At 48.8% G+C, this 57,671-nt stretch carries 48 protein-coding genes (2 of these 48 cut by a window edge); 14 read left to right on the plus strand and 34 right to left on the minus strand.

What is annotated here, in order from left to right:
- Both F0L74_RS20705 and F0L74_RS20710 read left to right on the plus strand, forming a co-directional pair.
- On the plus strand, positions 1–196 hold the final stretch of the coding sequence (locus F0L74_RS20705) for a TIGR03118 family protein (RefSeq protein ID WP_188316088.1). 911 nt of this gene lie to the left of the window's left edge; 196 of the gene's 1,107 nt are visible here — the last part of the coding sequence; its start codon lies off the left edge, out of view; its stop codon occupies positions 194–196.
- Between the two features lie 155 nt (positions 197–351).
- Positions 352–534, plus strand: a complete 183-nt coding sequence (locus F0L74_RS20710) for a hypothetical protein (protein WP_149839825.1) — start codon at positions 352–354, stop codon at positions 532–534.
- A gap of 123 nt (positions 535–657) precedes the next feature.
- Here F0L74_RS20710 and F0L74_RS20715 read toward each other — a convergent pair whose 3' ends face one another.
- The 5 genes from F0L74_RS20715 to gyrA form a co-directional block, all read right to left on the minus strand.
- Complete coding sequence (locus F0L74_RS20715) at positions 658–2,349, minus strand: STN domain-containing protein (RefSeq protein ID WP_149839826.1); 1,692 nt, start codon at positions 2,347–2,349, stop codon at positions 658–660.
- Positions 2,350–2,359: 10 nt separating this feature from the next.
- Positions 2,360–3,334, minus strand: coding sequence for a FecR family protein (locus F0L74_RS20720; RefSeq protein ID WP_149839827.1), 975 nt, complete (start codon positions 3,332–3,334; stop codon positions 2,360–2,362).
- 9 nt (positions 3,335–3,343) lie between these two features.
- Complete coding sequence (locus tag F0L74_RS20725) at positions 3,344–3,910, minus strand: RNA polymerase sigma-70 factor (protein ID WP_149839828.1); 567 nt, start codon at positions 3,908–3,910, stop codon at positions 3,344–3,346.
- Between the two features lie 100 nt (positions 3,911–4,010).
- A complete protein-coding gene (locus F0L74_RS20730; RefSeq protein ID WP_149839829.1) occupies positions 4,011–5,261 on the minus strand; it encodes a tetratricopeptide repeat protein in 1,251 nt (416 codons plus the stop codon).
- Between the two features lie 47 nt (positions 5,262–5,308).
- On the minus strand, positions 5,309–7,936 hold the full coding sequence (gene gyrA, locus F0L74_RS20735; protein WP_246197777.1) for a DNA gyrase subunit A: 2,628 nt from the start codon (positions 7,934–7,936) through the stop codon (positions 5,309–5,311).
- A gap of 549 nt (positions 7,937–8,485) precedes the next feature.
- Here gyrA and F0L74_RS20740 point away from each other — a divergent pair.
- Entirely contained in the window at positions 8,486–9,811 is a 1,326-nt protein-coding gene (locus F0L74_RS20740) for a saccharopine dehydrogenase C-terminal domain-containing protein (protein WP_149839830.1), read from the plus strand.
- Positions 9,812–9,900: 89 nt separating this feature from the next.
- Here F0L74_RS20740 and F0L74_RS20745 read toward each other — a convergent pair whose 3' ends face one another.
- A complete protein-coding gene (locus F0L74_RS20745; RefSeq protein WP_149839831.1) occupies positions 9,901–10,593 on the minus strand; it encodes an SIR2 family NAD-dependent protein deacylase in 693 nt (230 codons plus the stop codon).
- 218 nt (positions 10,594–10,811) lie between these two features.
- Between F0L74_RS20745 and F0L74_RS20750 the strand changes: the two genes are divergently transcribed.
- Positions 10,812–11,723 (plus strand): phosphatase PAP2 family protein, encoded by a 912-nt coding sequence (locus tag F0L74_RS20750; RefSeq protein ID WP_246197778.1) that lies wholly within the window; start codon positions 10,812–10,814, stop codon positions 11,721–11,723.
- Here the strand turns inward: F0L74_RS20750 and pruA are convergent.
- Positions 11,665–13,305 (minus strand): L-glutamate gamma-semialdehyde dehydrogenase, encoded by a 1,641-nt coding sequence (gene pruA / locus F0L74_RS20755; protein WP_149839832.1) that lies wholly within the window; start codon positions 13,303–13,305, stop codon positions 11,665–11,667. The genes F0L74_RS20750 and pruA overlap by 59 nt on opposite strands.
- Positions 13,306–13,514: 209 nt before the next feature.
- Positions 13,515–14,607, minus strand: a protein-coding gene (prfB, locus tag F0L74_RS20760; RefSeq protein WP_149839833.1) for a peptide chain release factor 2 whose coding sequence is annotated in 2 segments (ribosomal slippage) — positions 13,515–14,546 and positions 14,548–14,607 — 1,092 coding nt in all. Because the reading frame shifts where the segments join, the coding sequence is not laid out codon by codon here.
- A 146-nt stretch (positions 14,608–14,753) separates the two neighbouring features.
- On the opposite strand from prfB, the gene F0L74_RS20765 reads away from it, so the two are divergent.
- Both F0L74_RS20765 and pgi read left to right on the plus strand, forming a co-directional pair.
- Positions 14,754–15,560, plus strand: a complete 807-nt coding sequence (locus F0L74_RS20765) for a TspO-related membrane protein (protein ID WP_149839834.1) — start codon at positions 14,754–14,756, stop codon at positions 15,558–15,560.
- A 117-nt stretch (positions 15,561–15,677) separates the two neighbouring features.
- Complete coding sequence (gene pgi / locus F0L74_RS20770) at positions 15,678–17,330, plus strand: glucose-6-phosphate isomerase (protein WP_149839835.1); 1,653 nt, start codon at positions 15,678–15,680, stop codon at positions 17,328–17,330.
- A gap of 587 nt (positions 17,331–17,917) precedes the next feature.
- On the opposite strand, the gene F0L74_RS20775 is transcribed toward pgi, so the two are convergent.
- From F0L74_RS20775 to F0L74_RS20790, 4 genes are all read right to left on the minus strand, one after another.
- Positions 17,918–18,379: a hypothetical protein gene (locus F0L74_RS20775; RefSeq protein ID WP_149839836.1), complete on the minus strand. Its 462-nt coding sequence runs from the start codon at positions 18,377–18,379 to the stop codon at positions 17,918–17,920.
- A 644-nt stretch (positions 18,380–19,023) separates the two neighbouring features.
- On the minus strand, positions 19,024–19,470 hold the full coding sequence (locus F0L74_RS20780; protein WP_149839837.1) for a DUF3276 family protein: 447 nt from the start codon (positions 19,468–19,470) through the stop codon (positions 19,024–19,026).
- Positions 19,471–19,636: 166 nt separating this feature from the next.
- A complete protein-coding gene (locus F0L74_RS20785; RefSeq protein ID WP_149839838.1) occupies positions 19,637–21,433 on the minus strand; it encodes an ABC transporter ATP-binding protein in 1,797 nt (598 codons plus the stop codon).
- A gap of 248 nt (positions 21,434–21,681) precedes the next feature.
- Complete coding sequence (locus tag F0L74_RS20790; protein WP_149839839.1) at positions 21,682–22,611, minus strand: phosphoribosylaminoimidazolesuccinocarboxamide synthase; 930 nt, start codon at positions 22,609–22,611, stop codon at positions 21,682–21,684.
- Positions 22,612–22,989: 378 nt separating this feature from the next.
- Between F0L74_RS20790 and F0L74_RS20795 the strand changes: the two genes are divergently transcribed.
- Both F0L74_RS20795 and F0L74_RS20800 read left to right on the plus strand, forming a co-directional pair.
- A complete protein-coding gene (locus F0L74_RS20795; protein ID WP_246197779.1) occupies positions 22,990–24,009 on the plus strand; it encodes an amidohydrolase family protein in 1,020 nt (339 codons plus the stop codon).
- 130 nt (positions 24,010–24,139) lie between these two features.
- Positions 24,140–24,760, plus strand: a complete 621-nt coding sequence (locus F0L74_RS20800; RefSeq protein WP_188316089.1) for an energy transducer TonB — start codon at positions 24,140–24,142, stop codon at positions 24,758–24,760.
- Between the two features lie 501 nt (positions 24,761–25,261).
- On the opposite strand, the gene F0L74_RS20805 is transcribed toward F0L74_RS20800, so the two are convergent.
- Positions 25,262–26,638 (minus strand): exonuclease domain-containing protein, encoded by a 1,377-nt coding sequence (locus F0L74_RS20805; protein ID WP_149839842.1) that lies wholly within the window; start codon positions 26,636–26,638, stop codon positions 25,262–25,264.
- Between the two features lie 79 nt (positions 26,639–26,717).
- Here F0L74_RS20805 and F0L74_RS20810 point away from each other — a divergent pair, with 79 nt between their 5' ends.
- Complete coding sequence (locus F0L74_RS20810) at positions 26,718–27,254, plus strand: YceI family protein (RefSeq protein ID WP_149839843.1); 537 nt, start codon at positions 26,718–26,720, stop codon at positions 27,252–27,254.
- A 96-nt stretch (positions 27,255–27,350) separates the two neighbouring features.
- Here the strand turns inward: F0L74_RS20810 and F0L74_RS20815 are convergent, their stop codons facing one another.
- Both F0L74_RS20815 and F0L74_RS20820 read right to left on the minus strand, forming a co-directional pair.
- The gene (locus tag F0L74_RS20815; protein WP_213087042.1) at positions 27,351–27,962 is read right to left on the minus strand and encodes a DUF4142 domain-containing protein; all 612 of its coding nucleotides are present in this window, start codon (positions 27,960–27,962) and stop codon (positions 27,351–27,353) included.
- A 33-nt stretch (positions 27,963–27,995) separates the two neighbouring features.
- On the minus strand, positions 27,996–28,631 hold the full coding sequence (locus F0L74_RS20820) for a DUF4142 domain-containing protein (protein WP_149839844.1): 636 nt from the start codon (positions 28,629–28,631) through the stop codon (positions 27,996–27,998).
- A 151-nt stretch (positions 28,632–28,782) separates the two neighbouring features.
- Here F0L74_RS20820 and F0L74_RS20825 point away from each other — a divergent pair, with 151 nt between their 5' ends.
- The 3 genes from F0L74_RS20825 to F0L74_RS20835 all read left to right on the plus strand — a co-directional run bounded on the left by F0L74_RS20825 (position 28,783) and on the right by F0L74_RS20835 (position 31,041).
- Positions 28,783–29,631 carry an alpha/beta hydrolase gene (locus tag F0L74_RS20825; RefSeq protein ID WP_149839845.1) on the plus strand — a complete coding sequence of 283 codons (849 nt, stop codon included), beginning with the start codon at positions 28,783–28,785 and terminating at the stop codon, positions 29,629–29,631.
- Between the two features lie 92 nt (positions 29,632–29,723).
- Positions 29,724–30,335 (plus strand): hydrolase, encoded by a 612-nt coding sequence (locus tag F0L74_RS20830; RefSeq protein WP_149839846.1) that lies wholly within the window; start codon positions 29,724–29,726, stop codon positions 30,333–30,335.
- Between the two features lie 79 nt (positions 30,336–30,414).
- Positions 30,415–31,041 (plus strand): hypothetical protein, encoded by a 627-nt coding sequence (locus F0L74_RS20835; RefSeq protein ID WP_149839847.1) that lies wholly within the window; start codon positions 30,415–30,417, stop codon positions 31,039–31,041.
- 51 nt (positions 31,042–31,092) lie between these two features.
- Here the strand turns inward: F0L74_RS20835 and F0L74_RS20840 are convergent, their stop codons facing one another.
- From F0L74_RS20840 to F0L74_RS20850, 3 genes are all read right to left on the minus strand, one after another.
- Positions 31,093–32,166 carry a phytase gene (locus tag F0L74_RS20840; RefSeq protein ID WP_246197780.1) on the minus strand — a complete coding sequence of 358 codons (1,074 nt, stop codon included), beginning with the start codon at positions 32,164–32,166 and terminating at the stop codon, positions 31,093–31,095.
- Between the two features lie 144 nt (positions 32,167–32,310).
- On the minus strand, positions 32,311–33,573 hold the full coding sequence (locus F0L74_RS20845; RefSeq protein WP_149839848.1) for a beta-helix domain-containing protein: 1,263 nt from the start codon (positions 33,571–33,573) through the stop codon (positions 32,311–32,313).
- 43 nt (positions 33,574–33,616) lie between these two features.
- Complete coding sequence (locus tag F0L74_RS20850) at positions 33,617–36,376, minus strand: TonB-dependent receptor (RefSeq protein WP_149839849.1); 2,760 nt, start codon at positions 36,374–36,376, stop codon at positions 33,617–33,619.
- Positions 36,377–36,634: 258 nt separating this feature from the next.
- Here F0L74_RS20850 and F0L74_RS20855 point away from each other — a divergent pair, with 258 nt between their 5' ends.
- A complete protein-coding gene (locus F0L74_RS20855) occupies positions 36,635–38,227 on the plus strand; it encodes a tetratricopeptide repeat protein (RefSeq protein WP_149839850.1) in 1,593 nt (530 codons plus the stop codon).
- A gap of 12 nt (positions 38,228–38,239) precedes the next feature.
- On the opposite strand, the gene F0L74_RS20860 is transcribed toward F0L74_RS20855, so the two are convergent.
- Both F0L74_RS20860 and F0L74_RS20865 read right to left on the minus strand, forming a co-directional pair.
- Complete coding sequence (locus F0L74_RS20860) at positions 38,240–39,385, minus strand: hypothetical protein (RefSeq protein ID WP_149839851.1); 1,146 nt, start codon at positions 39,383–39,385, stop codon at positions 38,240–38,242.
- Entirely contained in the window at positions 39,372–40,364 is a 993-nt protein-coding gene (locus tag F0L74_RS20865; protein WP_149839852.1) for a DUF2157 domain-containing protein, read from the minus strand. Before F0L74_RS20865 ends, F0L74_RS20860 begins: the two co-directional genes overlap by 14 nt.
- A 199-nt stretch (positions 40,365–40,563) precedes the next feature.
- Here F0L74_RS20865 and F0L74_RS20870 point away from each other — a divergent pair, with 199 nt between their 5' ends.
- Positions 40,564–43,251, plus strand: coding sequence for a T9SS type B sorting domain-containing protein (locus tag F0L74_RS20870; protein WP_188316090.1), 2,688 nt, complete (start codon positions 40,564–40,566; stop codon positions 43,249–43,251).
- Positions 43,252–43,270: 19 nt separating this feature from the next.
- On the opposite strand, the gene F0L74_RS20875 is transcribed toward F0L74_RS20870, so the two are convergent.
- The 14 genes from F0L74_RS20875 to F0L74_RS20940 all read right to left on the minus strand — a co-directional run.
- Positions 43,271–44,293, minus strand: coding sequence for a hypothetical protein (locus F0L74_RS20875; RefSeq protein WP_149839854.1), 1,023 nt, complete (start codon positions 44,291–44,293; stop codon positions 43,271–43,273).
- A gap of 155 nt (positions 44,294–44,448) precedes the next feature.
- Positions 44,449–44,796 (minus strand): hypothetical protein, encoded by a 348-nt coding sequence (locus F0L74_RS20880; RefSeq protein ID WP_149839855.1) that lies wholly within the window; start codon positions 44,794–44,796, stop codon positions 44,449–44,451.
- A gap of 50 nt (positions 44,797–44,846) precedes the next feature.
- The gene (locus F0L74_RS20885) at positions 44,847–45,380 is read right to left on the minus strand and encodes a hypothetical protein (RefSeq protein ID WP_149839856.1); all 534 of its coding nucleotides are present in this window, start codon (positions 45,378–45,380) and stop codon (positions 44,847–44,849) included.
- A 53-nt stretch (positions 45,381–45,433) separates the two neighbouring features.
- Positions 45,434–45,805 (minus strand): hypothetical protein, encoded by a 372-nt coding sequence (locus tag F0L74_RS20890; RefSeq protein ID WP_149839857.1) that lies wholly within the window; start codon positions 45,803–45,805, stop codon positions 45,434–45,436.
- A gap of 31 nt (positions 45,806–45,836) precedes the next feature.
- On the minus strand, positions 45,837–46,172 hold the full coding sequence (locus F0L74_RS20895; protein WP_149839858.1) for a DUF3592 domain-containing protein: 336 nt from the start codon (positions 46,170–46,172) through the stop codon (positions 45,837–45,839).
- A gap of 173 nt (positions 46,173–46,345) precedes the next feature.
- On the minus strand, positions 46,346–46,888 hold the full coding sequence (locus F0L74_RS20900) for a hypothetical protein (protein ID WP_149839859.1): 543 nt from the start codon (positions 46,886–46,888) through the stop codon (positions 46,346–46,348).
- Entirely contained in the window at positions 46,885–47,229 is a 345-nt protein-coding gene (locus F0L74_RS20905) for a hypothetical protein (RefSeq protein WP_149839860.1), read from the minus strand. Before F0L74_RS20905 ends, F0L74_RS20900 begins: the two co-directional genes overlap by 4 nt.
- Positions 47,230–47,264: 35 nt before the next feature.
- Positions 47,265–47,453 (minus strand): hypothetical protein, encoded by a 189-nt coding sequence (locus tag F0L74_RS20910; RefSeq protein WP_149839861.1) that lies wholly within the window; start codon positions 47,451–47,453, stop codon positions 47,265–47,267.
- A 47-nt stretch (positions 47,454–47,500) separates the two neighbouring features.
- Positions 47,501–47,782: a hypothetical protein gene (locus F0L74_RS20915; protein ID WP_149839862.1), complete on the minus strand. Its 282-nt coding sequence runs from the start codon at positions 47,780–47,782 to the stop codon at positions 47,501–47,503.
- A 213-nt stretch (positions 47,783–47,995) separates the two neighbouring features.
- Positions 47,996–48,592 (minus strand): hypothetical protein, encoded by a 597-nt coding sequence (locus tag F0L74_RS20920; protein ID WP_149839863.1) that lies wholly within the window; start codon positions 48,590–48,592, stop codon positions 47,996–47,998.
- Between the two features lie 13 nt (positions 48,593–48,605).
- Positions 48,606–53,021, minus strand: coding sequence for a DUF6443 domain-containing protein (locus F0L74_RS20925; RefSeq protein ID WP_188316091.1), 4,416 nt, complete (start codon positions 53,019–53,021; stop codon positions 48,606–48,608).
- Between the two features lie 28 nt (positions 53,022–53,049).
- Positions 53,050–56,118: an RHS repeat protein gene (locus tag F0L74_RS20930; RefSeq protein ID WP_188316092.1), complete on the minus strand. Its 3,069-nt coding sequence runs from the start codon at positions 56,116–56,118 to the stop codon at positions 53,050–53,052.
- Between the two features lie 105 nt (positions 56,119–56,223).
- Positions 56,224–57,219, minus strand: a complete 996-nt coding sequence (locus tag F0L74_RS20935; protein WP_213087043.1) for a hypothetical protein — start codon at positions 57,217–57,219, stop codon at positions 56,224–56,226.
- Between the two features lie 17 nt (positions 57,220–57,236).
- Positions 57,237–57,671: the 3' end of an LXG domain-containing protein gene (locus F0L74_RS20940; RefSeq protein WP_149839867.1), read on the minus strand. It continues 1,059 nt past the right edge of the window; only the last 435 of its 1,494 coding nucleotides appear in the window; the start codon falls outside the window, past its right edge; its stop codon occupies positions 57,237–57,239.

Raw genomic sequence — 57,671 nt, forward strand, 5'->3', positions numbered from 1 at the left:
TGGCCGTATTAATATGTACGACCTCAACGGCGGCTTTCTGGGCCAGCTAAAGAGCGGACAACAACCATTGGAAGTGGATGGCCTCTGGGCGCTGGAAGCAAATATGCCCAAACAGGATCCCAACCGTATATATTTTGCCGCAGGGCCTGAAAAGGAGACCCATGGCCTGTTTGGCTACCTGGTAAGAAAGCCCTGATCTTGCCTTTTTAAATAGCAACGTTTCTTTTTTCCTGTTCAACGACAGTTATTCCCTGTTCACCGAAAGGGGGGCAATAGGGTGGATAGTTACGGCTAATTTTAGGTCAGCAGTTCTACAAAAACATTATTGAACAATTCAAAAAAAGAAACATCATGAACATCAAGAAAAGCCTGATCGCTATTGCAGTATTTATGAGCGTTACCGCTATCACTTTTGCTCAGGAGCCTGCAAAAGCAAAACATCCTAAAGCTGCCAAAGAAGGCAAAATGTCTTCTGACACCACTAAGGCTGGTCATCATCATGTGAAGAAAATGAAAGAAGAGAAGAAAGGCTAATAGCACGGATAAGATGCAACAGAAAAGCCCACTTGCCTGACGGCGGTGGGCTTTCTGATTTTTACAGCTCAAGTCTTTTACCCGCGCCATGATAAGCGCCGGTACTCGTGTGATGTATTGATACTAACTTTCTTTAACTATACCGCCATAAGTCAGGCGTAACATGGGCGTCCATCCAATCTGGCCAATATATTCCATCCGGGCGCCCAGATCCCAATGGCCCGCCTGGAAGCCCAGCAACGGGGCGCCGGTAAACCGCAAACCAGGCTGCAGCCCGCCCATCTTAATCCCCGGGCCGGCGGCAGCGCCCACATAAAAGTACCGGCCTGTTAAGATCCTGATGCCCGCCATTAAAGGAAAAAAACTGAACGCATCTTCCGTTTCAATGATGTTATAATATGGGATATAAGGGCTTGGACTGGTGGTAACCCTCCGGTTCATTAATTGCATCCAGCCGGTAATGAGCAGCAGCGATATGTTCCCTTCCCATCCCTTCTCCAGGTAAGCCTCCAGACCGGGGTTCCAATCCCCCCGGAAATTAACGTTCACCAAAGGCCCGGCGGATAGCCACCAGCCTTTGCGGCTTTGCTGCTGCTGTCCGGCCTGCGGCGTTAACAACGAGGGCGTGGCAATACCTATCTCCCAGCCTACCCAGTTCCGTGTGGCGTGCTCGTAACGGGCATACGCGGCAGCATACGCTTCCGGCGTTACAATATCCTTATAACCATCCCACGGGGGATCGTTATTGATATACCGGTTGAATACCGGTCCGCCAAACAGCAACAGGTGTTTGCCTGCCCGCACATTCACCAGCGATTTAAGCTGCAGGAGCCGGTTATCCCAGGTAAGCCGTTTAATAAGGTTATACTGCGCCTGTACGCCAATAGACACGGCTTTGCCCAATACCACATCGTGCCCTAGCCCAAACCCAACGGCAAATGCTTTCTGATGTTTCGAGATATCTACCCCGGCGCTAATAATGCTATACAGGTGGGCATTGCCCAGCTTAACGCCCATATTAGTATTCAGCAGGTCATTCGTGGACGCTACTATCTGGTGATAGCCATCCCGCACCAGGTTCAGGATACCCAGGCTGTACCCGCTGGAGCTGTCTGCTATATTCACCAGGCCTATCTGCCAGCCTTTTAGTTTACGGGCACGGTTCACCAGTGCCAGCTGTCCGCCACGCACCACGCCACTCCCTTCATTCAATACGGATGATACCTGGACGCCCTTTAAGGTATCCACCACTCTGTTATGGACGCCGGCGGCCTGCACGCCTTTAAAATTACCTTCATTGATATTTACCACCCCTGCCAGCTGCAGGTTACGGCCATCGCCACGGTGAATGTTAAAAAGGCCGCCTAGCGCGCCGTAAGAAGTACCATAGGTGACCCCGCCAAAAGGCCGGAAACTGGCTTTCCTTCCCTTGCGCGCCAGCAGCTTTTTCTCCCATATAGTGATAGGCTCCAGGTTGCGTACCTGCATAGGCGGCAACGCGCCATAGAGGTTGTGCGTAGCGGGCCGCAGGATCAGGTAGCGGCCTTCTTCCAGGTAATCATACCGCCCTGCAAACAGGCGGTCCAGCACTTGCCGCAAGGGCTGCTCCTGCACGGAGAGGCTCACCAGGCTATCCTGCGGCAGAATGGCTGCGTTATAGGAAAAGGAGAAATGCTCCTGGCTGGCTATTTTGTTCAGTACCACACATAACGGCTCCTGCCGTACCGATATAGTAACAGGGTTACTCAACAGGCCCTGGGCCTGTAGTGACAGTGTTGTACAACTTATTAAAAGACCCGTTAGTAACAGGCGCATCGCGTGCTTTTTATTTTATATAGATCTGCTGACCATGCCGTTCTATATGTATTTGAGGAAATGTTTTTTCGATCACAGATAATATCTGATCCAGTGAATCGTCCTCAAAGGTAGCATTGATCTTAAGATGTTCCAGTTCCCTATTCTCGACTATGATCTTTATGCCATAGACCGCTTTCAATTTCCGGACAAGCATACCCAGTGGCGTATTATTGCATATAAACTGGTGGGTACGGTAATACGCGTACAATTGATCCGGGTTGGGGCCTTTTTGCAGATATCCTTTGCCATCTGATGAGACAACTTCTCCCGGTTGTACCTCCTCAATCTTGCTGCCAGAGCGTACGCGCACAGATCCTGTTTCAACGATCACTACCATCCCATCACTCCCGGTACTCCATTTAACTGTACATACATTAAAAGAGGTGCCCAATACCTGAACAGTATCCCCGTTGGCAATCACCTCAAACGGATGCCGTTCATCCGGCGCTATCTCAAAAAAGGCTTCACCATCCAGCCGTACTTTACGCCCCTTGTATTCAAGGGTAGTATGTTTATTGAGTGTCACACGGGAACCGTCCGGTAAAGTGTCTTTAACTACACTGTCATCCGCCCGCAGGGCCAGCTGCTTTGTAGCCTGGCTGCTATCCCGGGTTAACCACCAGCCGCCTGCCACAGCAGCCAGCAACACGGCCGCCGCCGCATACACAATACGCCTGCGCTGCCGCATCCGGATCACCCTTGCCTCCGTAGCCGCAAAAATCCTATCCTGCAAACGCAGCCAGGCTTGCGCCTCATCTACGGTGCTATGCGCCGCCAGCTCCCTGCTTTGCTCCCATATAAGCGTAAAATGATTAAAATAACGCTGGTTCTCTGCAGGCCCGGACAGCCAAACGCGTACTTGTTCCACTTCAGCCATGGTCGCCTCTTCCAGCAGGTATTTTGCCAGCAGTTCATCAGTAACATTGTTAGTTGCTTCTTTCATGGCTTTCAGTTAACGGTTGAACAATAATATTAACAGCGGCAAAAAATCCACCAGCCTGCCGCGCAGGATCCGCAACGCCTTACCTACCTGGTTCTCCACTGTTTTAACGGCAATGCCCAAACGGTCTGCGATCTCCTGGTACTTCAGCATTTCAAAACGGCTCATCTGGAAAATGGTACGGCACTGCTCCGGCAGCTCATTCATGGCCAGGTACAATTGCTGCTCCAGCTCCCCCAGCAGCAGCTTATCCGCCGTTTTGCTGGTATGCCCGCTCTGATGGTACACCGCATGTTGCTGGTAGGCCTGTTTTACCTTGGCATGTTTCAGGTGGTTAAGGCTATCGTGGTACACCGCGCGGTACAGATAGGCTGCCAGCGATTGGTTTACGGTGATCCGTTCCTTTTTTTCCCATAGCTTAAAGAACATCTGCTGTACGATGTCTTCCGCCAGGGCATCATCTTTTACGATGGTGCAGGCATAGGCATGCAGGGCCTTAAAATAGGTTTTAAAAGCCTTTTCCAGCATAATGGTCCCATCTGAATGCAGCCATTCCGCGCTGCCTGTATCCTTCTCCATTTGGTATATTGACAACCGGGTGTAAAGATCCCCCTACGGACAGAAATAAAAAAGTCCCCCGGCGCGTACCGGGGGACTTTTTTTATAGCTTATCTGCGCCTTATTTCAGGCCATCCAATTTCTTCTTCACTTCTTCCACTTTAGCAGTCTGGTTTTTGATCGCGTAGATCTTCTGCAGTGCATACAGGCAGCTTTCGTAGGTCTGCTTGTCGCCCTGGTCCAGGTTGCCTTTAGCGGTAAAGCTGGCGTCTGCTTTCTCAAAATAAGGCAGTGCTGTGTTCATCAGCTCTTCTACTTTGGCCTGCAGTTCCTTTGCTTTGGGAGAGCTTTGCTCCTTGCTGCTTAAACCGTTCAGTTCCTTGTTGAAACCTACAGCGCGGTTAAAGAACAGCGCGCCTAACTGGAAGTTAGCGGTAGGATCAGCTGCATTCAGCTCCAGCGCCTTTTTGTAGGCAGCTTCGGCTTTATTCATCAGCTCATCATAGTTAGCGGGTTTAGGCTGATCTTCCCCTTTTTCATCGCGGGGATTGGCCATATTGTCCACACGTATCGCATAATCAAGCTGGGTCTGGAAATCGTTAGGATTTTCCTGCACTTTCTTTTCCAACATGGAGATTAATTCCGCAGTTTTACCTGTTTTGGAATAATAGATCATCTCCATATCATTAAAGCGCTTGTCTTTAGGAAATGCCTTTTTGCCGTCTTCGATGGTTTTAAGCCAGTTAGCCTGGTCGCCTTTTTCTTCATAAGCCTGTGCCAGCAGTACATACAGGGCAGGTTCGCCCTTGAATTGCAGGTCAGCGGCTTTCTGCAGGTATTTCAGCGCGTCTTCTTTCTGACCGGCCTGTTGTGCGGCGTAGCCAATGTAGAAGGTCATAGAAGTATCCGTGGGGATAGAACCGGTGAGGCCCTTACCATTGTAATACTCTGCAATGTCGAATGCCTTTTTAAAGTTGGTGTAGGCAGAATCCCATTTCTGGTCATTCAGGTTGCCATAACCGGCGTTACCTACGGTAGCATACAGGTTAAACATGCGGTTCTGCATTTCAAGCAATGCTTCCGGCAGTTTGGCGTTTTTGTCAAGCGCTGTTTTGTAGGCTTCAAAAGCTTCGGAAGCTTCTGCTACGCTTTTGTCCTTGGTAGCCATGGCTTCCATCACCTTGCCCTTTACGTACCAAGTTTTGGCATCATCCTTTGTTTTCTCGTTCTGCAGTGCTTCGTCAATGTCTGCCTTGGCTTTGGCCAGATCCTGGCTCTTCAGTGCTTCCTCAGCACTGTTCACCTTACCTCTTTGCGCCACGGCAGCAAATCCTACGCTGCAAAAAAGAAAAGATACCAATAGTTTTTTCATGAGCTCAATTTTTTAGTTGCTGATAACAATATAAGTATGGTTCAAGTTTACTCCGTAACCTGTTCCGGTGCGTCGTCTGTACCTTCAGCACCTGCAGCGTCTTCCGTACCTTCAGCGCCTGCGGTGTTGGCTGCGCCTTCGGTAGCTGCAGTACCTTCCGTACCCTCCACTATTTCAGCTTCTCCGTTGGGGAGCTCCTCCTGCTCATCCAGCCTTGCTACAGCGGCTATTTCATCGCTATCATCCAGGCGGATCAGGCGTACCCCCTGGGTGGCCCTGCCGGCTTCGCGGATATCCGCTACCGCCATACGGATGGTGATACCGGATTTACAGGTGATCATCAGGTCATCTTTTTCCGTTACATCCAGTACTGCGATCAGATTACCAGTCTTTTCCGTGATGTTAATGGTCTTAACGCCTTTGCCCCCGCGGTTGGTGATACGGTACTCCTCTATGCTGGTCCTTTTACCAAAACCTTTCTCTGAAACAACGAGTATGGTACGGGACTCATCCTCTTTATTAACACAAATCATACCAACCACCTCATCTTTCTCGTTATCCACCTCTATGCCCCTTACGCCAATGGCGCCGCGGCCGGTGTCACGCACGGTATTCTCGGGGAAGCGGATGGCCCTGCCGCTCTGGATGGCCATCATCATTTCGCTGTTGCCGTTGGTGAGCTTTGCCTCCAGCAACTGGTCGCCTTCATTGATCGTGATGGCGTTCACTCCATTCTGACGCGGGCGGGAGAACTCTTCGAGCAGGGTTTTCTTGATGATCCCGTTCTTGGTACAGAGTACAATATAGTGGTTATTGATAAAATCTTTATCCCCCAGGTCTTTAATATCTATGATCGCGCGGATCTTATCATCTGTAGGCAGGGTGATAAGGTTCTGGATAGCGCGGCCCTTGCTTTGTTTTTCGCCCTCGGGTATCTCGTACACTTTTAACCAGAAACAGCGGCCCTTTTCTGTAAAGAACAGCATGGTATGGTGGGTAGAAGCTACGAACAGGTGCTCTATATAGTCCTCCTCACGGGTTTTGCCGCCTATGGCGCCACGGCCGCCGCGTTTCTGCTGGCGGTAATCGTAGGCAGAGGTGCGTTTGATATAACCCAGGTGGGAAATGGTGATCACCACGTCTTCTTCCGCGATGATATCTTCTATACGCATTTCGCTGGCCAGGTACTGGATCTCGGTACGGCGATCGTCGCCAAATTTCTTCTTCACTTCCGCCAGCTCGTCCTTGATGATCTGGAAACGCAGGCCTTCGTCGGCCAGTATGTCCTTCAGGTGGGAGATCAGTTTCATTACTTCGTCGTATTCTTCCTTGATCTTATCGCGCTCCATGCCGGTAAGGCGTTGCAGGCGCAATTCCAGGATGGCTTTGGATTGCAGCTCGGACAGGCCGAAATTGCTCATCAATCCTTCCTTGGCTTCATCCGGCGTACGGGAAGCGCGGATCAGGGCGATCACTTCGTCCAGGTGATCCAGGGCAATGAGATAGCCCTGCAGGATATGGGCCTTTTCTTCCGCCTTGCGCAGGTCGTACCGGGTACGGCGCAGCACCACTTCATGACGGAACTCTACAAACTCTACCAGCAGCTCTTTCAGGTTCAGGATCCGCGGACGGCCTTTCACCAGGGCCACGTTATTGATACCGTAAGAGGTCTGCAGTTCGGAGTATTTATACAGCTGGTTCACCACTACGTTGGCGATCGCCTCGCGTTTGAGGTCAATTACCAGGCGCATGCCTTCGCGGTCGCTTTCATCACGCACTTCGGAAATGCCTTCAATGATCTTATCGTCTGCCAGCTGGGCTATCTTCTGGTGTAATACGGCTTTATTGATCTGGTACGGCAGCTCATAGATCACCAGCCTTTCACGGCCGGCCTTGGTGGTTTCCACATTGATCTTACCACGTACCACTACCCTGCCGCGGCCTGTTTCAAACCCTTGTTTTACGCCTTCATAGCCATATATGATACCGCCCGTAGGAAAGTCCGGGGCTTTTACATGTTTGATGAGGTCTTCTACGGTGATGTCACGGTTGTCGATATAGGCGATCAGGCCATCCACCACTTCGCTCAGGTTGTGAGGCATGATGTTGGTGGCCATACCTACGGCAATACCGGAGGCGCCGTTCACCAGCAGGTTAGGAATGCGGGTGGGCAGTACGGTAGGCTCTTCCAGGGTATCGTCAAAGTTCAGGGTGAAATCAACCGTTTCCTTTTCGATATCCTCCAGCATGGCCTCAGCGATCTTCTGCATACGCACCTCCGTATAACGCATGGCCGCCGGATCGTCACCGTCCACGGAGCCAAAGTTACCCTGGCCGTCTACCAGCGGGTAGCGCATGGTCCAGGTCTGTACCAGGCGGGCGATGGTGTCATAGATGGCCTTATCGCCGTGCGGGTGGAACTTACCCATTACCTCGCCCACCACACGGGCAGATTTCTTGTAGGGCTTATTGCTGTTGTTACCCAGCTCGTTCATCCCAAATAACACGCGGCGGTGTACAGGCTTCATACCATCCCTTACATCGGGCAAGGCACGGCCTACGATCACAGACATGGAATAGTCTATGTACGCCGTTTTCATCTGTTCCTCAATATTGATCTGGATAATCCTGGAGTCCTGTTGACCGTCCTGCTGATTTTCCGTAATGTCTGCCATAGATGAGTTTTGATTTTAGATGTACGATCTTAGAAATGCCCCTTGCAATGGTGTTGTTGCAGGCCGGGTTTACATTGAAATCTAAAATCGTAAACCGTACATCGTTAATTATTGGTTTACAGTTTTTTCTGTTCAATTGTAAGAGGAGCAAATATAGGCTTTTTCAGGCAGTATTTTGCCGTTTGGGGGAATGAATGTGAATAAATAAGGTATTGTCAGAAAGCCCGTTTTTGACGGCCTTCAGCGAACCCGGCATTTTTCTGTTTTTAGCATCTTCATTTGATGCTCACTATCGGGTAATTCTGTTATTTTTGCCTGACAGTCAACCATTAAGCTAATTATATATGTGACTATTTCAATATAGAATAAAACAAATAATTGGCAAACTATTTGTTCCTAACACCATGAAAATCAAAGAATAAAGGAAATCGGCAAAAATAAATTGGGGATGATTGAAATCGGATTTCACGGAAATTCCGAACATATGTAAGATCACTGCTGTTATTTCCCCTGATCCAGTAACCATGTTTTAATGTTTAAAGAAGGACTATGAGAAACATCCTGTTGTTTGGCGCCGGTAAATCGGCCACCTGCCTGATCGATTATCTGCTGGCGAATGCGCCCAGGCAGAAATGGCATGTGACGGTGGTGGACCATGACTTAATGTTGATAAAGGCGAAAACCGGTAAATCCTACTATGTTACCCCTATTGCTATTGACGTAAAGGACCAGGCAGCCCGGCAACCGCTCATCGCGGAAACGGACCTGGTGATATCCCTGTTACCGCCTGCGCTGCATATACTGGTAGCGCGCGACTGCCTGCAGTTCAATAAACACCTGCTTACCGCCTCCTATATCGATCCGGATGTGCGCAAGCTGCAGAAGGATATCCAGAAAGCCGGCCTGCTGTTCATGTATGAAATGGGCCTGGACCCGGGCATAGATCATATGTCCGCCATGAAAGTGATCCACTCCATCGAGAAAAAAGGAGGCCTGATCTATTCCTTCCGCTCTTACTGCGGCGGCCTCATCTCCCCGGAAAGCAACGACAATCCCTGGCAATACAAGATCTCCTGGAACGCGCGTAACATCGTGCTGGCCGGCCAGGCGGGCGCCACTTTCAAAGATAAGGGCAAGGTAAAGGAGCTGAGCCACGAGCAGCTGTTTGACCAGTCCAAGACCATTATGATCCCCGGCCTGGGCAAACTGGCCTATTATCCCAACCGGGACTCGCTGGCGTATATGTCGTCCTATAACCTGGAGAACATTCCCACCTTTATGCGGGCTACCCTGCGCTACCCGGACTTCTGCGAGGGCTGGAGCGCCATTATCCGCCTGGGGCTTACAGACGACAGCCGCAAGATCCAGACGGATAACCTCACGTATTTTAAATGGGCCAGCCAGCATGTAAAACTGGATAAACAGCTCAGCAACGAGGAGAACATTGCCCTGCACCTGGGCGTGAGCAGCAAATCAAAAATTATCCGCCAGCTGAAATACCTTGGATTATTAAATGGAGAAGTGATAAATTTGGGGGAGCAAACCAATGCGGCCATCCTGCAGCATATCATGGAAACGCGCCTGAGCATGCAGCCTAATGATAAGGATATGATCGTGATGATGCACGAGATAGAGTTTGAAAGGCGTAATATGGCAACCCGCATGCACAGCTACATGATCGTACAGGGCGAAGATAATCTCCGCACCGCCATGGCAAAAACAGTAGGTTTACCGCTGGGCATTATGGCCAAGCTGGTACTGCAGGAAAAAGTATCGTTAACCGGCCTGCAGATTCCTACCATGCCCGAAGTATACAATCCCGTACTAAAAGAACTGGAAGAATTCGACATCCGTTTTGAGGAGAGTTTTGAATAGCAAAATATTTGATTCCTATGATGAACTCTTCTGAGTGATAGTAAAGCCCCCCGTACAACCGGGGGGCTTCTTTATTTGGTCAATGATGATTAACGGCTAAAGGCCAGCAGCTTTTCCATCAGCTCTGCAACGCCGGTGGTGGCGGGCTTTTCTATAATATGCAGGTTGGGTATCCCTCCTACTTCCGGTATGCTTTTATCGATCACGAACTTAGGCACATCCTCCGGCACATAGTTCAACAGACCAGCAGCGGGGTATACATTCAGCGAAGTACCTACTACCACAAACACATCCGCCTGCAGCACTTCTTCCAATGCTACTTCGATCATGGGCACCGCCTCGCCAAACCAAACGATATGCGGACGCAGCTGGCCGCCATCAGCAGCCAGATCACCCAGCCGGATATCTTCCGTAATGGGATAAATACGGTTTTCGTCCAGCACGCTGCGCATCTTAAAGATCTCGCCATGCAGGTGCAGCACATGGTTAGAGCCGCCGCGCTCATGGAGATCGTCTATATTCTGCGTAATGATCCGCACATCAAACAACTCCTGCAGCTTTGCCAGACCCGTATGGGCGGCATTGGGCTGCGCCTGCAGCACATCCTTACGGCGCAGGTTATAAAAATCCAGCACCAGGCCGGGGTTCTTCTGCCAGCCCTGGGGGGAGGCTACTTCATAAATATCATACTCTTCCCACAGGCCATTGGTGTCCCTGAAGGTCTTGATCCCGCTCTCCGCGCTGATCCCAGCGCCGGAAAGCACTACTAAACGAGGTTTCACGGTTTTAACAATTAAATTTTAATGAATGAATCTGTCATCGGTCACGGCTATGCTGCTGTGTTGGCATCCTGCTGTTTAAGCAATATAACGCTATATCCTGTAATACGATATGTATAGCGTGTTATTATCCAACATACGGACTTAACATTATATTTGCACAAAATTAACATAGCAAATTGCGTACTTACCGATATTTCTTTTACTGTTCTATTTTTATTTTGATAACAGGCCAGGCCTTTGCCCAGACAGACAGCGCCAGCAGGGGCGCTTCCGGGCTTATACGCGATACCATGCCGGCTGCAGGCGATACCACGCTGCCATCCAATACCCGCACAGCGGGCTACGCACACGATACTGTACCCGTCCCGCGCGATACCAGTTTTACCACCGGCAAAACCATTACTGGCAAAAATGACAGCACCATACGGTACCGCATCAACGGTACCTATCTCAGAAGCATCGTAGAAGACCTGGCCTATACCGCCAGCCGCCCCTTCCACTGGGGGCCAACCGACTTCACCCGTTTTGGCGTGGTAGTAGGTACCGCCGGTGTGCTGATGGCCGGCGACTATGAGATCAAACAGCTTTTTGCGCGTAACCATACCAATCTGCAGGACCAGGTAGCGCACCAGATAGAGCCATTTGGCAATGCCTATTCTCCTTACCTGATCGTGGGCATGTACCTGGCCGGGGTGGTAAGCAAACAACGGCAGCTGGAACATGCCTCGCTGATGACGGCCAAATCACTGCTCATCTCTACAGCGCTGTACACCTTTACCAAGATAGTTATACGGCGGCAACGGCCTTCCTTTGGAGATAATCCCTTTAATTTTCAGGCGCCTTTTTCCAATGATAAACAGCATACCTCCTTCCCTTCCGGGCATATGCTTACGGTGACCACCGTGGCCACCGCCTTGTCAGAAATATATGGGGAAGACCATCCCTGGGTACCTTGGGTAGCTTATAGCGTAGCGGGGTTAACAGGGGTATCGCGCCTATACCACAACCGTCACTGGAGCAGCGACGTATGGATAGGCGCGTCCTTAGGCTATTTTGTTACAAAGACCGTTTTTAAGCACCAGCGTCAGCGCTCAAAAAAGGGTACTTATAATCAGTTGGCGGTACCATAGTTTCCTTCACGGTACGGGCGCTTAACCAGCGGTACATATTCAGCGCGGAGCCGGCTTTATCGTTGGTGCCGGATGCCCGCGCGCCGCCAAAAGGCTGCTGCCCCACCACTGCGCCGGTAGGCTTGTCGTTGATATAGAAGTTACCCGCACTGTTCTCCAGCTTTTTAGTAGCCAGGTCTATGGCGTAACGGTCCTGCGAAATAATGGAACCGGTCAGCGCATAGTCAGAGGTCTTGTCTACAATGTCCAGCGTAGCTTCAAACTGGTCAGCTTCGTATACGTAGATGGTCAGCACGGGGCCAAAGATCTCCTCGCACATGGTGGTGTACAGGGGATCCGTAGTAACGATCACCGTAGGCTCCACGAAATAACCATCCGTTTTGCTGTAACCGCCGCCGGCAAAGATCTTCGCCTTCGGATCCTTCTTCGCATTATCTATATAGGCAGCGATCTTATCAAAAGAACGCTCGCTGATCACCGCGTTGATGAAATTACCAAAGTCTTCTACCGTGCCCATTTTCATGGTGCCCAGCATTTCCTTCAGCTTATTCAGCACGGCGTCTGCGATATTAGACGGCAGGTACGCGCGGGAAGCAGCGGAACATTTCTGTCCCTGGTATTCAAACGCGCCGCGGGCCAGTGCCGTAGCTACCACGTCTACCTGGGCAGATGCGTGTACCATTACAAAGTCCTTACCGCCGGTTTCACCTACAATACGGGGGTATGCCCGGTATTTATTGATATTGCCGCCGATGATCTTCCACATCTGCTGGAATACGCCGGTAGAGCCGGTAAAATGCAGACCCGCAAAATCCCGGTGATTAAAGCAGATATCGCCCAGCGTGGGACCGTCCGCATACACCAGGTTGATCACACCGGCAGGCAGGCCCGCCTCGATCAGGATCTGCATGAACATAGCCGCAGCAAATACCGCCGTTTCCGCAGGTTTCCATACCACTACGTTACCACACATGGCTGGCGCAGTAGGCAGGTTACCGCCAATAGCGGTAAAGTTGAACGGCGTAACGGCCAGCAGGAACCCTTCCAGTGGACGGTATTCCGTTCTGTTATGGATCCCCTGTGGGCTGGCTGGCTGCTGTTTATAGATCTCGGTCAGGTAATGCACGTTAAAGCGCAGGAAATCGATCAGCTCACAGGCGCTGTCAATCTCCGCCTGGTAGGCGTTCTTGCTCTGGCCCAGCATAGTGGCCGCATTCATATGGTAGCGGTACTTGGTGGCGATGAGCTCAGCGGCGCGCAGGAAGATAGCGGCCCGCTGTTCCCAGGGGGTGGCCGCCCATTGTGCGCGGGCAGCCAGCGCAGCGTCTACCGCGGTTTTTACATGGCTGGCGTCGCCCATATGGAACTGGCCCAGCTTGTGTTTTATTTCATGCGGCGGATGGATCTCCACCGTTTTACCGGTGCGTACCTCCTGGCCGTTTATATACATAGGAAGATCAACCGGCGCGGCTTTAAATGCGGCGAGTTGTTTTTTCAATGCAACCCTCTCGGGCGATCCTGGCGCGTAGCTGTATACGGGTTCATTCTGGGGCGCTGCAAATTGAAAATAAGCGTTATGCATCCTCAATAAGATTTATTGGTTTATGATTCTGTTGTAATCTGCTATCTGCTGGTATACTACTATTGTATACTACTATCGTATACTATTATGGTATAATTACTATGAAAATTTACTATGGCAATATGCCAATGCGTAATGCGCTCATACGCTGATACTGGAATCGCTTCCATTCATTAGCATATCAGCACATCAACACATCAGCACATTAATTACTTTTCTTCTTCCTTCGCGTTCATCAGGTAAGCCTTTATAAAGCCGCCCAGTTCCCCGTCCATAACGGGTTGTACGTTGCCCACTTCAAAATCCGTACGGTGATCCTTGATCATCTTATACGGGTGGAACACGTAGGAACGGATCTGCGAGCCCCATTCGATCTTACGTTTGTTCGCGTTGGCGGCGTTCTTCAGCTCTTCGCGCTTGCGGATCTCCTCTTCATATAAGCGGGACTTTAACATGGTGAGGGCTTTTTCGCGGTTCTCACCCTGTGTACGGGCCTGCTGACATTCGATGATGATACCGGAAGGAATGTGCTTTAAACGCACGGCGGTTTCCACCTTGTTTACGTTCTGTCCGCCTTTACCACCGGAACGGTAGAATTCCCATTCCAGGTCGGCAGGGTTTACGGCTATCTCTATCGTATCATCCACCAGCGGATATACGAAAACAGATGCAAAGGAGGTATGCCTGCGGGCGTTGGCGTCAAAAGGCGAGATGCGCACCAGGCGGTGCACGCCGCTTTCTGCTTTCAGCAAACCGTAGGCAAAATCGCCGTCGAATTCAAGCGTAGCGGATTTGATGCCGGCGCCATCGCCGTACTGTACATCAATTTCCGATACTTTCCAGCCCTGTTTCTCACCGTACATGCGGTACATACGCAGGAGCATTTCCGCCCAATCCTGGCTTTCGGTACCACCGGCGCCAGAGTTGATCGTCAATACACCCGGCATTTCATCTTCCGGCTGATTCAGGGTGGACTTAAATTCCAGCTCATCCAGGGCGCTCAGCGCTTTCTGGTAAGCTTCCTGTACTTCTTCTTCTGTAGCTTCCCCTTCCTTCTGGAAATCATTCAATACACTGCTGTCCTCGATGGAGGTTTGCACCTGCTCATGGAGGTCTACCCAGAATTTATTGACCTTGATCTCTTTCAGGATGGATGTTGCCCGGGCGTTGTCGTCCCAGAAGCCGGGGGCAAGGGTAAGCTGTTTGTCATTTTCGATTTTAGCTATGCGGTCCGGGACGTTAAAGAAAACCTCCCAGGACGTGGAGACGGTCCCTCATAGCTTTAAGTTGCTCTGCTGTCATAGTGGCCGCAAATGTAATGAAAATGTGTGAATGTGCCAGACATTGTATATATCCCTTAGATTAGTATATTAACATATTGTTTAGCATAATATTTGTATATTTCTTTTTACGCTTTTCCTTCGAATGTAGAAAACCTAACTATTGCTATGGCAGCCGATGAGACCCTGCGGTATAAGAATCAGTCTGTTTTTCACGTCATTGGGTTTATACTGGTGATAGCTGTGAATATACTGGCAGTACAGCTTCCCATCAATGGACAACATACCGGCGAAGTATCAGATAAATACACACATCTGCTCATTCCCATACCGGCTACATTCGGTATATGGGGTATCATATATCTTGCCCTGCTGGCTTTTACCATTTATCAGTTATGGCTCGCTTTCTGGGGAGATCATCCACAGGAGCTGTCACATTTTATACATCAGATGAAACACTGGTGGTTGATCAGCTGCCTGGCCAATGCCTCCTGGCTGTTTGCCTGGCATTATGAAATACTGCAGGTCTCCTTTCTGCTGATGTTACTGCTCCTTACCTCGCTCATCGCTATCCATCATAACTTTTCCATTGGCCATCAGGCCTTCTCCAACCGGGAAAAATACCTGCTGCATTATCCCTTTAGCCTCTACCTGGGCTGGGTAAGCTTTGCCGCCCTGGCTAACCTCACCGCCCTGATGGTATACTGGGGCTGGCAGGGCCAGGGTATTTCCATGGTCACCTGGACGGTGCTCATGATCAGCATCAGCGCAGGCCTGTGCGTATACATGATCCTGCAGCATAATAATATCATCTTTGGGATGGTTCATATATGGGCGCTCTGGGGCGTGATCATGCAGCGCCGCCACCCGGACCAGGTCACCGCCCCCGCTGTAGTACATGCCTGCTTTATCGCCATTGCCATGATCGCTATTACCATCCTGTGGAAATGGTACCAGCAGCGAAGCGCCAGCTAGCTGGCTAAAAGCTATCCCATTTTACGGATTTATGTACCAGTTTATCGCTTAACGCAAAACTAACTGGCAAATCTGCGTTCTAACAGTTAATTTTGGTCAGTATAAATCCACTTAACTATGTTCCCATCGGTGAATCCTACCACTACCAAGGCCTGGCAACAGCTGCAACAGCACGCAGCAAAGATGAAGCAGGTGCACATGCGCAACCTTTTTGCAGAAGATGCGCAACGGTTTGAAAAGTTCTCCCTGCGCTTTGAAGAGATACTGTTCGATTTTTCGAAGAACCTGATCACGGAAGAGACCCGTGCCCTCCTGCTGGAACTGGCCCGCGAAAGCCAGGCAGAAGCGGCCATCAAAGCCATGTTTAGCGCAGAGAAGATCAACGCCACCGAAAACCGCGCGGTGCTGCACACCGCCCTGCGCAACACTTCCAACACCCCGGTAATGCTGGACGGACAGGACGTAATGCAGGACGTGAACAAAGTGCTGCAGAAGATGGAACACTACTGTTCGCAGATCCACTCCGGCGCGCTTCGTGGTTATACGGGCAAGCCCATACGTTATATTGTCAACATCGGCATAGGCGGCTCTGACCTGGGCCCGGTAATGGTGACAGAAGCCCTGCGCCCCTACTGGATAAAAGGCATGCAGCCTTATTTTGTTTCCAACGTAGACGGCACCCATATTGCCGAAACGCTGAAGAAAGTAACGCCGGAGGAAACCCTTTTCCTCGTAGCCTCCAAGACCTTCACCACCCAGGAAACCATGACCAACGCCATGACCGCCCGTCAATGGTTCATGGACTCCGCTAAGGATGAAGCACATATCGCCCTCCATTTTGCCGCCCTCTCCACCAACGAGAAAGCCGTAAAAGCATTTGGCATCAACCCGGAGAACATGTTTGAATTCTGGGATTGGGTTGGCGGCCGCTATTCCCTGTGGTCCGCTATTGGCCTGAGCATTGCCCTCACTGTCGGTTTTGATAACTTCAAGGCCCTCCTCGATGGCGCGCATGCAGTAGACCAGCACTTCACCCAAACGCCGTTCGAAAAGAACATTCCCGTGATCATGGCCCTGGTAGGCCTCTGGTACGGCAACTTCTTTGACGCAGACACCGAAGCGATCTTACCTTACGACCAATACATGCACCGCTTTGCCGCCTATTTCCAGCAAGGGAATATGGAGAGCAACGGTAAATACGTAGACCGTAACGGCGCCGCCGTTCCTTACCAGACCGGCCCCGTAGTATGGGGCGAGCCCGGCACCAACGGCCAGCACGCCTTTTACCAGCTGATCCACCAGGGCACTAAACTGATCCCCTGCGACTTTATAGCGCCGGCAATCAGCCACAACCCTATTGGCGATCATCATGTAAAACTGCTCTCTAACTTCTTCGCACAAACGGAGGCGCTCATGAATGGCAAAACACCGGAAGAAGTACGCGCTGAGCTGGAGAAATCCGGCATGAGCGGCGAGGCGCTGGAAAAGCTGTTGCCGTATAAAGTATTTACCGGCAACCGTCCTTCCAACTCTTTCCTGGTAAAAGAGATCACACCGCGTTCCTTAGGCTCCCTGATTGCGCTGTATGAGCACAAGATCTTTATTCAAGGCGTTATCTGGAACATCTATACCTTTGATCAATGGGGGGTAGAACTGGGTAAACAGCTGGCCAACAAGATCCTGCCTGAGCTGCAGAGCGATGCCAAAGTAACCGCCCACGATGCCAGCACTAATGGGCTGATCAACGCGTGGAAGGCGATGAAAAAGTAAGTTTTAGTTGTTGTTTATAAATTAAGAACGCTCATGGTATGGCCATGGGCGTTCTTGTTTTGGTGGAGGTCTGATATTATAGCTGCGTGTTTTGTTTGATTGATTCGAAATCTATTCTATAGCCGGCGGATTTAAATAGCTGATGGTTTTCTTATTTGTCTTCGGTTTGGTCGGTACAATTGGCTTTATGGCTGATGGTTTCTTATTTGTCCTGGGGTTGGCAGGTGCATTGGGCTTTATGGCTGATGGTTTTCTTATTTGTTCTGGGTTTAGCAGGTGCAATGGGCTTTATGGCTGATGGTTTTCTTATTTGTCCTGGGTTTGGCAGGTGCAATGGGCTTTATGGCTGATGGTTTCTTATTTGTCTTGGGTTTGGCGGGTGCATTGGCTTTATGGCTGATGGTTTTCTTATTTGTCCTGGGTTTAGCAGGTGCAATGGGCTTTATGACGAGAGGGTTCCTTATTTGTTCTGGGTTTAGCAGGTGCAATGGGCTTTATGGCTGATGGTTTCTTATTTATCCTGGGTTTGGCAGGTGCAATGGGCTTTATGGCGAGAGGGTTCCTCATCTATCCCGCGCCTGGCAGGTTCAAAAACGGCCTGCGCCTGCCGCGGGGAGTTCGTTTGGCAAGTAGGCCGCAGGAACCCGCGCCAGCCAAGGGCCGTTTTGAATCCTGCCTGGCAATGCTAATATGCCGTAAGGAGATATGGGAGCCCTAAAAAATGCGATAGGCCGCTCGGGGTCCCGGTGGTTCTGGCCGGTATAATTGTAGTGGGGATTATTAGTACTATCCATTACAGTGGTATAAAGTTTGGTAGATCCTTGGGGCATCATACGATATATAGCCCGATGCATATTAATGGGAACGAGAACATTGAAAACATTAGGAACATTAGGGACATTAGGAACATTAGCAACATTGAGAACATTAGGAGTATTGAGAATATTGGGAGTATTGGAACCATTGAGAACACCTAAAATATGCAGCCCTTTCAGATAGTAATGATTGTTCAGACCAACATATGTGTATGGATTATTAACGTCATCCATCAATATGTATAAAGTTCACGTATACTTTAGTGAACATCCAGGCTGATGATAAATGCCCCTTATAAGATATTAGTATTTTGGACATTTTTAAGCCCCTACCAGCGCAGGCGGCCCAATAAATACCCCAATTACCCAATTGGAACACCTTATTATCAGCAGTCGATCGCCTTAAGAGCCGGGCAGGATTCAAAACGGCCCTTGGCTGGCGCGGGTTTTTGCAGCCTATTTGCCAAACGAACTCCCCGCGGCAGGCGCAGGCCGTTTTTGAACCTGCCCGGCGCAGGCGAGTACTGAAGAACGTGCAACTCCCAACCGCCCCAATCTGGACACAGAATATATCGAACCTCCCCAGTAAACCACGCGACCACTGAAGAACATGCACCAACCCAATCTGCATACAGAATACATCAAACCTCCCCAGTAAACCACGCAACCACTGAAGAACATGCACCAACCCAATCTGCATACAGAATACATCGAACCTCCCCAGCAAACCACCCAACCACTGTAGAACATGCAACTATTCATAACAGACAAGCACAACGCATTACACCAAGCCTCATAAACGAACCTCCGCTGCCTACTGCACAAAAAAAAACCTCCGGAAAAATCCGGAGGTCATATTCTTGAATAAGCGTAAAATCTTACCATTTGTCTACATCATCTGTGTGGGAAGCAGCGGCTGCAGCTGCGGGCGCGGCTACTACAGCTTCTACTACGGGAGCGCTTTCAACGGCTACAGTAGCAGCAGTGTCTACTACTTCACCATCGTCCTCTCCGTCTTCTCTCACATAATCGTGGTTGTAAGCATCAAAGTCGAAATCGGGCATCAACTCGGTTTTTACGTAGTTGATGGTTTCGGTTAATGCATTCAGGAACTTGTTAAAGTCCTCCTTGTACAGGAATACCTTATGCCTGTCGTACCCGTTGTCATTGAAACGTTTTTTGCTCTCTGTGATTGTCAGAAAGTAGTCGTTTCCCCGAGTGGTCTTTACATCAAAGAAGTAAGTCCTTCTTTTACCCGCTTTCAATCGCTTAGAAAAGATGCTGTCGTTGTTTCTTTCCTGTTGATTGTTGTTTTCGTACGCCACAGTTGATAGATTTAAGTTGTTAACGAATCAATCCAATTTATCAATATTCAATAAGCAACAAATATACTATTGTTTTACAAATATCAAAATAATTTTAACTGATTTTGATTACTGTGGATAAACTCCTCCTGATAGCGGGCTCAGGGTATGTATAAAAAAATGATTTTTATTCAGTTACAGATTCTTCCTCGCCCGATTGCTGGCGCGCATACAGCTCCGCATAGTAGCCATTTGATGACATTAATTCTTCATGCGTACCCGTTTCTACGATCTTACCGTCATCCAGCACTATGATCTTATCAAATTCGAACAGGGCAAAGATGCGGTGCGTAATAATAATAGCGGTCTTATCCTTCAGGTAGGCGTACAGGTTACCAATGATCTCTTTTTCCGTACGGGCGTCCACGGCGGAGAGGCAATCGTCGAACACCAGGATGTTGGGATCCATGATCAGGGCGCGCGCGATGGAGATCCGCTGTTTCTGGCCGCCGCTCAGGGTAACGCCCCGCTCTCCTATCATCGTATCAAAACCTTCCTTAAAGTTCAGGATGTCTTTTTCTACAGAGGCCTGGCGGGCGGCCTGCTTTACAGCTTCCACGCCGGCGGTGGGCATGCCAAAGCGGATATTATTGGTAATATTATCAGAGAAGAGGAACACATCCTGCGGTACATAGCTGATCTGGCTGCGCAGGCTATCCAGCCGGAGGCCGCGGATATCGTGGCCATCCAGGAGTACGCGGCCCTGCTGCGGATCGTACATCCGTAACAGTAACTGGGCCAGGGTGGATTTGCCGGAGCCGGTACGGCCTATCACGGCTACTTTCTGGCCGCGCTGGATATGCAGGTCAAAATCCTTGATGGCCTGTATACCGGTATGCGGATAGGTAAAAGATACATGCTCAAACCGGATACTGCCTTGCAGGGCAACGGATTGTGCGTCGGGGCTGTTCTTAATATTGGGCTCCACCTGCAGGAATTCGTTGAGGCGTTGCTGAGAGGCGGCGGCGCGCTGGATCATGGAAGCTACCCATCCTATGGAAAAGAACGGGAAAATAAGCATGTTCACATAGATCACGAACTCCGCCAGGTTACCCACGGTAATATTGCCCTGGATCACCTGGATACCGCCTATAAATATGGTGAGTATCACGCTCAGGCCTATCATCAGCGACATGGCCGGCTGGTACAGGGCGTCTGTTTTGGCCAGGCTCACGGAGCTTTTTTTATACTCTTCGCTGGCCTGTTCAAAATGCCGGGCGCTGGCCGTTTCCTGTACATAAGATTTGATCACCCGGATCCCGGAATAACTTTCCTGCGCAATGGAGGTAAGGTTAGACAGCTGGGCCTGGATGCGCTCGCTTTTGCGGTGAATGATCCGGTTCACATAATAAATGGTCAGGGCCAGCAGGGGTAAGGGTGATAATGTATATAAGGTAAGGGTCAGGTTTACCTTCACCATCAGGGATACGATCATCACCATCATTATAATGGTACGGGCGGCATACATAATGGCGGGGCCAACGTACATACGCACCCGTGATACATCTTCCGTAATCCGGCTCATCAGGTCGCCGGTACGGTGCATCTTAAAGAAGTTAAGGTCCAGCACCTGGTAATGCTGGTAAATATCGTTCTTGAGGTCATATTCAATGTGGCGGCTCATCACGATGAGGGTTTGCCGCTGGAGGAACATAAAAAAGCCGCTGAGCAGCGCAGACAGGAGGATGGTCACGCCATAAAAGGCCAGGATGCGGGTAAAATCAGAACGGAACGCGCCTTTGATACCGGTGTCGCTGATCATGCGGTAGCTGTCCAGGTTCTGCGCCAGGAGATCAAAGATCTGGCGTACCATTACTGGTTGGAACACGCTGAATACAATAGAGATGGAGGTGAACAGCAATCCCAGTATGAACAACCATTTGTATCTGACAAAGTATATATTAAGCGCGGCGAGGTGTCTCATTGATAGTGATTAGCGGTTAGCTTTTAGCATTTAGCTCGTAGCAGTTAGTGATCAGCTATTTATGAAACAAGGCGGGTCTAACATACCTGCATGGTCATTCCTGGCTAACAGCTAATAGCTACGAAGCTAGCAGCTAAAAAAAGTACTGTTGGCATTTCAGCCATTAGCAACCAGCCGGTTATGTGGACCACATATATTAATATGGTCATTCCCCGCTAACCGCTAACAGCTAAAAGCCAACAGCTAAATTATAAAGATTTCAGCGTTTCCACTATTTTGGCTTCGATCTCGGCAGGTTGAACGTCCTGCTTAACGAATTTTTGGCCGGTAATGTTTTCGAACAGCTCAATATAGCGATCGCTTACGCTTTTCACGAATTCTGCTGTCATTTCCGGTACCTGCTGACCGTCTTTACCCTGGAAACCATTCTCCATCAGCCATTCACGTACGAACTCCTTGCTCAGCTGGCGTTGCTGTTTACCGGCTTTCTGGTTCTCTTCGTAACCTTCTGCATAGAAGAAACGGGAAGAATCCGGGGTATGTACTTCGTCAATCACATAAATGGTGTCTCCGATCTTGCCGAATTCGTATTTTGTATCTACCAGGATCAGTCCGCGTTTGGCGGCCAGTTCCTTACCACGCTCAAACAGGGCGAGGGTATATTTTTCCAGCTGGGCGTAGTCCGCTTCGCTTACCAGGCCCTGGGCAATGATCTCCTCGCGGCTAATGTCCTCATCGTGGCCTTCGTGGGCTTTGGTGGTAGGCGTAATAATGGGAGACGGGAAGAAATCGTTCTCCTTCATGCCTTCCGGCATGGTTACGCCGCAAAGCTCGCGTTTGCCGCTTTTATAGGTCCGCCATGCATGGCCGGTCAGGTTACCGCGTACTACCATTTCCACAGGGAAGGTCTCGCACTTCAGGCCAATGGTAACATTGGGCAGGGGTACAGACTTTACCCAGTTGGGCACGATATCTTTGGTGGCCTCCAGCATAATGGCGGCTACCTGGTTAAGCACCTGGCCCTTGTACGGGATAGGTTTGGGCAGCACCACATCAAATGCAGAGATACGGTCGCTTACCAGCATCACCATCAGCTTATTATCAATGGTATACACATCGCGAACCTTTCCTTTGTAGAAGGCAGACTGCCCCGGAAATTTGAAATCAGACGTAAGCATCAGTAAGAAAAATTATAAATTAACTTAAAATGAACCACTTAGAACCTTCAAAAGATGGGCAAAAATACTGTACGCAGCTAAATAAACACGGAAACCCGCCCACTTTTTCCACGTGGTGGATAAAAAAATTACGTATTAAACCTTTCATCTGAAAATATATGATTACAAATCACTTACCGCCATAGGTTAAGATAAACACATGGTGTTAATAAATAAACGGTTAAAAAAACTTATATAAATTATTCTAATCTCTTAAAAATTTGTAATTTGAGCCATGATTTTGTAATTACCCGAACCATGCGCCGACACGCATTCTTAATATGGGCAGGTATCATAATCACCGGTTGCGCACAAGGCCAATCGGCAGAAAACACCCATATGGATTTCGAGAAATACGATCCGGTATCCACCTTAAAAGTGCCGGAACATCCGCTTAGCCGGGCTAAATATCCCTTCATTGATGTGCATAATCATCAATGGAATATGGGCAGCCAGGACCTGGCGGGCCTCGTAAAGGACATGGACGCCCTGCACATGCAGGTAATGGTGAACCTGAGCGGCAGCAACGGCAGCCGCCTGAAAGAAATGGCAGATAATATAAAAGAGCACGCGCCAAAGCGGTTCATTGTATTTGCCAATATTGATTTTGACGGAATAGGAAAGCCCGGCTGGACAGAGAAAGCAGTGCAACAGCTGCAGGAAGATGTGCAACATGGCGCAGGCGGGCTAAAGATATTTAAGACACTGGGATTAAGCGTAAAGGACAATACCGGTAAACGTGTGACAATTGACGATCCCCGGCTGGATGCCATCTGGGACAAATGCGCCGCTTTGAAGATACCGGTACTTATACATGCGGCAGATCCGGAACCGTTCTGGGAGCCCATGGATGAGCATAATGAGCGCTGGCTGGAGCTGGTCTCCCATCCCGGCAGGCAACGCGGGCCTAAAAACCCCGCCCCCTGGGAACAGATCATTGAGGAACAACACCGGATGTTTAAAAAACATCCCCAAACCACCTTCATCAATGCGCATTTTGGCTGGTATGCAAATGACCTGGACAAATTAAGCGCCCTGATGGAGGTTATACCTAATATGTATGTGGAGTTTGGCGCAGTGATAGCGGAATTAGGCCGGCAACCCATCAGGGCCCGGGAGTTCTTTGAAAAATACCAGGACCGGATCTTATTCGGTAAAGATTCGTGGGTGCCTTCGGAATACGCTACTTATTTCCGTGTGCTGGAAACAGCGGATGAGTACTTTCCGTACCATAAAAAATATCACGCCTTTTGGCGCATGTATGGGATGCACCTGCCAGATGAGATACTAAAAAAGATCTATTATAAGAACGCATTGAAGATTATCCCGGGAATCGATAAAGGGGCTTTCCCCGATTGATGTAGCCGTAAGGATGATGCCCGGATGACTCAATGCGTGGGGGATTATATTTTATCGTTAAACAAATACACTTATGAAACCGAAACACAACAATGGAAGCAATCATCCTACATCAATAAAACAACGACCTATGAAGAAGCAATTCTTAGGAGCAGCCGTATTAATTATGGCGCTGTGCTGCTCTCTGCAATCGAAGGCGTCCAATGATACCGTTTATTATAAGAACGGTGCCATCCGTTTTATTATCAACAAAGGCGATAACGGTACTAACACGTTTTTGCAGTTGAACGGAGAAGGCGGTGAAAACCTGCTGAAACCTGGACGGTGGTCTTACAACTACTTTGATTCCAGAATGACCCAGCACGGTTACACTATCCAGGACAACACCGTAGCTGACGCTTATTGGATCCGTCAGCGCAATGGCAAACCTGATTCCGTGTTTAGCACGATCGTGTACACCGCGGATCAGAAACAACAGCTGGCTGATGCAACCGCAGCGCTGTACGCTAACTTAAAGTATCCCTTTAAGGCAAAGGAAAATGGTGTTAATGGCACTGTTTACGTATCCTTTGTAGTTGACAAGCAAGGCCAGATCAGCGAAGTAGAGCCTATGACCAAACTGGGTTATGGTCTTGAAGAAGCTGCTGTTGAAGCAGTTAAAGGGTTAAAGTTCACACCTGTAAGCTATGACGGACGCATAGTGAGCATGTACTTTGAACTGCCCGTGAAATTCCTTTTACAACAGCAATAATTTTGCGAAGGGCGCCCAATGCCTGTAAAGGCTAAAGCCTCCTCTCCTATTGCTGCTTTTACGTGAACGTTGTTGCCTGCTTGTCCAGGGTTTATGATGTTATTGCTATAATGAGCGCAGGGCCTTTCCGTGTATGATCAGCAGACATGTTTTTTTAATCTGCACAAATGGATCAACAGGACACAGTTTTAGTGCTGCTGACTGCATAGAGAAGCCCTGCATTACTGCCCATTAGGCAAATCAACATTGTAAGGACGACACTGTACCGGATGCGGTACCAGGATATGTAGATGCTGTACGTTATTTGCTTCACCGTACAGTCATCGCCCATACCTGCGCAACAGCTTCACTGCTGTCCATCTTACTTATTTCAAAAAAATGGCCTCCGGCCTAACGGGGATCTTGTCTCCAGTAAAATTACTTTTGGTGCTGCGGTAAGGGTGATGCTCCCTCCCACCACCAAAAGCGGTTGAACTGCTGGCAAAATGCCCTGTTGTTTTTTTAGGAAGATCTGATCTCTAAAAGACCCGCCGCCTTGCCTGCAGCATGTTGCCTGATAAGGCCCAGGATATATTCATTTTCCGGGTAAGGCGTAAGCCATTCTTTGAGGTTTTCACTACCGGTAACGGCTATCTCGCGGGGCAGGTACCCCATCCCATAGAACCGCCCTTTTTCCATAAGTATACAGCTTTGCTCCTCCCTGTCCCTGCCATGCCCCAGGATCACAAATGATGGCTGCTGTTGCTGCAACCAGTTGATAGCATCCTGTACCCGCTGATTATATATTGTTACGCTTTCTTTCTTTTCACAAGCCCCGTGGCAGGTATGTTCCTGTAATGGTAAACAGGCCCCGTTGCCTTTTTGCAGGAAACAAAGCCGCGGACAAAGGTCAAACCGCCGGATCAGCTGCCGCAACAGCTGGTGCCCTTCTATCAGCAGCTTAAACACGTGCAGCGGGGTAGTATATTTCCGTTTCTTTTCAATCGCTAACCGCAGGTAACCGTCCTGGTCCTCAAAACAATAGAATCCAAAATTGAACTCCATATGTTTCTGGGCGTAATTGTATACCGGCCAGAGCCGCTTGATCTCCACAGATTCCAGGATTCCCGCCATCAACTCCGTACCTGTTATCTCACAACTGATACTAAAGATGTTACGCAGAAAAGCCTGCCGTTTAGGACCGGCATTATTACCTGTAAAATGGCTGTTTACCCTTTTACGGATATTCCGGGCCTTGCCTACATACAGCACCTCCCCCTTCTGGTCATGGAAATAATACACGCCCGGCGATAACGGTAACTGCTTTACCTGCTCCGGTGGCAGGTTAGGCGGCAGGAACTGCTCCTTGGAGCCCACCTTCAGAGCGCCGGCAATGGCGTCCTGGGTATCCCGCTGCAGCAACAGGGCAAACAGGCTTACGGTGGCGGCGGCATCGCCCGTGGCCCGGTGGCGCTGCAGAATGGGTATGCTCAGCGAACGGCAAAGATTGCCCAGGCTATAGGAAGGCAGCCCCGGTATGATCTTACGGCCCAGCCTTACAGTACAGAGCTTTTTACATTTCAGCTCAAAACCGTTGGCCCCCAGATGATATTGTAAAAAAGAATAATCGAAGTTCACATTGTGCGCTACAAAGATCTTGTCCTGCAGCAGATCATAGATCTCTGCCGCTACGGCTTCAAAATCCGGGGCGCTGGCCACCATTTCATCCGTAATACCGGTAAGTGACTGTACATAATAGGGAATGGGCATCCGCGGGTTCACCAGCGTATGGTACTCCTGCACTACTGCCGTACCATCATATACAAAAATGGCTACCTCCGTAATGGCATTGGCGCTGGCATGGCCTCCCGTAGTTTCTATATCGACAATGGCATACATTTAGTTAAAATTACGAATTGCGCGCGAAATTGTACCTTACAACTATTCTTACTTAACCGCTAAAAAAATATCCCAGATTATGGCAACCACTAAATGGGCGATCGACCCCGTACACAGTCACATTAGTTTTAAGGTGAAACACCTGATGATCTCCACCGTATCCGGGCACTTCCACAATTTTCACGTGGAGGCGGAAACGGAAGACGAGGATTTTATGACGGCCAAAGCAGTTTTTACAGCGGAAACAGCCTCCGTACATACCGGCAATGAAGAACGGGACCGGCACCTGCGCTCCCCGGATTTCTTTGACGACCACCGTTTTCCGCAGATAAAGTTTGTACCCACCAAATATGTATCCGTGGATAATGACGGTTCTTACAACATTACCGGCGACCTGACCATACGGGATGTAACAAAATCAGTGGAATTTGGCGTTGAATTCGGCGGCGTGGTAAAAGACCCCTGGGGTAATACCCGCGCGGGCTTTACAATTAGCGGAAAGATCAACCGCAAGGATTTTGGGTTGAACTGGAGCGCGCTCACGGAAGCGGGCGGACTGGTGGTAAGCGATGATGTGAAGGTACTGGCGGAAATCGAGTTGGTAAAACAGGCGTAAGCCATTGGTTAAAATAATAAGCCGGGCGCAGGCAGATCCTGCGTCCGGCTTTTTGTTTATACGGCTTTTCCGTACACTCATTTATTTTACTTCATCTTAATGTGGGGCGCCAGGGTCCTTGCTATTATTCATTTGTTTGCGCATTTCTTGCTGAATGTTCTTAGCCTCATCAAGATGGGTATGGAGAACAGGCAGCGTTTTGGCGGCAAAACCTTTCAGGTCCGGATCTTTGAGGTTATTAGACGCTTTGTCGAACATGTCTATATCCTCGTTATGATCGTCCACCATCATATCGATATATGCCTTATCGAACGCTGTTCCATTCTTTTTCTTAAGCTCGTCTATATGATGCTGGTGCTCATCTCCCACACTATCCGGCAACGTAATGGTCTTGGCGGCTGCCAGCCCCTTCAGCTCATCATTGGCCTTGGAGTGGTCGCGGATCATCATACTGCCAAAATCCTTTACACGCCGGGAGCTTGCATTCTGCTGGGCCAGCTCGCCCAGCTTAACTTCCATAAGCCCGCCACTCGCCGCTTTTACCGCAAAATCCGACACATCGTTATCTACCGCTATGCCTTCATTTTGCTGTTTGGCGCTGTCTACACTGTCACTGTCTGCCCTTTTGCTGGTAGGACCACCGCAGGATTGCAACATCCAGGGCAGTAAAGCCGCCAGGAATAAACCCTTCCAGAATGCTCGTTTCATAACTATCGTTTTGGTGAATGATCTATCCGCACATTATTTCTTCTTCATTGCTTCCTGTATCGCCTTGGCGGAGTCCAGGTGGGCCCTGATAACAGGCAGGGTGTTAGTAGCAAAACCCTTCAGGTCCGGGTCCTTAAGATTGTTGGAAGCTTTGTCAAACATATCCGCTACATCCTGGTGACCATCCACCATCATATCAATATAATCCTTGTCGAAATCCTTGCCTTTCTTTTTGCTCAGGTCATCCATATGTCTCATATGTTCTGCGCTTACGCTGTCCGGCAGGGTAATGCTTTTGTTGGATGCTATCCCCTTCAGCTCATCGTTAGCTTTAGAGTGATCGCGCACCATCATACTGCCAAAATCCTTTACGCGTTGTGAGCTGGCGTTCTGCTGGGCCAGCTCTCCCAGTTTTACTTCTGTCATACCGGCGTCTGCCGCTTTAACTGCAAAATCTGAAGACTCATTATCCACGGGCGCAGTGGTTTCGTTTACCGTCTGCGCGCTATCTACACTGTCATTGTGGGTGGTGGTACCGCCGCCGCAGGACTGCAACATCCAGGGCATTAAAGCCGCCAGGAATAAGCCGTTCCAGATTGTGAGGCGAAAAGGCTTTGCATGGGTTGCTGCTGTGTCTGACGGCCGGGGCGTGTTGAATGCTCGTTTCATAATTATCGTTTTAGTGAATAATCTATGTACCTGTTCCTTAACAAAAAGGGTACCGGGGCCTGCTTCTCAATAGTTTACAGGGTAAAAACCGGGAAATCTGTAGCGTAAAAGACATAATTTGTAAATTAAAACATGGAATAAATTCCCCTTTATGAAACATCTTTTATACATCCTTATGATGATGAACAGCTTACAAAGCCTGGCGCAGCAACAGCAAGTGATCCATTTATGGCCGGGAGCGGTACCGGGCGAAACGGCGGCCAAACATGCCGCCAAACCCACGCCGGATACCGGCCGTGGCGTAATACGGCTAACGGATGTTACAGATCCTATCCTTACGGTGTACCCGCCCGCAGACAGCACCGCCAGCCGTCAAACCGGCATCATTGTATGCCCTGGCGGCGGCTACAGCATACTGGCCATTAACCTGGAAGGCGAAGAGATAGCCCGCTGGCTCAGCGGCCTTGGCTATACGGCATTTGTACTGCAGTACCGCGTACCACAAAAAGAAGCAGGCGCCTTACAGGATGTGCAAAGGGCTATACGCATGGTGAAAAGCCGCGCCAAAACCTGGAACATTCACCCGGATCGTGTAGGCGTGCTGGGTTTTTCCGCCGGCGGCAGCCTCAGCGCACGCGCCAGCACCCTGTATACGCAGGATACTTATCCTAAAGTGGATAAAGCAGACGAGCTTTCCTGCAAACCGGCATTTGCCGTGCTCATCTACCCCGCTTATCTCGATAAAGGAACGAACCGCGGCCTTACCCCGGAGCTGACCGTAAATAAGGATACGCCCCCTATGTTCCTGTTTGCTACGGCGGATGATCATTATGGCAATAGCGCCCTGGTAATGGCCGGCGCCCTACGGGATGCGAAAGTGCCGGTAGAATTGCATTTTTACCCTAATGGTGGCCATGGTTATGGTTTACGCCCCGGTAACCCCGCCGCGGATGTGTGGCCCGGGCTGGCGGAAAAATGGCTGGATAATATAACAAAATAACAGGTTGATGGACGGATGTGCGGAGTGATGGACGTATTGGTCCATGCCAAAAAATTAATTATTATTATGATACATCAAATCAGCTTAGTGCCATGGAAATAATACCTATAGGAAGGAATACATTCGGCAACCCGGCCAACGCCGGCAATACCCTAAGCCGTTCAGCCGCCGATGCGCTGCTGATGGAATGGGTAAAGAATGAGCGGCTGCAGCTGCATATGCGGCAGGTAGGCTACCTGATGCGCTGCTGGGCGGCGGAACAGGAAGGCCTGGACGAGGCAGGCCAATGGCGCTGGGAAATGGCCGGGCTGCTGCATGATGCCGACTGGGACCTGTGGCCGGAGCAACATTGCCATAAGATCATTGCGGAACTGGAACAGCGGCAGGTTTGCCCGGAAATTATACGGGCCATTGCCTCCCATGGGCCACGCTATTTTGGCGTGGAGCCGGAAACCACCATGGATAAGATGTTGTATGCTTTTGACGAGTTATCCGGCCTGGTGCATGCTTACTCCCTCATGCGGCCGGAAGGTTATAGCGGTATGGATCTTAAAGGCGTAAAGAAACGGCTGAAAGAGAAATCATTCGCCGCCAACGTATCCCGCGAGGATATACAGGACGCGGCTGCCCGCGCAGGCATTGCGCAGGATGAGCTCATCGCCTTTGTGGTCAAACATCAATCTGCCAGGCAGCTGGCCTTATAAAATTATCATTGGAAGGCGTCTCAAAGAAAATGAGGCGCCTTTTTTCATTTTAAAGGATCTTTGTATAAACCCCATCAAAATGAGAGCGCTACCAGTATTATTATTGCTTATCTTCTTCCGTGTGGACAATATATCAGCACAAAACATGGCAGGCGAATATTACCTGCGGGGCGTTATGGAAACAGCCTCCGGATTCCGGTTAAATGCAGATAGCAGCTTTGATTTCTTTTTCTCCCAGGGTGCGCTGGACAGGTACGGTAAGGGTAAATACAAGATCGTGAATGACAGCATCCAGTTTACAAGCGTCACCAGCCAGGACCATGACTTTACCCTTGTTAACAGCAGCAAACAACCCGGAAAAAATACGGTCATTAAGATCACGGAGCCCAACCAGCAGCTGCTTAAATATGTGTTTGTAAGAGTGCGGTCAGGACAGACTATTAAAGGAGACTTTGCGGATAGCGACGGTTATTTTAGATACGAAGGCCCGCACCCGGATTCCATTGAAATGATGTTTGAATTCTGCCCGGAAAAGTGTACCGTCGTGCCGGTATCCAATGACCACAACTATTTTGAATTCAAATTTGAGCCCTGGTTGTTTGAATATTTCTTCCGTGATTTCCGCCTCCAGTTATCCGGTCCGCAGTTAAAAGGCGGCCATCCGCTCCTGCAGGGGAATGCGTTTGTATATAACAAAGAGGAATAAAAAAACCGCTCCCTTCCGGGAAACGGTCTTTTCTATCTGTCCGTTGTAATCCTATTTATTGCTGATCTGCGCTTCCAGCTGGCGCCAGTCGTAGTAATGGAACGTATGATCAGTGCTCATCACTACAAAAAGCCCTTTGGGAAAACGGCTGCCTATGGGCAGGTTGGTCACGTCTGAACCGTCGCTGTTGATAGCGGAAACCGGTATGCGCTGCAACAAGGTATGCTGCTGGGGCGCATTGGCCGCTCCTTCCCTGCGGTACACATTAAAGCTGTTGGCGTCCTGGTCAGATACCAGCACATAACCGGCGCCAGGCCCGGTTTTGTAAATACTGATGCCTTCATTATCTGCCTTAAATTCTCCTTTTCCAAAAATGGCCAGTTCTGCATTGCCTTTCTCCGGATCCGCATAATATTTACGGATGCCGGCCTGCTCATCGGAATAATAAATATATCCCAGCTCATTATCCACGGCAATGCTTTCTATTTCCTTAATACCGCTGTAACGGCCAAACTTGCGCACTACGGTAGCGGCTATTTCGCCTTTACCATTATCCTGCAGGCGGTATTGCCAGAGATAGCTGGAGTCCGGGCCGGTCTTACGGCCTACGATGGCAAAGATAGCTTTGTCAGAAGGGCGGGTGTACAGGCTGATGCCCATGGGCGCCCGCTCCTGCTCGCCGTCAAACACAGGAATACCGCCGCCATCTACCGGCTGCATATCCGGCAGGCGGAAAATGCGGATGCGGTTGTTCTCGCGTTCTGTGGTAACGGCTATATCTGTGGGCTGTCCGTTCAGGGACAGGCCATAGGCGATATCCACATTATTAGGGCGTTTAAGGCCGCCTACTTTTTTGACGATCTTACCGTCAAGATCAAATACATACAGGGCGCCATCCGTGTTCTTATCCGTACCTACGATCAGGCTGTGGGCGGTGTCTGCAGGGTTGATCCAGATAGCCGGATCATCGGAATCGTATTGTACCGGCTCCGTTACCACTACTGGTTTTAAAGGCTTTACGGTGGCAGTATCCTTTATATCCTTTTCTGTAACGGGCTCCTGTTGTGCGCCCTGGCAGGCCGTCAGGCTCCAGGCGCAGCAGAGGACGGGAATGATGTATTTCACTGTTGATCGTTTTTTTTGCTGCACAACGCAGGGTCTTCTTCCCTGTTTAATTATATAAAGCGGGAAGCATAAAGTATAAGTGCGTCTTATACTTTATACTTCCGGCGGCTTTATACGCTGTGTGTTTGTTTTTTGCTATGTATTTTATTTTGTACCGAACGCGCCGATATAGTTGGCCGGCACGGGCGATTTAAACGTAACGCCATTGGCGGTAAGGCCGGTAGCGCTGAAATGTGGCGTAAAGTCAGTCTTTCCTTTGCCCAGCGCCGGAGAACCTGCCTGCAGGTGGAAATCCCAGCTATTGTCGAAAGTGGAATTCAGCTTATCCGTGCTTACAGGGTAGTTCACGAACTTGGGATCATTGGCGCCGGCAGTAGTACCACGGATATCACCCGTACCTGCAATGATGTCTGTGCCAGGCTGGAACTGGTTTACGCCTTCCTGCAGGAAACCATAGTAAAAAGTATTACCAAATACGGAGCGGTTATCTTCCGGAACTTCTACATCGCGTTTGATACCAAAACGGTCATTTGCCAGCATGTTGTTGTACAGGGTCACCTTCACGCCTTCTTCTACCCATATAGAGCCGCCTTTAGGTGTAGGCCTTCTCCAGCCAGCGTTCACGATGGTGTTGTTATACCCGATGACGTCTGCCTGCGGCGTACGCTCGTCGGAGTTAGACAGCTTCATACCGTTGGTATTGGGGCTGTAGATCAGGTTAAAGGCTACGTCTGCCACACAACCGGATTTAATGTTCACGGCATCGCCGTTAGCCAGGCCGGTAGTATGGAACAGGTTGTTGGCGATCAGCAGCTGGCCGCCTTCCAGGTAAATACCGTCTTCATGGAAATTGCGCACGGTGCTGTTCACCATGATGAATTTACCGTTTACATTGCTGGTGTATACAACAGGCACCGGTTCGCCGGCTTCGCCCTTGTACAGACCTGCTTTTACGGAGGCAGATTCTTCTGTAGTCACGGCGCCGCCATACTCCAGTACGGCGTATTGCAACACCAGCTCTGCGCTGTTAGGACCGGCAATAATACCACCCCACAGACCGCCAAACGCATTCTTGTCTGTCTTGAAATTATCGGGTACAGTGAATTTTACCGGGCTCTGTGCGGTACCCATGGCGTACAGGTTCCCTTTAACGATCACTTCGGGTTTTACGATGGAATCGCTGAACAATACGGTTACGCCTTCTTCAATAGTCAGGGACTTGCCTTCTGCGATCTGGATAGAGCCGGTTACGTTGTACACGTTACCTTTTGTCCAGGTGCCGGAAACATCGCCGGAGATAGAGGTCGTATCGCCGCCGGTGGGAGGCGCAGGCTGGTTATCGCTGTTTTTGCTGCAGCTGGCCAGTACCACCGCTGTGAGTGACAGGGCAATAAAAGAATGTTTCATGTTGTTAGCAGTTTAATTTAATAATGTATTGTCCAATTTGTTTTTAGAATTTATAACGGGCGCCCAGCAGGTAGGTACGCTGGTAATAATCGCGGCGGATCAGCACCCGGCCATCCGGCGACTGGTAAGGGATGGCCTTTGAATTGGTGTACGGTTTACGCACATACACCTCCATAGGCGTGTTCAGCAGGTTGTTAGCCTTGGCGAAGATGCCAAAATGGCCCAGCGATTTTTCCAGGGAGAAATCCATCTGCACAAAACCTTTCTGCCACTGGTCATCACCCAGGTACTGGGATACCACCACTATCCGTTCACCGGTATAGTTGCCCGCCAGCTGCACATCCCAGCCATAGCGGCCGCTTTTGTACAGCAGGGTAAGGTTGCCGGTATGGGCCGCCTGGCCATACAGCGGGCGGGTCTCGTCTGCTGAGGAAGTAAAAATGTCTCCGTTATTAGCGGCCGTACGTACATAAATTGTCTTGGGCGTAGTAATAGAAGAATGGGTATAGGTATAATTGGCCTTTATGCCAAACTGTTTAACGTATTTGATGAAGTCCAGCTCCAGGCCATAGTTATTGGCGTTACCAAAATTGCCCGGCATATAGTACAGGAAATTGGAACGCGGCTCCAGCTGCAGGGTGAACTCGATAGGGTCTTTGATATGTTTATAAAAAACGCCTGCCATGAACTGCTCCGTAGCACGGGGGAAGAACTCATAACGCAGGTCTATATTGTCTGCAATGGCGTGTTTCAGGTCCGGGTTACCGGTTTCGCGGTACTCTTCCCTTACCACAGGGCCGGGCACCAGCTCAGAGAATCCCGGGCGGTTCACAGAGCGGAAATAAGAAGCGCGGATATTGGTCTTGTCCCAGGGCATAAAACGGAAGTGCAGGCTGGGCAATACATCTGTGTATACCTGGTGACCGGTGGGATTGTCTTCCCCAATGGGCGCCTTCATCGCATAACCCTGGTCTGTGTGCTCTGCCCGCGCGCCACCGGTCACTTCCAGGTGCGATGCGCTAACCTTGAACTGCAGGTAACCGGCGCCGGTTTTTTCAAAGGCAGTATAATTTAATGCGGAGCCTACGCTGCCACGGGGATTATCCAGCGCCCAGGCAATATCCTTATAGTCTGTAAAATCAACCCCATATTGCGCCTGCAGGTTCTGCGGATGGAACTGGTAGTTGTTGTAGAAATTATCCCGTTGCTTATCGCGGTAGAGCCCTCCTATCTTCCATTCTACCGGCAGGCTGGCTACAGGTTTGTTCCAGGTTAGGTTCAGATACCCCGCCAGGTCCCGGTCTGAGTTATGTTCCCAGCGGCGGGTGGCGTCTCCAACGTTGGTACGTTGCTGCACAAAATTCTCCTGTATACCAAACAAAGGGATAGTGGTGTTATCCGGTTGCGTTTGCGTAGCTTTTGAATAAACGGCAGACCATTGCAGCAACAGCTTATCCGCCAGGCGGTGATCGCCCTGCAGGGTGCTGTTATAGATCTGCTGCTGGGTAATACGGGACCGGGTCTTATAGCCCAGGGTAGCATTTCCTTTATCCGGGTCATAATCGCCAATGCTCAACTCCGTCTCCACCGCATCGCGTACCTGTGTATTGGTAAGGCGCATATACGCATTATATAACTGCAGGCTGTTACGGCTGTTGATGCGGTAATCCAGTTTGGCATGCAGCCCATACCGCAGCTGCTCTTCAGAATACGCACGTTTCTCCATACTTGTTACCACTACCCCGCTGAGGGTATCCCTTTTATCCGTATCAAAGAACAGGCTGTTACTGCCCCGGTAAGTGTGCTGGTAACTGCCGGCTATGATCACCCCCAGGCGGTCATTCAGGAAACGGTTGCCGATGGAAAGGCCGCCTATCAGGTTAGGCATAGGGCGGCGCGTACTATAATCAGATGTAGCGTTATTAAAATCAGCGGCCGTGGCATTATATTGATTACCACGCAGCTCATAGGGCGATTTGAAATTAACCGCGCCCTTATTGAAGCTCAGAAAATCACGGTCAAAGAACAGCTCATTATACCCGGTACCAATATTGGCTTCTACAGACAGGTGATCCGGGGCGTCCTTCATCACCATGTTCACGGCGCCGCCTACGGCATCGCCTTCCATAGAAGGCGTAAGGGCTTTATATACTTCCAGGCGGTCCAGCAGCTCTGAAGGGAAGATATCCAGCGGTACATACCGGTACTTATCATCCGGGCTGGGGATCTTAACCCCGTTTACCAGGGTATAGTTATAGCGTTTATCCATCCCCCGGAGAATAGCGTACTGTCCGTCACCATTACTATTACGCTCAATGGAGATCCCGGACATGCGCTGGATCACATTGGCCACCGTCAGATCGGGCGACAGGCGGATGGCCTGGCCGGACACCACATTCATCACCTGGGGAGCGTTCCTTTCTATCTGGCGGGCCGTACCCTCCGTGGCGTGGTTGGTTTTACCGGCTACCACTACTTCGTGCAGGGTCTTATCATGATCTGCTTCCAGGTCTATATCTATATTAAGGGGCGCATCGCCGCTGATGGTCACTTCCTTTACCAGGGTCTTGTATCCCGCCAGGCTGATGCTGAGGTGGTAAGTACCCGCTGGCGCGTTCTTTATAATAAAGGAGCCGTCCAGACCGGAGATATCATGTAATCCTTTTTCTTCCAGCACAACGGTGGCGCCTATCAGTGGCTCATGAGAGGTTTGGTCTGCCACCCGTCCTTTTACCGGGCCTGCCAGGGCCTGCAGCGTACCTGCGATCACATAGAGAAGGATAAAAAATAATCTGCGGTGCATAGTGGATTTTTTTGACCGGACAAAGGTGCATTTGCCAGCATGCAAACCCAACTTTAGGGCGTGAACAAAAAGGAAGCAGCGTTACAGATCAAGGAAACAGGAAGGCAACAATGTGAACAATGGCATCTTAACAAACTGATAATCAACTGTAACTTCCGTAACAAAATGGACATTAACTTAATGTTAAGGGGCAACAATTTGTAGCTTGGAAACCGTTTTGTTAACACTCCGGTAATATGGATGCGCGTCCTTTGTTTTATGAAAACAAGGTTCCTGATTGTCAGCTTCCTGTGCTTTATTTCCCTGCGCCTTTTTGCCCAGGAGGAACTTACATTGAAACTGCGCCAGTTTGAACAGGTTACGGAAACGCCCCTGCCCTTGCGGGACTCCTCCTTTCTGGCGCTGAAGGAAGCTTATAATAAGGCGCTGGAAGAGAAAGATCTGGTAACCGCCGCCCTCTGCCTGCAGCAAATGGGCCATACCTGCTACCACCTGGGGCATTATCCCCAGGCCCTGGACTACCACCTGCAGGCGGCCAACCTGTTCCGGGCCACCGGTAAAAAGGAACTGCTGGCAGATAACCTGAACGATGTGGGTATCTTATATTATTATAGCCGGCAGCGTAACCTGGCCCGTGCCCAGTACGACGAAGCCCTCTCTATCTATAAGGAGCTCCATAATAAGACGGGCATGGCGGAGACCTATGGAAAAATAGGCCACCTGTATGAGAAAAACCAGCGGTATGACAGCGCCTTCTTCTTCCAGCGCCAGGCCCTCACCCATTATCTCCAGGCGGATGATAAAAAGGGGATGGCCAAGATCTACGAAAATATTGGCAGCATATACGAAGACCTGGAGAAATATGACTCCGCCGGGCATTATTTCCGGCAGGCGCTGACCTTAGACCAGCAAACGGGGGATTATATTGCCAGCATAGAGGTGTTGAATAACCTGGGCGATGTGCTCCGCAAAACAGGCCGCTACCGCGAAGGGCTGGCACAGACCCGGCAGGCCCTTGACCTGGCCCTGGTCACCAATGAGCAGTACCAGCTCAGCGGCGCCTACCGCGATATATCCCGCTGTTATAACCTCCTGGGCATCAACGATAGCGCCTATTATTACCTGGAGCTGAGCCGCAAACACCTGCTGGATATCTACTCCCGCGAAAGCAGCAAACAGGTGGCCCTGCTGCAGACCGTATACGATATGGAGAAAAAGAACCATGAAATCGAGCGCCTGCAGAACGCCCGCAAGATGAATGGGGTGATTGGCGTGGCGGTGGTGATCGTGATTGCCCTGCTGATCGTATTAGGCACGGTGATCATCAGCCGGCAACGCCTGCGGATGCGGCATGCGCAGATACTTGCAGAACAGGACCGCCGGTCCTGGGAAACGCAGCAACAGAATATGCAAACAGAACTGGAGAACCGTAAACTGGAGTTGACCACGCATACCCTGCATATCATCGAAAAGAACCAGCTGCTGGAAGAGTTACGGAACCGCCTTGATGAGCTGGTGAAAGATGACCGCCGCGATCAGAAAAAACAGCTGAAACAATTACATCAGCAGATCAACCACAGCTTCCATCATGACGGGTATTGGGAACAGTTCCGGGATATGTTTGAGCAGGTGCATCAGACATTCTATAATAACCTCAAACAGTGTTGTGATAGTTTAACGCCAGGTGACCTGCGGCTGGTAGCGTTATTAAAAATGAATTTACCCTCCGGGGATATTGCCACCTTACTATCAATATCGCCTGATAGTTTACGCGTAATGCGGTACCGCCTGCGGAAGAAATTGAATATGGAACAGGGCGAAAGCCTGACCGCGTTTATACAGTCGCTCTAAAATCTATTGTTATCACCATTGCCCCTGTGCGCCGCCACCGCCGCCCGTACCACCGCCAAATTCAAAACCGCTGCCCGGCGGTGTAACAGGCGGTGTAAAAGATTCCGTGATCACCAGTGACTCCGCGTTGGCAGCCCGCTTTTCATCTTCCTCCCGCAGATGCTCCGGAGAATAACTTGTAAAACCATGCCGCGGTATGTGCAGATACCGGATCAGGGAATAGGCGATACCGATAAGCGCAATGCCGCCCAGTGTAAGCTCCACTTCCAGCCGGCCAAGATGATAGTATGATTTGAAGGTAAGGATAGAAGCCGCTATCAATACCAGGCCAGTGCGTAGCAGGATAGCATCCTTTTTACGGATCCCAATAATAAGATAGATAAGCGGCAGCGCCGTGGTACAGGTCCAGTAGAACCAGCCGCCGGGGAGGGATATTTGCGGGTCATGATCCGGCCACAGCAGGTTCAGGGCTATTTCACGGGCCACCCAATAGTTACCGGCAGTGTAAAGGATCACCAGGGTGGTGATCTCCACGATGGTGGCGCACGAGGCGTAATGGCGCAGCGATCCCTGCCAGCTGTCCTTGAACAGATATTTCACCACCGCATAGATAATAGCTGCCGCTATCATGACGATAAACGACAGATGGAATGCATAAAATAATATACCCATGATCGCTATAGTGGCTATTATGCTCATACCCTGATCCGCAAAGCGCATCACCGCATACAGGCTGATGATGGAAGCCGTCAGGCAGTTAACCGCTTCGCTATCCGAATAACAGCCGGCCATCATCAGGCCGCAGCTGCACCATAACAGCGCATCATCCACCCCGGACCGGTGATGTTTATGGGCGTACACCATATATTCAAGGGCTGCGTAACTCAGTATCGACATTATTACAAAGAACACGCGCCAGGTATCATCAGCGCTTCTTAAAAACATTAGCGCCAGCAGCGCACATGCAAAGCAAACAATAGCGGTGGTCAGCAGGAAAAGCCCTATACGGATAAAGATATTGGGCGTATAAAAACTTGCAGGATAAGTATTTTTGATATGCGTCTTTTCCTCGCCACTGAGAAGGCCGTGATGGAAAGCGGCGCTTACTTCTTCCTGCAGAGCGGCGTTATCCAGCCCTGTACGGTTATATGCCAGCATTTTCTTTGATCTTTTTGTTTTGATGGATAAGGAACCGGATCAGCCCAAAAGCGGAACCAATATAATACACCAGCAGCAGGCTAAGGGAACCTTCATCTGTGCCATGCATAGCGCTGATCACCAGGTTAAATACCACATATCCCAACGCGATATAACTGTAAATAGTAAGGATCAGTATAAAATAAAAAGAGTGCTGGCGGCGGGCGTCCAGGTAACAATAGCAGGCAAAGGCCGCCAACAGCAGGAACCAGAGCGTGTAGGTCTGGCGGAAATGGAACATAGCCGATAACAGCGCTATGAACAGCACATGCACGCCAAAATTAAGATACGTGAAACGGAAATGTTGTTTACGCTTCCAGCGGGCCGTAAGCTCCCCGGTCACGATCAGCAATACTCCCAATGCAATGGCAATATAGATGATCGTTTCACTGTTAAAATCATTCTCCTTTAATAACCGCAACGGCGTTACCACAATACCCATCCAGGCGGCCAGGTTAGTGATGGCCAGGCTTAGCACACCCAGGTGATCAAAATAATACGCGCAAAAGAACAGCACCACCAGCGGTATAAAGCCGGCTATACGCGGGTGCGGCCCAAACACGGTATATTGATACTGGAGGTATGCGATAAACGAAACAAAAGTGAGGCATGCCAGCAAAAGCAGGTAATCAGAAAGTACGCCGGCGGCCGGTACCTTATTCCAGGAAAAAGGCTGCTTATGTTTATAACAGTAATAGAAACAACCGGCGCTTACCGCTGCGATGAATGCCAGGATGGCCTGGTGACCAATGGTATCAATGTTTTTATATATCAGGATACCAAGGCCGGTGCTTAACAGGGATACGCCCAGGTATAATAACACCTTGAGCTCCCAATGCACGGAGAACAAACGACGGGCAGCTGCCATCCTTATGCGTTCAAAGCTGGTATCAGCGATGAGGCCTTCCTGGTGAAGCCTTTCAAATATGCGTAGATCCATTTGGGCGCAATATAGAAAAAAAAGGCAGGCTATATTGCCACTAAAGGGGGATTTCCCCACCATATTCTTTTCCTACTTTTGATCCCGCCGCAGTTGATGCGGGATTTATTACTATCCTATGCCATTACCCAGGGTACGTCAGAAAACCCAGCCTGGGACCTTTATTGAACCTAAACCAGGCCCGTGCCGCATAGCGGCAATGTCATTTCTATTATTATTTCCGCTTTTTCTATTTACGACCTATACATATGCGCAAGAGCTGCCAGACAGCTCTGCCATTCCGGTACTAACGGTTACGCATACAGATGTTTTATGCAACGGAGGTAATGATGGCAGCATTACGGTGACTGCCAGCGGCGGACAACCGCCTTACCGCTATAGTAAGGACAAGGGATACAGCTGGCAGCAGACCGCCAGCTTTGATAAACTGTCAACCGGTAATTATACCCTCATTGCAATGGATGGAAACGGGCAAACAGCCAGCGCTACAGTGGCGGTCAAAGCGCCCTCCCCCATCACAGCCACCATCCGTATCACCCATGTAAGCTGTTACGGTAAAGCCAATGGTACCATCACCGTGCAGGCCACCGGCGGCAGCGGTAATTTTATGTACAGCAAGGATAAAGGCGTTACCTGGCAGCCATCGGCCCGGTTTAAGGACCTGGGCCCCGGAGACTATGGCGTACTGGCCAGGGATCAGCATGGCTGCCTGGGCGGCCAGTGGGTCACCATCACGGAGCCGCCGGCCTTTACCATGCGTACGGAGCAACGGGACGCCAGCTGTTATGCCTATTCAGATGGCAGTATCCGGGTAGATGCACAGGGTGGCATTCCTCCCTATCAATACAGTAATAACAATGGCCTTAGCTGGCAGGAAACGCCGCTTTTCAACGGCATATCCGCCGGCGAGTATCCGTTACTGGTAAAAGACAGCACCGGTTGCCTGCTTAGTAGCGGGATCACTTTACAGGAGCCTCCCCTCGTGAAGATAGACAGCGTAACGGCCATATTTGATAATCCCGCTTATTCCAGCATCATCATTAATGCAACAGGCGGCATACCTGCATACGCCTATACTATATACCCCGGGCGGGGATGGCAGCCAGCCGCCCGGTTTGACACGCTCCCGGCTGGCAGTTACGCAGCCTATGTGAAAGATCAACACCAATGCGGCTCTACCCTGAACATAACGCTGGCCAGCACACCCGCACTGCAGATGAAGATCGAAAGTTGGAGCGCCGGCTGTTATCAATCGCCCAATGCCGCTATTAATATCTATATGCAAGGCGGAGCCGCACCTTACAGGTATAGTGCGGATAGTGGCCTTACCTGGCAAAGCAATGCCAATTTCCTGCGTAAGGCAGGCGTTTACCAGGTAGTGGTGATGGACGCCAGCGCCAACCGTGTAGGCGCTAAAGTGACCCTCACTGAGCCCAGCCAGCTAACGGCCCGCCTGGAAGGCGAGGATATCAGCTGCCGCGGCGCATCCAATGGCAGTATCAACGTTATCGCCAGCGGCGGTATTATGCCTTATAAATACAGCATTAACAAAGGCGCTACCTGGCAAAGCAGCGCCAGCTTCGTTGGGTTACCCGGCGGCGGCTATACAATCCTTATCAGGGACCGCAATAGTTGTGAGACAAGCGCGCAGCTGCAGCTTACAGAGCCGGAACGGCTAGGTTTAAAGGCACAGAGCATCGCTGCTACCTGCTATGGCAAGCCAGATGGACGCATCACCTTGACCAGCAGTGGCGGTACCCCTCCCTATCAATACAGCAAAGACCTCGGAAAAACCTGGGAGGACGCGGCCCTGTTCACCCAATTGAGCGCCGGCGTTTACCGCATACAGGTACGGGACCACAATGGATGTGAAGACAGCGTACAGATCCAGGTACAGCAACCCCTGCAGATAAGCGCAAATCCCGCCGTACAAATGGTCAGCTGCTACGGTGCCGGCGATGGGCGTATCATCCTCTCGCCCAAAGGGGGCACGGCGCCCTATACCTACCGTATGGATAACGGCGAATGGCAGACCGCCAATAATTACAGCCCCCTGGCGCCAGGTCTTTTCCCCATCAGCATAAAAGACAGCCACGGCTGCATTCAATCCGCCAATGTGCGCGTTACCCAGCCGGATTCGCTGGAGCTGGCCCTGGTATATGCCAAAAACGGCTGCTCCTACATAGGCGGACAACTGGAAGTAAAAGCCGGCGGCGGTACCCAGCCCTACACTTATACGCTGGCGGGCACAGGAGACAGCAGCAGCAACGGCACTTTTGCGGCGCTGGCCGCAGGCCGGTACAATCCGGTAGTAACGGATAAAAACGGATGTACCGCCACGGCGCCGGCGGCGGACATAGAGATCTCCCCGGAATTGCGCCTGATCCTGGATGAAAAACAGGATATGCAGTGCGATGGCATTCATAAAGGCGGCGCGCGGCTGCATGCGGAAGGCGGATCATCTCCCTTACGCTTCACCATCAACGAACAGGCCTATGCGCCGGGCAGCAATACAGGCCCGTTGGACAATGGCCCTTATACCGCGCTGGTCACAGATAAAAATGGCTGTGCCGCCGTACAGCGTTTTGATATAAACTTGCTGAATGAAGGTTGCGAGCTAACCATGCCCACCGGGTTTTCCCCTAACGATGATGGCCTGAACGATGTTTTCCGGCCGGCGCTGTATGGTAATATACGCGCCTATCAGCTGCAGCTGTTTAATGCCTGGGGCAATCTCCTGTTCTCCAGCAATGATCCTGCAACCGGCTGGGATGGTACTTTTAAAGGACACCGGCAGGCGGTGGCCAGTTATGTATGGATAGCGCGGTATACTAATTATCTTGGACAGCCGGTGGTACGAAGCGGGGTGGTAACCCTGGTACGGTAACCCTGAAAATTTCCGCTTATTACTGCCGCTCCATGATCTTTTCCGCCATCTTCCACACCCGGGGCATCATGCGTATAACGTGCCGGTTACTCCGGTCCCTGTTTTTAAATGAATCAATATGGAGCTCCTCCAGCAGCTGCCTGAAACCCGCATCATGCTGCACTTGTATATGTGGAGGCGCATCCTGTGTAAGGATATGCCGGCACCTGCACCAGGTGGCCGTTATCCAGAACATAGCCTCGCGATGATACCCCGTTTCCAACAGCTCATAGCTGCCGTCAATGGCTACGGAGCGGGCTGCCTGGCTAATGTCTGCCGCAAAACGGTATGGCGTGCGGATCACCTCCGCCGCGCTGTCAAATGCTGCCGTCAATGCCGCCAGGTGCTGCGCTACCGCTGCCGGCGTAAGCGCGTCAAAACCAGACAGGTGCAGCAATTGTTCATAAAGGTCCAGCGCCTGGTATTTTTCAAGCAATTGTTGCAGCGCTACGTATCTTTTGCGCACAGTAGGATTCTGCAGGCCGGCTACCAATAAAATATGGGCCAGTAGTCCCCTGGCAAAAAGCCAGCTGGTCACCTGGTCATGAACGGGTATGTGTTCGTTTAATGCATGGATAAAATTAAGCGCGGTATGCTGGGCATGGCTGCAGCGCTGCCGTATCCAATGCGCGTCTGTATATTGCGCCGCTACCGCTTGTTGCAGCGTGGTAAGCCAGCCGGAAGTATCTGCAATAATACCTGGCTTGTGAAAGCTGCCTGCGAGGTAGAACGTGCCCAACACCTGCTCCGGTGACCTGAGCTCGCTCATCGAAAGATAAGATACCTCCAGCAACAGGGGACCGTAGCGGAATTTGCCTAACGGATGTGGCGGCGGGTCTGTTACCACGATCATTACATCTATATCTGAAGCAGCGGGTAACGTATCCTCATCCGCCAGCCAGTTAACTGCGCCGTGGAAAAATGCCCCCATAAAGCCCTGTATGCAGGGAGCCTCTTTATCGACCCAGGACCGGGTGATGGATTTTGCTTCTTTTACTGTCATATACGTGGTACTTCAATTATCTCTGCCGTCCCTGTTGTCAGGCACAGCTATATGTTGCTACTGCCACACTTGTACCAGGGACTAATATCGTGCCAGCAGGGCAGAAAAAAGGGCCGGCCATTGGCCAGCCCTATGAACATTTTACAACGGTGTCACTACCATTCGATATGCACTTGGATATACCGCTCTCCATCTGCGTTACCGTTATTTTTGTACCGCATATGTTTTAACGGCTTCTTCATCCATTGCTTCCTGTTTTTGGAGACAAGTTTCCAGCTGGGGAAGCGGTGCCTCGAATTTAGGGCGCCTGATTGGACCAAGCGGCGGCCGGTAGCGGCTTCCTCTTCGAAAGCGTATGTTTTCCAACCATCATCATTCTCGCACCAGTTGTGATAAAAGTCCGGGTGCCAGGCACAGAAAGGACATCCCTTGTGTATCAGCCCGTAAGTACATTTGTAAACACGACTGTTGGTAGTTGTCCGCAGCTCTTCAATTCTTTTCATTGCTTGTAGTTTGGTAACTACAAGGCGTCATATTTCTTTTTCATGCGTAATTATTCATTATTGACGATATGATCATCCAACCGGCGTACGGCCATGGCCTTTAGCAAATGACCAACCGTAAGCTTTTGCATTTGTGCCGGCACACAATAAAAGTTCCGGGTATTTACGCCAAACCTGCGGCCGAATTCGGCTATCACCTCTTCGCCCTTTTTGCCATAAAGCCCCAGATCTGCCTCCACGGTAGTAGAAGGCGTGATGGCCACTATCCCTACGTGCTCATACAGGAAATCTCCCAGGAGCTGCAGCCGGACATTGTCCTTTGCCGGAAAAAAAATGGTTGCTCTTTTATACAGGTAATTACCAAAGTTAAGCCCCAGCCAGCTAAAACCAGCCATCGCAACCGCCCATACAGGCGCTCCGATGATCATTGCCATAAGGCCCTCCATGCCGTGATAAGACTTACCGCTAAGCGTTACAGGCGCTATCCCTAACAAGGCATTAAAGCCAAAGAGCAGCGAGAATGGCAGGCAGGCCAGCAGGTATAAAATAAAGAGCTTTTTAAAGGAATAGGGATTGTTGTTCATAGTATCAGGTAGTGCTGGGCAAAGGTATTACATTATTGTGAATTTACATACGTCTATGAACGCTTCACTAATGCCAATCCTGTTAATAGCAAGGGAAGAAGAAACAGCACCACGCTCATTACCGCCCAAAACTTCCGTTTCCATGCAGGTAGATCATTAAACTCGTTCAGTAAAATGGCTATACGGTCATTGGAATAATATCTGAACACCAGCGCAAACCACACGACCACAATGGGGACTACCACATATTTTCCCGGCATATAGGTGGCAATATCCCATATCATTGCCCGTTTCAGGAGGGCCAGCACAAGGAACAGCAGGCCAAACTGGCTTACGGTAACCACGCCAGCGGCGCGAGACCGGGGATTTTCAGTTTTAAACCTGGCGTAATATTTATAGGTGCTGGCGAATATTCGTTTGTACACAGCAAGTTTATTTTTTCATTTTGATGCAAGATTAATATGCTTTCTCCAACTCTGTAATTACCTGTTCAGGATCATCAACTGCATAGCGGAGCCTGATGGAATCACCCTCGTTCAAACTAAGGGGATTGTAGTCCCATCCTCCCGAATACTTATAGCTTTTATCCTTTATCCGGTATCTGACTACTATGCTGTGGCTTTTATAGGCATGAAGTTCCAGAATCCTACCCTTGACATAGCTGTAATTTTTATTGACATACGCTATTCTTTGCGCCTTCTTCTTTTGTGCCCGTGTTACTATCAGGCATATCCCGGAAAAAACAATTCCAATAAAAATAGTCATTGTCAGTATTACTTTAAGTCTTTCCATGCCTCCCATTCTTGATAATCCTCATAGTATATATTTGTATTCTAAAAATTATATGTTGTATATGATTTTGCCTTCAAAAGATTGGGCGTGTAAGCCGGCTGCTGACAGTGCAAATAAGATGATAAGTGTTAGCTTATTTTTCATTTTTGATGCCGGATTTCGTATAATAAATATTATTTGAGCCGCAGGATTGATACCGCAGGGTTACTTAATAAGTACTCAACGGTATAGGTTTGTCCTTCTTCCAACCTGTCACCGTCAGCATATTTCTGAAAGCGCTTAAAGTGTTCACCATCGACAATGTAAGTAAATCCTACCGTAACCCCATCTTCATGAACTATCGTGGCGATTGTCGCACTGGTTTTTTCACCATTAAGAAAAATGGGGTTGGTAAAATCAATCCTGCTTATTGCAGGACCGGTTGCCCTATAAATTACCAGATAATGCTCACCGATATAGATGTCTTCTGCAGGAGAGCCCTGTTTCTTTTCATAACGCTTACCATCTACAAAATACTCCGCTATGGCATAACTGCCTTTCATTGAGCCAACTTTGACAATGGTTCCAATTGTGGATGTGTTGCTTTTCTTTATTTCGAGCACATCCTGATCCTCAGACCATCCTGAAAATTGTATAAGCCCATAAATGAGCGCATACCCGCCGGCTAATATCAAGATAAAATAGCCGGTATTCTTCAGTTTTTGTAGTGGCGTCATTTTCGGTTAGACATTTGGGCAAAAATGTAACTACTGCCGGATTGCAAAAGATAGTCATCAGAAGTAAATTCCATAATAAGCCCATTCTTAGCTCCCCAAATACACGTTTCGAAAAAAGCACTTTTCACAAAATCGTACCACTTACTTATAAATAGCTCCACATTTAGTCTGATTATGGGACCGTTATATCCAAAAATTAACCGCTTACTATTAATATCGGTATTAATAGGAATGGCGCTGCCCTTTGGAATACCGCGGTAATATTCAGGGAAGTCATCAGATAAAACCTCAATTTCCTCCAAATGCTCTTTTAAGAGCCAATGTTTTTCTATATTGATCATAGTCTACCATAAAACTTTGTTTTCAATTAACATCCTCACCAACCGGTCACCACCACATATTTTCCCGGCATATAGCTGGCAATATCCCATATCATTGCCCGTTTCAGTATGGCCAGCACAAGGAACACCAGGCCAAACTGGCTTACGGTAACCACGCTAGCGGCGCTAGACCGGGGACATTCGGTTTTAAACCTTGCGTAATATTTATAGGTGCTTGCGAACATTCGTTTGTACATTACATATCAGATTGCCATATAATTCTATGTATTCCCTATTCAGCTAACGTTTTTATAATATGTAGCGTCACATTTCCTGGTCTTAGTATTGTAAACAAGATCCAGACGTTCGTAGTATCATTAATAGCTAGTGTATATGTGTCACCACTCTCAATTTCAGCCAGCAAAAGCTCTCTGTTCTTTTCACCGAAATATTGTATCTCGTCAACCTTTAAATTTTTGACCCAGCGAACTAAGACCTCATTAACATCATCACCTTCAACCTGGCTTATATATATACCGCCTCTGAACTGCAGTTTAAACGTAAATAGTGCCATATTTTATTACTTCCTTTTGCCTTTCGGCTATAATTTTCTGCCCGGAATCAGGATGCTAAAAATTATAGCCCAGCCGCAACTTAATCGGATCCGTCCGCGGTACATGCTGGTTATATAAAAAATCATACAGCAGGATAACTTTTGCATTTGTGCCGGCATACAATAGAAGTTCCGGGTATTTACGCCAAATCTGCGACCAAATTCTCATAATATTTATTGAAACAAACAGCTGAATATTTTACGAACATCCAAATAACCATCTTCAAAATAGATAGCTGTATCATCTGCCTTTTTAAACACTATTTTAGTGCTCCTGGCTGTCTCACTATTCTCCTTTTCCCGTTCCTTCTTTGCCAGCCAGACCTCCATCTGTTGCAAGCAATCTATCATTTCATCCCTTTTATGTGTAATGGTGTGTTCCTCTTCATACCACTCTATCAGTCTCAGCACAGCAGCGCTGTCGCTTATGGGCGTAGATGCATAGGCTTTGTACTTTTCAGGCAATGGAATATCCGCCTTTACATTTAGCAAAGCAACAGCGGCTTCCGCTCTTTCCTTACTGAGACTATCTCTGGCAACAAGGGCCATCTTATGCTTATCATACAACTTTACAAAAGCCATGCTCCCGGCATACCAACATTTAACCCTCTGCAGGTTGGCAACATTTTTTCCAGTATAACTTACTGTAATTAAAAGAGTGTCACCAGTTTGCCAGTTGACGAACGGTTTGATCTGCTGGGAATAAGTATTGCTTACAAAAATGCCCAGGCAAAATAACATTACAAGTTTAATAATACCCTTATTCTTCATCTATATGGTTTTTCTATGGTTTATTGGCATGACTTCCATCCATATCCTCGTTTATAGGACTTCCGGAAATTCTTCTATTATAGTTATCATATTTAATTACACCAGTTTGATCCATTGAATTCTGATGGAGTACATGCCCAATACCATGCATTAATAGATTATAACGAGTGTTGGTTATCCGAATATTCCCTCCCGTTAAGACACTCTTTATCATCCGCTCCTGGGTTTGAAATTGAGGTGCCAGCTGGATAATATTTAGATTATACGTTGTTGACGCTGGTGGATTTACATAGATCACATTGTCGAATCGTCTCCCTTCTACCACAGTACCATTCGGGTTACCTTTTTTCGCCGCCGTAAATTCTCCTCCGCTATCGGTCGGCCTTATACTTTCCGCCGTCTGACCAGTTCCTTCATGTACTATTTTTCCTTTAATTGCATCGTTAGAATATACTACTGTTGTTGATTCAGTACTGGTCATTGCCTTGTCCATGCCCTCCAGGGACTGTTGCAAGGCCATCATGTTCTCATCGGCCGCTCCCATGGAAGCATTTACATCATTAGCCACCTGTGAAACTGCCAGGGCTTGTTTTCCTTCCTGCGTAAAGCTAAGCACCCCATTGCTGTTAAACTGGAAATAACTCTTTGCTGTATTATAGTTTCGATTGAAATCCTGTATCATCGTCTTCTGTGCTTTTTGGTCCAATTGAATCACAGTATCCCCAAGTGGATCGCTCATGGACACCGGATTATTACCCATGGCGCTATATACGCTTTGGGCATAGTCCGGTTTAGGGTCTATCTCCCACCATCTGCCAATTTGAGGGTCCAGCTGCCTGAATTTAGCGTCATAGTCTTCCAGGCCCAAATCGCCAATCTTTTCAATACCATTAAATTTATAACGATTCTCCGGATATTTCGTGCCTTTCAACACGTTATTACTGATGCCCGCCATAGTGAGCCCAAATGGGTAATAATGCGTTTCCTCCAGTAAGGGCCCCGCGGCTACATTCACCACAACGTTATCAAAGAACACATCCTGCGCAGTTTCATTGCTGGTATATACATAGATAAATCCAGTTTTTTTAATGGGCATTTTGTCTACCGCCAACGTCTGCAATTCATCCGGCATACCTTTAACCTGTCTTACACCACTATTATCCTCCACTAAATTAAACTGCTCGTCGAATAGTGCAAAGTTTAGCCAGGCCCTTGGCTTGTCCTGCAGATTCTGGCCAGGGTCCCTTTGTTTTAATCGCTGATAATCAGCGCTATTGAAATTCACAAGCGGAGAGCGCTGCTCGACCTGCACTCCACCATGGGCAGCAGCACCGGATGCGGATCCGGTTAGCACGGTTAACAGCGAAGCAAGCATACCCTCCGGATTGACCGGCTTATTGTCTTTAGGTCCTGTGGATTTGTAGAAAGCCTTAGCGCCTATCTGCACGGTATCCCCCGCCATCACCCTTAACACTAGCGAAGGACCTATTTTTTTGCCACCGTCTTTGGCATTGAGCTTTGCCACAAATTTATTTTCTGCACCCGCCTGATCATCCGGATAGCCGACCGGCTTGGTCGTACGGGTTTGTTCCACATTACTGAACAGGGCCGTCTCCCTGGCAGCCTGCGCTGTTTCCATAGTAGCAGTATAGGAGCTCAGGTCTGGCTGGTCCGTTAGTACTACCCGTGTATTGCCCAGATTATCCTTCACAAAGTAATCATAATAGAAACTGACAGGCGAAGTACCGTTCCATACGGCCCTTACGCGGCCTTCCTCATGACTCAGGAATTGCAGCGTATCATTCTGATAAACAAATCCATCGATATAATCTGTTATAATTGTTTTTGATTGCCCTCCGGTATTATCGGTCACCACCTTCTGTAACTTATTGCCCATGGCATCATACAGAAACTTAATGCTGCCTTTTCCTGTAATACTAATGCTTTCAGGTAAGTTCAGGTAATTATAACCAATGGCCGCAATATTCTTATTAAGATCTTTTACCAGGTTGCCATTGGAATCATAGGCGTAATCGATTGTTTCATTGTTATTGATCTCCTTAAAATCACCCAATTGAGTTTGTGTATTATTCTTACGGTCTGTTACAAAAGATAATTTATTGCTATTTGCTACATATCCATACTTAAGGCTGTCTATCGTCTGAATAAGCGTACCGTTCATACCTTTTTGTTTCATGAACATGATATTCCCGTTAGCATCGTAAGTAAGCTCATCCACTGTAAAGTCCGTGTTATCACGGGTCCAGGCAGCTCCAGAAGCATTCTGCTGGGTAAAGTCTGCCGTTATAAGCCGGTTTACTTTGTCATACGTATATCCATAAGCACGGGCTATATTATTGCTTTTAGCCTTCCATCGCACTCCTGCGATATTACCAGTGTACTGATTAACGGTAAACCCCGAATCATAACTGATCGTGAGCCCAAACCAGTTGGTTGAACTGGCAGGACTGTTAATATACGCCTTATTAATAGTCTTTACCCAATTACGGATATTATACTCATAATCCAGGCTGTCCAGGAACTTATTGTTAGCAGGGTTCAAACCAAGCCGTTTCCTTTGCAGCAGCCCTAACTCATCATAACTGTTCTGTACTATTACACGCCGTGTTGCCGCTGTTTCGTTCAGCTGTTTGATAATTTGCGACAGACGCCCCGCAGCATCATAGAGCACCTGTGTCATTACCGTTGTCTGAGGGGTAGTAGTACTACGTAGATTTGTATGCCGTTGAAAGGTACTAAGCACTTTCCCACTAAAGTCATACAAACTGGTAAATACATTTTTCCCTTCATTCGCATTGTTGCTGATCGTCTGCAATATCCTCCCCTTATCAGTATAATAAAGGGATGTGGCAATCCACTTGTCGGTGCCCAGTATCCTCGCTTTGGTACCGGTTACCATGCCTGCCGTCCTTGTGCTGGGCGTTGTGATCACCTCTGCATAAGGGCTGCCGGCATATTGCGGCAAGCTAAGATCACCTGTAAGGGCATTGTATTTGCCACTGTAGTTATAATCGTCGTAAAAGGTATAGGTAAGTGGTGTTAATGCAGCCGGAGACATGCCTGGCAGCGGATTAGCTGTCGTTACACTGATCGTTTCGAGGTTACCGGCGCTATTGATATCCGCTTCCATTTCGCCAGCACCAGAGTCAAATCCTGCCTCGAATGCAATACTGTTACGGGCAATATATTGTCCTCTTCCATCGTGCATTGAGATCACCAGGTCCGCAGGGGCGGGAATAGTATTCGTAATGGTCTGTGTATTTGAAATCGCGGCATTCATACCCGTCTGCAATGTACTACGCGTGGCAGTTGATTTATATAAGGCGGTCATCACCGTCCGGTTTAATCCATCATAAAATACGGCCATCCACAGGCTATCTGCCTTCAGCTCTCCGTCACGTGAAAAGACCATCCTATCACGGACATCATACACCATTTCAGTAGAATCCGCTCCCGGCGCTTTTTTCATGATCATCCTGTTCCTTCCATCGAAACGATACAAGTAACAAAGACCTTCCGTAATGGCAGATGTGAGCACCCAATTAGGCTGAATGAGCTCTGTTGCGCGGGGAGGGATTACACAGCGTAAAGCGCCGGTAAGATCGTAAACATAGTAAGTGGACAGCCACCCGCTATGACCGTCCGCGGCGCCTTTAACTAGTTCTACCCTCTTTAATATCAATTGGTTCTTTTTATCCTTGAATTCAACCGTTCTGAGCCCGTCCTCATTTACCGATACACTTTTAGACAACTGCCCCTCTTCATAAACACCACGGGTGCTTACCGGCAACACGGCGGTAACGGCTATATCCCATATGCGAACGGCATCTGCGGTCGTATTGACAAGGTACTGCTGTGTTATGGGCCTGTTACCGCCTTTAAGTGCCCAGCTATCCCCTGCACCGAAAGACTTTAGTGGCCTGTTCAGCGGAGACGGCTCAAAAACTGTTTCACTGTAATTGGTCTTCTCTCCGGGATATCGGGCTGCGCCGAATGTGGAATCCTGCAGAAAAGGATTTAGTTTAAACTTCCCATCGCCAGTAGGGGCTGCATACAGCGGATATTTATATTGCTCCCTCCCAAAACCATCATACACCACCGGCATAACCATATCTTTTCCTGCAGGCGATATGGCTTTAGTCACCGTCTGCAATGGATCCCCCAACCCATCAAAATACTGCGTGCTTTGTTTTACTTCCTGAATATTGGTCGATGACATGACAGCCGAAGGGTCTGCCGTAGGCATTGATGGCTCCCAGGTCCGTATAAAGTTGACCGTGCTGTTTGTGTAGGGACGGGGCGCCGTTTCTGGTGTTGCTTGAGAATGAGGCGTAGCTGCAGGCGTATTCTGGGCATACAATGTTCCTGTATAGACCAATAATATTAACAGCAAACTTCTTTTACACATATAATTCATTTTCATTCCAGTCAAAGGTTTATTGCGTTACCGGTTTCTGGTACTGATAATCGTACTGCTTTACTATTTTACCATCCTTATCACGAACAAGCTTTAAGCGTTGCAGACTATCATATTCATAAAAAGTGGTCTTCCCCGCCGGGTCTGTCTCGCTTGTCATGCCTATTGTTGGCAGATAGGTATAGGTGGCCACGAGGGCGTCTGTACCTGCAAGCCCGGTCCGTATCTTATTCAATTCATCCCTCAATTGTTGATCATTTGCCGGCTGGTCCAGGACGGCCTGATTAATGAATGCCTTCACCTGGTCGTAAGTACTGCCCAGTATTTTAGCTATCGGATACCGATGATTATAACCCCAAATGTATACCTCATGTACATCATTGGCTTTGGCGCGCTCCAGGCCATTCCCCCAGGTATCATAGCGAAGGAAGGTATACCAGTTTTCTGCGGAATAAATGGACTTCTGGATTTGAACGTTCGCCGGTGCTATCACAGAATTACTCCCATTGGTAAAGTTGTAACTGATAACATCCTTTTCGATAAGGTTCTTATTAAGAAACTCTGATTGCTCCGTAATGGTATCTATCATATTACGCGCTATCATAGAATCATATATCACCTGCCCCTTAAGATCATTCGGATATTTATAGAATATTTTTGTGGTATCCTTTTCACTAGTCAATTCTTCCTTTCTCGACACATTGTTATTTTCCGGTACATTATCGTAATAATATTTCGTTTGCCTAACCATTACTTTGCTATCATCGCCATACGTTGTTTCTGTAAGCTGCGCCTTTGCAATCCAGCTGGACATCAGGGAGTAGCTATTTACATCAAATTGCGTATAAAAGTTAGCTGTTCCCTGCACCTTACTGTCGTATATCCTTTGTCTGAGAGCATAACCTTTCCTGGAGCGGATCAATTCCTCCGGCCATAAATAATCGTAGTGTTCCTGCTTAACAAACTTCACCACTGCATCTGACATTTTGAAATAGGTTTTTTCGCTTTCAAGTGCAATAGGATCCCTTAACAGCGTAAATGGCGCCTGGTAAAAAGTGTTGTTGAATGCAGTACCACCCGTAAAAGCCGCCCATATAGTGGACGGGCTTACAGGCATTCTGATGTCAAACGAATGTCTTACTCCCCCGTTCTCAAAGTTCTCCCCATATCCTTCGGTTACATTCGTGTAATACATGGGAGTATTACCATAAGTAAACAGGTCAATAAGCGATTTATTATGAATCAGTTTATAATAACACTCCGAAAATTTTTGCTGATCACAGAAGCTGATAGTATTAAACTCTTCTATAAACTGTGGAAGAGCGACCGGCATCCCTGATGACTTACCACTGGTTCCAAAATAATCATAATAATATTTCTTTATCCGGTCTTTCCCGAAACGGTCTACACTTATGACTTTATTGGTTCTCACACCCCCAAAAGGCAAGTCAACCAGTGTGGTCGTGACAATGGGCCTTTCTACATTAAAGTGTCCATAAACATATTGTCCGCAAGAAGTCATGATAATCTCTAACTGCGCAGATTCATTCGACCGGAAAGCATTTGCTATCGATACTTCTTCATAAGATAGTTGCTGACCGGCAGAAATCCGCCTGCTGAAGTACACTTCTCCGGTTGCCGCATTTCTAATTGTCATATTTTCCTGGTGAAACATGGGATCCGGCGCACCTGAAAATTCCCAGTCAGCATTGCCGCTTACCCTTACACTGCTGCCATCTGATTGATGAACGGTAACCACCTGTTTATATTCCTTACATTGGTGATCATCTAAACCGTAGCCAATTAAGTTCGCGACATATCCCCAACTCGTATTTGTTAACTGCGTGTAATTGAGGTTACTGCCATAAAAAATGGTATCATATCCTCCTGTAGGATATGTGATCTTTGAGAGCGTTCCGTAATAGGCAACCGAAGAGTTAACGGAACCATTCGTGCTGGCATTATAATAACCCCAGAAGTCTGTCTGAGGATCCAATCTGTCAGGCAGGCTGCTGATCTGGTTGTAACTAAGCGCATGGACCATGCTATCGCTGTTATTACCAGCAATATTGGCTACCCTTGATAAAAAAGGTCTTTTCTTTCCTGTTCCATAGGTATAATCGAGCCTGATGTTCCTTAATAGCGTATTCTGCGAACCAAAGGTGCTGTAAACCAATATATTCTTCAATAGTTTATCGCTAATGTTGTCCAATCTGTAGTCATAACCGAATGAAATTCTTCCGTAGTTTGATGTAGTTATATAATCCAGCTGTTTGGATTGGATGAACATATCCGTTGTGCATTGATATTTCCCCTCAACGAAACACTGACAGCCATTTCCGCTTTGTAAAGTACGCTGATCTATTACATCGGAGGTATTAACGTTAGCTGTATAGTTATAATTGAGATTACTATAAAAAAAACTCACCGTATCCCTGGCATTCGTGAAGATATTCTTCAGAAACCAACTGGTGGGTACAGCACTGCCAGGAAAATGTACATCTGTGGGACAGGCCGCCTGATTAAGTGTTTGTTCTATCGCGTCTCCACCATACAACATGGTATTCCCATTCCCATCGGTGACTTTAAATCCGTATCCCTTGAGTAAGGCCACTCTATAGGAGGTGTTACGATTAAAGAATACCGCGGTATCTCCGGACAAATAGAACTTACCGGTAAATCCAGGCGCAATCAGGGTAAAAATATCGGGCTGAATATCTATATAAGAAGCCTGACCATAGGTTACCAGCTTATTCAGGGAATCCAGCTTAAACCCATTATCAAGTAATCTGGAATAGTCCGCAGACTGTTCATCCGGATCATCAAACACCATTCTTTTAATGGCAAAAGCGCCTATAAATGACCAACCAGTTCCTGTATTCCCGGTTATATCATCCACTCGTACACCATTTGATGAATAATTCAACCCCAGGTTAATGTTATAATTATTTCTGAGTTTTATGTCATACAGGCCTATACTCGCTGTAGCCGCACCAGTTGATAACTCAACAGGTAAATTACCATATTTTCCCAAACTGGCTACGGTAGGGGAAGGTGTAATTACAGGGGAAAAATATTTATTACTCATTGTTTGCTGCGCCCGGGAGGGGAAAGCAGCAAACAATAATAATACGCCGAAAACGAGTCTCTTCATTATGATCTTGTTGTAGCTGTTCTGTATTATCTATTTCGTTTATTTGTCATCCTTCTGTTCAGAAGCTGCTGGCATTGCCATGAAAGCAGAACCAGTCTTTGATCCTGCCATCTGCTGCTTTATAAGATCCACTTCCTGTTGCAGATGGTCATTCCGTTTACTCTCATTAATAAGCAGCAACGTCAACTCCTCCACCTTCTGCAGCAACTTTTTATTCATATCCCCCAGATCCTGCCCTTCTTTTTCTACTTCTGCGGCAGTAGGTATCTCCGGCAAATGCTGATTAGCTTTGATATAAGTATCCAGCTCCTGTAAGGAAGGCAATTTATAACCCGGGTGAAAAACAAAATCAGGCCAGCCCGGACCAGCCGTTACTCTCACCTTGCGGGCGCCAATAGTGCCTTCTACAGAAAGTTTGTTGGAGGTACCCGGCGTAATGGTGCCTATACCCACGGCACCGGCGCTGGTAATTACCATGCTGGAAGTTGGCGCGGATCCTACAGAAAAACGTAGTTGTCCGCCACCGACCTGGGTGTATATCCTGGCATATTCCGTATTATCATTTGCGAGGAATATCAAGTCTCCCGGATCGGTGGGCAACGTTCCCGATCCTTTCATGTAAAGATTGGAGCCACCGGATATATAGGTATGGCCGTTTACATGTAATCTGCCTTCCGGGACGCCGGTGCCAATACCAACATAGCCGTTAGCTCTTTTGATAAAAAAATATTGTCCCAGGTAATTAGCATCGTTCCTGTAGGCATAAATTGTAAAATCACTGCCTATCAGGTCTGTGCCATCTTCTACGTTGGATGTTCCAATCCCCCACCTCAGCAGGCGGGGCGCTTGCTCGATTGCAAAGTGTACATTGCCGGAAGCGATGGTTGTTTGCATAGCCCGAAATACTCTTGCCCTGCCAATTCCATTTATATTGAAAGTGGCATTCTGCTGAGCGGTGTCATTGTTGATATACTGAGCAGAAGCGGTACCTGCTGTGCATAGGCATAGAACGAGGATATGTAAAGCAATTTTCATGTTGTTTATTTTATGTGCTAAAAATTATACCCCAGCCTCAACTTAATCGGATCCGTCCGTGGTACATGCTGGTTATACAAAAAATCATACAGCAGGATGATATTCCCTTTCAGCTTACTGTTGATCTTATACTTCTTACTAATACCCAGCAACGCGCTGCCCTGCCAGTTACTGATATTCCCCAGCTGGCCTACGTTCTGGAAATTGGTATTATAATTCTCTTCAAAACCGCCGTTCGCAAAGAAGGTGCCTTTCAGCTTCCAGTCCAGGAAAGAGCGTAGCCCCATACCCTGGCTGGAAAACCTGATATCATTAAACCCGGTACCCATACCTAGCTTATAAGCCGCGCCCAGGCCAGCGCTGCCATTTTTATGGAACTTATAGGCTACCTGCCCCGCAATATCACTGGTAGTAGGAAAGTATTGGGAAGAGCGCTGGAACTGCATGTTACC

The sequence above is a fragment of the Chitinophaga agrisoli genome (genome assembly GCF_008386695.1).
In the GTDB taxonomy this organism is placed as follows: Bacteria; Bacteroidota; Bacteroidia; order Chitinophagales; family Chitinophagaceae; genus Chitinophaga; species Chitinophaga agrisoli.

Coding starts and splice junctions, on each gene's coding strand:
- F0L74_RS20855 (WP_149839850.1), top strand. CDS start 36,635: ATGAAAACAAGGTTCCTGATTGTCAGCTTCCTGTGCTTTATTTCCCTG.
- F0L74_RS20835 (WP_149839847.1), top strand. CDS start 30,415: ATGAGAGCGCTACCAGTATTATTATTGCTTATCTTCTTCCGTGTGGAC.
- F0L74_RS20900 (WP_149839859.1), bottom strand. CDS start 46,888: ATGACGCCACTACAAAAACTGAAGAATACCGGCTATTTTATCTTGATA.
- pgi (WP_149839835.1), top strand. CDS start 15,678: ATGTTCCCATCGGTGAATCCTACCACTACCAAGGCCTGGCAACAGCTG.
- F0L74_RS20810 (WP_149839843.1), top strand. CDS start 26,718: ATGGCAACCACTAAATGGGCGATCGACCCCGTACACAGTCACATTAGT.
- F0L74_RS20720 (WP_149839827.1), bottom strand. CDS start 3,334: ATGAAAGAAGCAACTAACAATGTTACTGATGAACTGCTGGCAAAATAC.
- F0L74_RS20830 (WP_149839846.1), top strand. CDS start 29,724: ATGGAAATAATACCTATAGGAAGGAATACATTCGGCAACCCGGCCAAC.
- F0L74_RS20715 (WP_149839826.1), bottom strand. CDS start 2,349: ATGCGCCTGTTACTAACGGGTCTTTTAATAAGTTGTACAACACTGTCA.
- F0L74_RS20845 (WP_149839848.1), bottom strand. CDS start 33,573: ATGAAACATTCTTTTATTGCCCTGTCACTCACAGCGGTGGTACTGGCC.
- F0L74_RS20880 (WP_149839855.1), bottom strand. CDS start 44,796: ATGAAAAGAATTGAAGAGCTGCGGACAACTACCAACAGTCGTGTTTAC.
- F0L74_RS20870 (WP_188316090.1), top strand. CDS start 40,564: ATGTCATTTCTATTATTATTTCCGCTTTTTCTATTTACGACCTATACA.
- F0L74_RS20710 (WP_149839825.1), top strand. CDS start 352: ATGAACATCAAGAAAAGCCTGATCGCTATTGCAGTATTTATGAGCGTT.
- F0L74_RS20820 (WP_149839844.1), bottom strand. CDS start 28,631: ATGAAACGAGCATTCAACACGCCCCGGCCGTCAGACACAGCAGCAACC.
- F0L74_RS20905 (WP_149839860.1), bottom strand. CDS start 47,229: ATGATCAATATAGAAAAACATTGGCTCTTAAAAGAGCATTTGGAGGAA.
- F0L74_RS20875 (WP_149839854.1), bottom strand. CDS start 44,293: ATGACAGTAAAAGAAGCAAAATCCATCACCCGGTCCTGGGTCGATAAA.
- F0L74_RS20935 (WP_213087043.1), bottom strand. CDS start 57,219: ATGAAAATTGCTTTACATATCCTCGTTCTATGCCTATGCACAGCAGGT.
- gyrA (WP_246197777.1), bottom strand. CDS start 7,936: ATGGCAGACATTACGGAAAATCAGCAGGACGGTCAACAGGACTCCAGG.
- F0L74_RS20925 (WP_188316091.1), bottom strand. CDS start 53,021: ATGTGTAAAAGAAGTTTGCTGTTAATATTATTGGTCTATACAGGAACA.
- F0L74_RS20910 (WP_149839861.1), bottom strand. CDS start 47,453: ATGTTCGCAAGCACCTATAAATATTACGCAAGGTTTAAAACCGAATGT.
- F0L74_RS20860 (WP_149839851.1), bottom strand. CDS start 39,385: ATGCTGGCATATAACCGTACAGGGCTGGATAACGCCGCTCTGCAGGAA.
- F0L74_RS20915 (WP_149839862.1), bottom strand. CDS start 47,782: ATGGCACTATTTACGTTTAAACTGCAGTTCAGAGGCGGTATATATATA.
- F0L74_RS20740 (WP_149839830.1), top strand. CDS start 8,486: ATGAGAAACATCCTGTTGTTTGGCGCCGGTAAATCGGCCACCTGCCTG.
- F0L74_RS20895 (WP_149839858.1), bottom strand. CDS start 46,172: ATGGAAAGACTTAAAGTAATACTGACAATGACTATTTTTATTGGAATT.
- F0L74_RS20795 (WP_246197779.1), top strand. CDS start 22,990: ATGGATTTCGAGAAATACGATCCGGTATCCACCTTAAAAGTGCCGGAA.
- F0L74_RS20920 (WP_149839863.1), bottom strand. CDS start 48,592: ATGAAGAATAAGGGTATTATTAAACTTGTAATGTTATTTTGCCTGGGC.
- F0L74_RS20775 (WP_149839836.1), bottom strand. CDS start 18,379: ATGGATGACGTTAATAATCCATACACATATGTTGGTCTGAACAATCAT.
- F0L74_RS20730 (WP_149839829.1), bottom strand. CDS start 5,261: ATGAAAAAACTATTGGTATCTTTTCTTTTTTGCAGCGTAGGATTTGCT.
- F0L74_RS20785 (WP_149839838.1), bottom strand. CDS start 21,433: ATGAGACACCTCGCCGCGCTTAATATATACTTTGTCAGATACAAATGG.
- pruA (WP_149839832.1), bottom strand. CDS start 13,305: ATGCATAACGCTTATTTTCAATTTGCAGCGCCCCAGAATGAACCCGTA.
- F0L74_RS20885 (WP_149839856.1), bottom strand. CDS start 45,380: ATGAACAACAATCCCTATTCCTTTAAAAAGCTCTTTATTTTATACCTG.
- F0L74_RS20850 (WP_149839849.1), bottom strand. CDS start 36,376: ATGCACCGCAGATTATTTTTTATCCTTCTCTATGTGATCGCAGGTACG.
- F0L74_RS20765 (WP_149839834.1), top strand. CDS start 14,754: ATGGCAGCCGATGAGACCCTGCGGTATAAGAATCAGTCTGTTTTTCAC.
- F0L74_RS20790 (WP_149839839.1), bottom strand. CDS start 22,611: ATGCTTACGTCTGATTTCAAATTTCCGGGGCAGTCTGCCTTCTACAAA.
- F0L74_RS20815 (WP_213087042.1), bottom strand. CDS start 27,962: ATGAAACGAGCATTCTGGAAGGGTTTATTCCTGGCGGCTTTACTGCCC.
- F0L74_RS20725 (WP_149839828.1), bottom strand. CDS start 3,910: ATGGAGAAGGATACAGGCAGCGCGGAATGGCTGCATTCAGATGGGACC.
- F0L74_RS20805 (WP_149839842.1), bottom strand. CDS start 26,638: ATGTATGCCATTGTCGATATAGAAACTACGGGAGGCCATGCCAGCGCC.
- F0L74_RS20930 (WP_188316092.1), bottom strand. CDS start 56,118: ATGAGTAATAAATATTTTTCCCCTGTAATTACACCTTCCCCTACCGTA.
- F0L74_RS20865 (WP_149839852.1), bottom strand. CDS start 40,364: ATGGATCTACGCATATTTGAAAGGCTTCACCAGGAAGGCCTCATCGCT.
- F0L74_RS20825 (WP_149839845.1), top strand. CDS start 28,783: ATGAAACATCTTTTATACATCCTTATGATGATGAACAGCTTACAAAGC.
- F0L74_RS20800 (WP_188316089.1), top strand. CDS start 24,140: ATGAAGAAGCAATTCTTAGGAGCAGCCGTATTAATTATGGCGCTGTGC.